We start from the raw sequence: 55,247 nt of genomic DNA on the forward strand, positions 1-55,247 counted from the left end.
GTTCCTTGTTTGTCGGAGTGGAAAACGTATCTTTTTCCGCTTTGTGGAACTTGGATGAGGAAGCTTGGAATATCGTGCTAATTAGCCGGCTGCCCCGGATGCTGAGTATCGTCATGGCCGGTACAAGTCTTGGCATATGCGGACTGATCATGCAGCAGCTTACCCAGAATAAATTCGTATCACCGACAACTGCAGGAACGATGGATTGGGCAAGATTGGGGATTCTGGTTTCTCTGTTGGTCTTTACCGATGCTAGCCCGATATGGAAAATGTGCATTGCTGCTGCTTTTGCTTTGTTTGGCACTTTGCTCTTCATGGGCATCCTCCAAAGATTGAAGCAGAAAGATACGATATTTATCCCGCTGGTCGGAATAATGTTGGGAAATGTAGTCAGTTCCATTGCGACATTTTTCGCACTGAAATTCGACTTGGTCCAAAACATGTCCTCATGGCTGCAGGGGGACTTCTCCTTGATCATGGAAGGACGCTACGAACTTCTTTACATTAGTGTTCCGCTGTTGATTATTGCCTTTTTATTTGCCAACATGTTCACAGTCGCTGGCATGGGAGAAGATTTCGCTACGAACCTCGGCCTTCCATATAAATATGTTGTGAACGTTGGCTTGATCATTGTTGCAATCATTACCGCTGTAGTCATCCTGACCGTCGGTGTCATCCCGTTTCTCGGTTTGATTGTCCCGAACATTGTCAGCATATATCGCGGTGATAATTTGAAAAACAGCATTTGGCACACAGCTGTTCTCGGTGCATCATTCCTGCTTGTATGTGATATAGCAGGGCGATTGATCATCTACCCATATGAAATATCTGTCGGTCTGATGGTAGGTGTCATCGGAACAGGTATCTTCCTTTATATGCTGCTGAGGAGGAAGGCCTATGCTTAAAAGAAAAATTATTTTGCTCATCTTGATTGCCCTTGGGTTGGCGGGTTTGTACTTGTTCATCCATATGAACTTGCAAGCGATGGAGTACTTGCTGCGTACTCGTCTGGAAAAAATATTAGCCATGTTCTTATGTGCGGTATCAATTGGTGTATCGACTGTTGTATTCCAGACGATTACACAAAATCGGATTTTGACTCCGAGCATCATGGGTCTCGATAGTGTGTATATGTTCATTCAGACCATTGTCGTTTTCCTATTCGGTTCAGGAACATTCGTCATCCTCCAAAGTGATGCCTATTTCTTTGTTACCATCTTGCTAATGGTCGGCTTCGCTTTTGGATTGTATCAGCTGCTGTTCCGCAGAGGAGAAAATAAATTATTCCTGCTGTTGCTTGTCGGGTTGGTACTTGGGACATTTTTCAGCAGTCTTTCGTCTTTCATGCAAATGATTATCGACCCGAATGAATTTCTCCTGATCCAGGATAGTATGTTCGCGAGCTTCACAGATGTAAATACGGATCTCCTGCTCGTCTCGGCAGTGATCATCATTGCCTTATGCATTTACATTTTCCGATACCGTCACTATTTCGATGTCATGTCAATCGGACGTGATCATGCAGTCAACCTTGGAGTCCCTTACGAAAAAATCGTCAAACGGATGTTCCTGGTGATTGCCGTATTGGTTGCCGTATCGACTGCATTGGTTGGACCCATCACGTTCTTGGGACTATTGACGGCCAATCTGGCGCGAGAGTTCTTGCAAACGTTCCGTCATACATATTTGCTGATCGCAGCCAGCTTGCTCAGTGTCATCGCACTGCTTGGCGGGCAGCTGATAGTCGAGAGAATTTTCTCTTTCTCTACGCCGATCAGTGTCATCATCAATTTCGTTGGCGGTATTTACTTCATCTATTTATTGGTAAAGGAGAGTAAGAAGATATGATCGTAGCAGAAAAGCTATCCAAGTTTTTTGGATCCAAGAAAGTCATTCAGGATGTTTCCGTCGAGGTGAAGCGTGGTGCGATCACTTCCTTCATCGGTCCAAATGGTGCCGGGAAAAGTACTTTGCTTTCCATGGTAAGCCGACTGCTGAAACAAGATGATGGGATTGTATATCTAGATGGCAAGGATGTCCATAAACAAAAAAGTAAGGATTTGGCGAAGACGATAGCCATACTGCGTCAGTCCAATGTTGTCCAGATGAGACTGACAGTGCGCGAGTTAGTCAGCTTCGGCCGATTCCCGTATTCGAGCGGACGTCTCACTGCCGAAGATGAGCAGAAGGTTAGTGAAGCCATTGCCTATGTGAATCTAGAGGAATTGGAAGATAAATACTTGAACGAATTGAGCGGGGGACAAAAGCAGCGAGCATTCATCGCCATGGTACTGGCGCAGGATACAGAATATATCCTGCTTGATGAACCGCTGAATAACCTCGATATGAAGCATGCCGTTCAAATGATGAAGCTGCTCCGTAAGCTGGTAGAGGATTTTGGGAAGACGATCTTGCTCGTCATCCATGACATCAATTTCGCTTCCGTATATTCAGACCGGATCGTGGCGATGAAGGACGGTCAAATTGTTGCAGAAGGCCCAACAGAAGATATCATCCAATCCGATGTTCTCAAATCTATATATGATCTGGACATCGACGTCCATAATATCAGTTGTAATCGGATTTGTGTCTACTTTTAATCAGCTTACAGGTTAAAGGGGTGGTGCCGTTATGAAGTATAATGCCTTTCTTGGCCAGCAATTCATCCATCAGATAGAAAAAGGAGAGGGATAAAATGAAAAAACTAACTTTGTTGATGACAGGTCTATTATTCATACTTCTGCTTGCAGCATGCGGAAGCAATTCCGATAGCGCAAGTGGTGCAGATAAAAAGGAAGAAAAGCTCACCATCAAACATGAACTGGGTGAAACGGAAGTCAGCAAGAATCCAGAGAAGATCGTTACTTTCGATATGGGAGCATTGGATACATTGGATAAGCTTGGTGTTGATGTTGCGGGTGTCCCACAAGAAAATCTTCCTGATTATCTTTCCAAATACAGCAGTGGGGATTATGAAAATGTTGGCGGCCTGAAAGAGCCTGATTTGGAGAAAATCGCTGAAATGCAGCCGGATGTCATCTTCATTTCCGGCCGACAAAGCGATTATTATGACCAGCTTAGTGAGCTTGCACCAACTATTTATGTTGGCGTTGACACGACGGATTATATGAATTCTTTCAAAAAGAATACCGAAACGATTGCCAAAATCGTAGGTAAAGAAACAGAAGCTGAAGAAGCATTAAGTAAAATTGATGATGCAATTGCCGAACTGAAAACGAAAGCAGAAGGCATGGACCAAAAAGCATTGATCACACTTGTGAATGACGGCAGTGTAAGTGCATATGGCAAAGCTTCACGTTTCGGTGTGATCCATGATGTCTATGGTGTGCCTGCAGTCGATGAAACAATCGAAGCTTCCACACACGGTCAATCCATTGGCTTTGAATACATTTCTGAAAAGAATCCTGATTACTTGTTCGTAGTTGACCGCGGAGCTGTTGTAGGCAACGGTACATCTTCGGCGGAAAAAGTATTGGATAATGAATTGGTAAATGGCACGAATGCAGCCAAGGAAAACCACATCACGTATCTAAGCCCAGATTACTGGTACCTATCTGGCGGCGGACTGGAGTCTGAATTGGAGAAAGTAAAAGAAGTCTCCGATGCATTGAAATAAGTAAGAACCAAAAAGCGCAAATGCACATGCATTTGCGCTTTTTTCTGCCAATCCGTATTTTTTGATACGGATGCATCGTTCACTTGCAGACCGTTCCAGAACAAACGCCTAATGCATTGAATGAAAATGTGCATGGCCATTCTTGCCCCATCGCATCTCTTGGATTATATTGCATCACGAGTTATGCCCTCACTTGATTTCCGACAAGCTTCCTTCTTCCGTAAATCCCCATATATTGAAGCTGGCTCCTTTGGTCAGCCTACAGTACCAGCATTGTTTTTTTGAAAAGACATCGAAAGGCGAAAAATGTAGAAAAAGGTTCATGATTGCAACAGATTAGCCGATAGAAAAGAAGAGAGGGGAAGGGGGAAACAATGATGAAGAAGCGACATATAGTCACGATGCTGAGTGTGGGATACCTTTATGCATGTTTACTTATCCTGCAAAATGAAAGGGTTTTCTTTATGGAATGGTGGATCAATGTTATCATTGGTCTCGTCTTGGCAGGGGGAAGCTTGGCCTTTATTTTTGTATATAAACAGGAAAAACTGGAGGAGACGGCCGAACAGATTATGGAGGAGCCTATTCTTCAAGAACCGGCAGCAACAATCGAGCCTGATGTTGAACCAGTGATAGAAGAGGGGAACACTGAACTGGAACAGACAGGTGAAGCGCTGAGGCAAATTGTTATAGCATTGGAAGAAGTGACGGTTGGATCGGAGAATCAATCCCAGTCATCAGCGGAACTGGCTGCGACGATGCAAAAGTTCGCGGAAAATGTCATGATGGTTGCATTGAAAGGAGAAGAAGCGAAACAGATTGCAGCCGAAATGGATGCGTTGACAAAAGAAGGCGCTTCTCATATGGAAGATTCCGTAAATCATATGGAGACAATAACCAGTAAGATTACATTCTCCTATGAAAAAGTAAGAGGTTTGAATGGCAAGACAGAGCAAATCAGTTCCTTGCTGAAGGCAATCAAGGATATTGCCGAGCAGACGAATTTATTGGCGCTGAATGCTGCCATCGAAGCTGCACGGGCAGGCGATCAAGGGCGAGGATTTGCTGTAGTTGCTGATGAAGTGCGCAAACTTTCCGACCAGGTCCGCGTTGCTGTGACAGATATAACAGGTGTGTTTCAAAGCATCCAGACAGAATCGAAGGATGCAGTCGACGCTCTCGGTGCAGGCAAGGAGGCCGTGGTTGCAGGATCAGATAAAATCATTACTACCCAAAGTACGTTTGAACAACTGCAAGAAGAGATTGGTATCACAAGCAGTCAAATCGAAGCGATTGCTGCAGCAATGTATGACGTGCTCGATAATACACGCGGTGTAACAGATAGTATCAATAACATTGTTTCTGTGGCGGAACAGAATGCAGCAAGTATGCAGGAGGTTACTGCCATTACGCAGGATATTCAGCAAAAATTCAACAATCAATGAAAAAGCGACCAGAAATGGTCGCTTTTTCACTTAGGCTGCAATTCCCCAAGGGGAGAAGAGAATATACAAGCCGATGATGCAAATAGTAATGAAGATGGCAAACGGCTTCGCGTATTTCCAAGGCGTCATATCGACAACCTCTGCATCTCTTAGTACGTAGGGCTCTTTCCGCGGCTTCCATTTGCCGAGTGCAATCATAAGCAGCAAGCTGAACGGGAAGAGGATTGCCAATACATAAAGGAAATGTACTTCTCCGAATAGCAGTTTGGACAGCCCATATAAGATTAAGTGGGTAACAATAGCGATCTTGACCGCAAAAGCTGGTACCCGTTTAGTAAAGAATCCTATGAAAATGGCAGCCACGATCGGTACGTTGATGAATCCGAACATCTCCTGCAGATAATTGTATAATCCGCTAGGGAAGAAGATGATGAATGGAGCAATGATAATGGAAATGACACCTACTGTAATTGCGAATAGACGACCTGCTTTCACAAGCTCGGAGTCTGTTGCATTCTTACGGAAAATAGGCTTGTACAAGTCCAACGTGAACAATGTCATCGTACTGCTTAATGCACCATTGAACGAGCTGAGGATGGCACCGAACAGGATGGCTGCAAAAATACCGGTTATGGCGGTCGGCAGCAAATCGATGATCAAAGTCGGATAGGCATCATCCGCAGTTTTCAATGAGTCCCCGTAAAGATGGAATGCTATCGTACCAGGCAATAGCAGATAAAGAATGCCGAACAACTTGAAGAATCCTGTCAGCAGGACACCTTTTTGTCCCTCGGCCAGATTTTTAGCACCTAGTGATTTCTGGACGATTGCTTGGTTGGCTGCCCAGTAGAACAAGTTGTTTACTAGCAATCCGGTAAAGATTGTCGGCCAAGGAACATTGGCATCATTGCTGCTATCGATTGCATTCAGTTTTTCAGGATGATTGTTGATTAGTTTATCGATACCGCCAGTGATGCTGCTGTCTCCCAAAGCCCAAAGTCCAAGCAGTAGAATACATATTCCGCTGATAATCAAGGCGATGCCATATAAGGTGTCAGCAGCTGAAATTGCACGTAATCCTCCAAATACAACGTATCCAAGACTGACTAACCCGATTACACCAGCAATCAATGCAACGGCCCAAAAAGTACTGATATGTAAGCCGCCAGTTATGTTGAAAATAGAATCCAGTACTAATGCCCCGGAATAAAGGACAGTTGGCAAGAATGAAGTCATATAGCCAAGAATGAACAAAACAGAAACAAACTGACGCGTCCGCATATCGAATCGCTGTTCAAGGAAATCAGGAATGGTTGTGATTCCTGTTTTCAAATAACGAGGCAGAAATAGAAATGCAAGGACGAATAAAGCGAGCGGGGATGTGACTTCCCATGCCATTGCAGTAAAGTTGCCGCCGAACGTCTGACCATTCTGTCCAACTAGCTGTTCCGTTGATAGGTTTGTCAAAAGCATGGAGCTGCCGATGGCTATACCTGTCAGACTGCGGCCTCCAAGGAAATAGCCGTCCGAGGTAGCAAGGTCGATTCCCTTCGTCTTTCGCCAGGAATAATAGGCAATTCCAATCGTAACAATGACAAATGATAGAATGATGAACGCATAAAGCATATCTGTTCCTCCTTAAGTACTTTCACAACAGCTGAGCGCTGTAATCCTTCTCATGGAATACCCTGGGCTTTAAAATCCAAAACATATCAAAATAGTTGAATCCGCTTCCTATGATTTTTTTGTTAAATGAATGAGTTTTGGTTTGTATCGTGCACGTATCTGTTGTATCTTTAGCCAATGTCATGTCAAAAAAAGGAGGAGTTAAGATGTCTTTAGCAAGCAGACAGTTCAAGCCTTCGACAGTGATTGCCGTGTTGATGATCTGTGCTTTTTCCATAGGGACGACGGAATATGTAGTGACGGGAGTATTGACGCATATTGCGCAGGACCTTGGGGTGACGATTGCAGCTGCCGGTCTTGTGGTAAGCATGTATGCGCTTGGCGTGGCGGTATTTGGGCCGCTTATGACTACATTTTCCGTCAAGCTGCCCCGCAAACCGATGCTGCTTTTATTCATGCTGATATTCATCATCAGTAATATTATTAGTGCGACTGCACCGAATTTTACGGTATTGCTCGTATCAAGGGTTACTTCCGCTTTTATTCATGGCCCATTTTTTGCGTTGGCATTTGTCATGGCGAGTGAACTGGTGGAGCCGCGAAAACGGGTCCAGGCGATTGCAGCCGTCAATGGCGGGCTCACGATTGCCATCATGATTGGTGTGCCATTCGGAGCCTATCTTGGTTCGCTTATCGAGTGGCGTCTTGTATTCTGGCTGATTGCATTCCTTGGGGTGATCGGGATGATTGGTCTGCTTATTTGCGCACCGAATACGAAGCCTGCGGAAACACCGCTTATCAAACAGGAGCTTAGCGTATTTAAGCATAAACAAGTATTGTTGACGATTGCGATCATCATCTTTGGCTACTCAGGCGTATTTACAGCCTATACCTATATCGAACCATTGCTGCGATCGATTACCGGTTTTGGAGGCATCGGCATCATGATCAGTCTATTCTTTTTCGGAATGGGCAGCGTTATCGGTAATTTTTCCACACCTAAACTGGCAGGAGGGAATGTGACCAAGACGCTTATATACGTGTTTGCCATATTGACAGTCATTCTTTTACTGTTTCCGCTGGCGACACCTTATGCTATCACGGCTGTTTTGGTTATCGGTCTATTCGGAGCAGGTGCATTCGGGACGACGCCATTATTGCAGTCAAAAATCGTCATGGCAGCAAAAGAAGGACCGACAATTGCAGCAGCCGCAAGTGTTTCAGCTTTCAATCTGGCAAATGCCAGCGGTGCTTATATAGGCGGAATCGTGCTCGATGCAAATCTAGGTTACACATGGCTTTCCGTTATAGGAGCGGGAATTTCTATAATTGGTATACTATTATCTGCTGTTTCCTACCGGGAGGAAAAAAAAGCAGCCGAAGTGGCCTGAATATATTGCAAGCAGTGATAGCTTCCTGCATACTAGAAGAAATTTCTGGGGGGAAGCAGGTTATGAATCCAATCGTAAGAGACTTCAAGACTACTATCGAAACAGAACGTCTTATCATCAGGCAGCCGCAAGTCGATGATGGAAAAGTTGTGAATGAAGCGATCAAAGCGTCCTTGCCGGAGTTGAAGCGCTGGTTGCCGTTTGCCCAGAAATTGCCGACGTCGGAGGATACGGAAGAAAATATCAGGGAGTCGGTTGCAAATTGGATCAATCGGACGAACTTGCGCATGCTCATCTTTCGTAAGGATACGGGAAGTTTCATTGCTTCCAGCGGCTTTCACGCAATCGATTGGGATATCCCGAAAGTTGAAATAGGCTACTGGATGGATACGCGCCATACGGGTCAGGGGTTTATGACCGAAGCGGTCGAGGCGCAGACGGAGTATGCCTTCACTGAGCTTGGTGTCCGTCGGGTCCAGATACTGTGCGATGTGGAAAACAGTGCAAGCCGAGCCGTTCCTGAACGGCTCGGCTACCAGCTGGAAGGGATACATTATTGCGACAGTCTGCACGCGGATGGAAAGACAGTGCGCAACACGGTGTATTACAGCAAAACCAAATAACGGTTGGTTATCCAGTCGTTGAAGCCAAATTACATAAAACGTTCAAATTTTGTTCAATACTTGTTCTTATTCTCTCTTTTTGCTGGTGTTAGAATGAAAATTGAACTGTTTACTTACTAGGCAAGTCTGGTCTTTTTGGCTGCTTTGTATTACACTAGTTTCTGGATTGTTGTCAGACACTGCCTGTCAGGCAGTGTGATTGTGTGTTTCCATCTGAATTTTCTGCTGCTCTTATGGTATTGCGGAAGGCTCATTGTGAAATACTTATCAAAACCCTATTAAAAGCGAAGGGTCGTTTTCTTATGCAGAGGGAAAATGGCACATTCGTGAACTCAGGTAAAGAAAGGAAGGGAAGCAGGCGCATGCTTAAAAAATTGAAACCCTTAAGTCTTCTGTTGTTCCTTGCCCTGCCGCTAATGCTCGCCGGCTGTTCTACACCGGAAGTGCTCGATCCGAAAGGACCAGTGGCAAGTCAGCAAAGTGACCTTATTATTCTATCGATCATCTTCATGCTTACAATCGTTGCGGTTGTATTCGTACTGTTGACAATCATCCTTGTCAAGTACAGAGAAAGAAAGGATCACGATAAGTACAGCCCTGAATTACATGGCAGCATGCTGCTTGAGACGATCTGGACGATCATCCCGATCATCATCGTCGTTATCTTGGCTGTTCCAACTGTAAGAACCATTTATTCACTAGAGAAAGCGCCGGAGCCGAAATCGGCTGAAGCTGCGAGTGAAGATCCGCTAGTGATCCATGCAACATCCATCAACTGGAAGTGGGTATTCACCTATCCGGATGAAGATATTGAAACAGTGAACTATCTGCACATCCCGATTCACCGTCCGGTGGAATTCAAACTGACATCTGCCGATTCCATGGCTGCTCTATGGATTCCAAGCCTTGGTGGTCAGAAATACAACATGGCAGGCATGCAGACAACGCTTTATCTGCAAGCTGATGAAGCTGGCGTCTACGATGGCCGAAATGCAAACTTCACAGGTGAAGGCTTCAATGAACAGCGCTTCAAAGTCTACGCTGAGGAAGAAGCGGATTACCAACAGTGGGTGGAAGAGGTACAGAACTCCGCTCCAGAACTGACACAATACGAGTATGACAACCTTCTGATTCCTGGTGTTTATGACGACGGAACAGCTGAATTCAATGGTACGCACTTGCAATGGATCGACCATTCTAAAAATGCGGAATACACATTGGAAGCATGGGATCGATTAGGCTATGAGCCGAAGAATCCGCATGCGAAAGACAAATCCCAAAATATCTTGCCGGAAGACGAGATTCCATACTATCAGCAAGACAATACTGTAGACTACTCGGATGAAGACATGGACAATAATGAACATGCGCATGCGAGTCACGAGTAACAGAGAGAGGGGGAAGAATTTTGGACTTAAAATGGAATGAGTTTATCATCACTGGCGATCCGTTGATCCTGGGTGCACAAATAAGTATTTTGCTTGGATCGATCGCTGCAGTTGCTGCCCTTACTTATTTTAAAAAGTGGACGTGGCTATGGAAAGAATGGCTGACTTCTGTCGACCATAAAAAATTGGGTATTATGTACATCCTTAGTGCCCTCTTGATGCTATTCCGCGGTGGGGTCGACGGTTTGATGATGCGTACACAGCTTGCAACACCAAACATGGAGTTCCTTGATCCGCAGCATTATAACGAAGTATTCTCGACACACGGTGTCATCATGATCATCTTCATGGCGATGCCATTCCTGATCGGTTTGATCAACTACATCGTACCGTTGCAAATCGGTGCGCGTGACGTTGCCTTCCCGTTCTTGAATAACTTGAGCTTCTGGACATTCTTTGTCGGTATGGCTCTATTCAATATTTCCTTCATCATCGGTGGTTCACCGGATGCCGGATGGACAGGATATACGCCGCTTGCGACGAATGATTTCAGTCCCGGCCCTGGTCAGAACTACTACTTGCTAGGTATCCAGATTGCTGGTATCGGTACATTGATGACAGGTATCAACTTCTTCGTAACCATCTTGAAGATGCGTACGAAAGGTATGACATTGATGAAAATGTCCATGTTCACATGGACAACGCTGATCACAATGCTGATCATCATCTTTGCATTCCCAGTACTTACAGTAGCCTTGGCAATGCAGACTTTCGACCGTCTATTCGGTTCCGTACTCTTCACCTTGCATGGTGATGGTAACCCGATGCTTTGGGTCAACTTGTTCTGGGTATGGGGTCACCCTGAAGTATATATCGTTATACTTCCTGCGTTCGGGATCTTCTCGGAGATCATCTCGACATTTGCCAGAAAACAGCTATTCGCCTACAAAGCGATGGTTGTATCCATCGTGACGATTTCTGTGTTGAGCTTCCTAGTATGGGTTCACCACTTCTTCACAATGGGTAATAGTGCAGAAGCGAACAGTTTCTTCTCTATTACAACAATGGCAATTTCAATCCCTACCGGGGTTAAGATATTCAACTGGCTATTTACGATGTATCGAGGGCGTATCACCTTTACGACGCCGATGCTTTGGTCCCTTGCCTTCATCCCGAACTTCGTTATCGGTGGGGTGACAGGGGTTATGCTTGCGATGGCAGCAGCTGACTATCAGTATCACAATACGTACTTCCTAGTATCTCACTTCCACTATGTGTTGATCTCTGGTACTGTATTTGCTTGTTTCGCAGGTTTGATTTATTGGTACCCGAAAATGTTCGGACATAAAATGAACGAAAAAATCGGTAAATGGGTATTCTGGATTTTCATCATTGGCTTCAACGTATGTTTCTTCCCGCAGTACTTCCTAGGGTTGGACGGTATGCCAAGACGTATTTCCACTTATTTACCGGAAGATGGCTGGACTGGTTTGAACTTCATTTCCACAGTCGGTGCCTTCCTGATGGGTCTTGCATTCATCATCTTCGTGTATAACATCTACTACAGCTGGAGATATGCACCAAGAGAAAAAACCGGCGATGCATGGGGTCTTGGACGTAACCTGGAATGGGCAACAAGCTCTTCTATCCCGCCGCATTACAACTTTGCAGTTCTTCCGGAAGTGACAGGTCTTGATCCTTATTGGGATATGAAAGAAAAAGGCCTTGATCAGCAGAAGAATGTTGATTACAAACCGATTCACATGCCAAGCAACTCCGCTGTACCGGCAATCATGTCCGTCTTGATGGGCTTTGCAGGATTCGGCCTTGTGTTCCACTGGTATTGGATGGGTATCGTAGGTGCAATCGGTATCTTCATCACAATGATCGTTCGTTCATTCGATTACAATGACGGCTATTACATCAGTGTGGAAGAAATAAAAGAAACAGAAGCGAAAGCGAATAAATAAGGAGGTTGTGAAGATATGGCACATGATCACAATGTGAACCCCAACGCTCCATTGGAATATCAATCAGAAGTCGGTCGATTGAACATCACCGGTTTCTGGACCTTCCTTGGTGCAGAGATCGCTTTATTCTCGACATTATTCGCATCCTATTTCGCGTTGCAGTCACGTGTAGGTGACGGCCCGACCTCAACTGAAATGTTCGAAGCTGGTCTTGTCATGATTATGACAATGCTGCTTTTGACAAGTAGTTTCACTTGCGGTATCGCTATTCACGAAATGCGTGCGAACAATGTAAAAGGCGTTATTATCTGGATGATCATCACACTCATCCTTGGTGCAGGATTCATCGGTTATGAGCTGTATGAATTCGTACATTACGTACACGAAGGTGTTACACTGAGCACAAGTGCTCATTGGTCCATCTTCTTCATCTTGCTTGGTACACACGGTCTGCACGTTTCGATCGGTATCGGCTGGATCATTCTTCTATTGATTCAACTTGCAAGAAGAGGACTTACGCCAAAAACAGCATCTAAAGTATTTATCTCAAGTCTTTATTGGCACTTCCTAGACGTTGTTTGGATCTTTATCTTCACATGCGTCTACTTGATGGGGATGGTGAGTTAATATGAGTCAACAAACGAAAAAAGGACATTTCCCTTGGAAGCATATCATCGGCTTTTTGATTTCGATCGCGTTGACACTCGTCGCCTTCGCAACAGCGCTATGGACTGACTGGTCATCATCAACGATATTCATCATCATCTTGATTTTTGCCGTCATCCAAGCAGCATTGCAGCTTGTTATGTTCATGCACATGACAGAAGGAGAAGACGGTGGATTGATTTCCGGGAATACACTTTTCGGTTTCTTCATCGCTATCGTCATCATTGTCGGTACTTACTGGCTGATGACTTCCGGTCACATGCATATGGGTATGAGTATGTAAGATAAAACCCGCTCCTTGAGCGGGTTTTTTTGTATTCCTTTCTGATTTTCTCTAGAATAGAGATGGAAAATGAGGAGGTACGGTACATGATAATGGCACATGATGAACATATACTTAAAAAGGCCAATCAAGTGGCAGAAGTGGCAAGAAAATATAAACGGATTGGGGATGAGCAGGCACAGCTTGCTCCGCAAGTGGTGGATGCATTCCGCACGACAGCTTATACATTGCTGACCGTTCCAAAGGCGCTTGGTGGAGATGGAGCTAATCTTCATGATTTCCTTTTGGCACAGGAAACGGTCGCAGCCGGAGATGGGGCTGCTGCCTTATCGATAGGCTGGCATCTTAGCACAATGCAGGATTTAAGCGAAAACGCCGATTGGCCAGATGGGGTGTTCGAGGGATTCTTGAAGGAAGTCGTCCAGGAGCGTAAGATAGTCAATCGTGCAGCCTCAGAACCGAAAACAGGCAGCCCAACCCGCGGAGGTATTCCCGACACTCGCGCTGAGCGGAAGGGTGATCATTATATAATCACTGGTCGTAAGACGTTCACTTCGATGGCTGCTGACTTGGATTATTTTCTTATCACGGCTTTTGTAGAAGAGGAAGATGCTGTCGGAAGCTTTTTGATTTCCAGGGAAATAAATGGCGTCCGTGTCGAAAAAACATGGAATCCAATGGGAATGCGTGCAACCGGAAGCGATGATTTGATTTTGGAACAGGTTAAGGTACCGTTACATCATTATGTGGAAAGAACTAAGAAGAAGTCCGGACCAAAAGGATCTTTACTGCATATTCCTGCCTGTTATTTGGGCATCGCCAAAAGCGCACGGGATGAAGCTGTCAAGTTTGCGAAAACCTTTCAGCCGAATACATTGGATAAACCAATTATCAGTGTGCCGCATATCCGGGAGAAAATAGGTGAAATGGATTTGGAATTAATGCAGGCCAGACATTTCATGTATCATGTTGCCAGCTTGTGGGATAGCTATCCTGAGAAGCAACCATACATGGGGCCAGAGCTGGCAGCGGTGAAAGTGAATGCAACGAAAGCTGCAGCCAAGGTAGTGGACCTGGCGATGCGGATTGCCGGCGGCAGAGGACTTGCCAAGTCCCAAGACTTTGAGCAGCATTATCGGGATGTACGTGCTGGATTGCACAACCCGCCGATGGATGATGCCGTTTTAGAGCTCCTGGCTTCCGATGCAGAGAAAAAGGAAAAATAATTTACTCTTTTTAGTACCAGGTATTAAAACTAGATGGTATAATGGAAGCAGATGTGAAGGAGGCAGATAATATGGAATCCAAAGCACGCATAACAGCAATTGGAACATATATCCCAGAAAAGGTACTGACCAATGCAGATTTTGAAAAAATGGTCGATACTTCTGATGAATGGATTGTCCAGCGAACTGGTATCAAAGAGAGAAGAATCGCTGCAGATGATGAGTATGTAACAGATCTATGTGAAAATGCTGCAAGAAACCTTGCGAAGAATTTCAACAAATCACTAGATGATGTGGATTTGATTCTTGTAGCTACAGTGACAGGTGAGTATAAATTCCCTAGTGTATCCAGTCAGCTGCAAGCAAGACTTGGATTGAAAAACACAGGCGCGATTGATCTTGGTGGTGCATGTGCAGGCTTTGTTTACGGGCTGCATATGGCCAACGGATTGGTCACTTCCGGTTTGCATAAAAAAGTGCTCGTTTTGGGCGGCGAGACATTGTCCAAAATCACTGATTATACCGATCGTACTAGCTGTATCCTATTCGGTGACGGTGCTGGTGCCGCATTGATAGAGTACGACGCTGAAAATCCTGGTTTCTTCGGCTTCCATATGGGAACAAAAGGAGAAGGCGGCCGCCATCTTTACCAAACTGGCTTGTCCACGAAAATGGGCGGTGAAGAGCTCACGAACCCTGGTAAATTGGTTCAGAACGGACGTGAAGTATATAAATGGGCCGTTTCTGGTGTACCAAAAGGTGTCAAGAAACTAGTGGAAGAAGCTAATATGACTATGGATGATATCGATTGGTTCATCCCGCATAGTGCCAATATGCGGATGATCGAGTCTATCTGTGATCGTCTGGATTATCCAGTGGAAAAGACACTTACCAGTATGGCTACAGCTGGTAATACATCTTCCGCTACCATACCTTTGGCTTTTGATTTCGGATTACAAGAAAACAAGGTCAAAGATGGCGATACCATGCTATTATACGGATTCGGCGGCGGTTTGACCGAATGCGGAATCATCATCAAATGGGATCCAAAAGCATAAAAAAGAGCCCGTGGAATTCACTCCACGGGTTTTCTTCTGTTCATTGCTTCAAGAATCCTTATGCGGTCCGCGAACTGGCAGATTGCCAGCAATTTTCGCACGAAACTGATCCAGGAAGATGACATTATAATACTGGTCTTTCCCATTCCTTATCACGTATTTCCGCACGTAAGCATGGAAGAATGTCCCGTCCAGCCAAGCTAGGGTCAGGCTTGCAGGAATTGCCCCTATCAATGGATGTAGACCCTCATCTGCCGCTAAGAATATGAGCATCCAGCTGACAATGGTGAAGAATATACAATCAAGCCATCCTGTTTTTTTATTTGTTTTACCTGGCAGCATTGCCATGTCGATCAAGTAGCCGATGACAGTTAGGACAACTGTCAGCTGCACAACTTTGGTAAAGGATAATTGATAGATTAAACCTGCGAAGAGATAAAGGATGGCAAAGGCAAAGATGCCTTTTAGAACTAAGGCTTTGACATGTTTCATCATTGTTCACCTGCTGCTTTTTTTATACAATATGTCCAGTTTTCGCTGCTTGTATACGCAGCTGCATCAAGTCTAAAAAATATGGTATAATAACCTGCTGTAAGTTAAGAGATAGGAGTTTATGCCGTAAATGATTACAAATATAAAAGACGCATGGTTCTCCAATGTACCGAAAGATGTTTTATCAGGTATTTTAGTCGCACTGGCACTCATTCCAGAAGCGATAGCATTTTCGATCATTGCCGGTGTCGATCCGATGGTCGGATTGTATGCATCCTTCTGTATTGCCGTCGTCATTTCATTTGCAGGCGGAAGACCTGCGATGATATCTGCAGCCACTGGTGCGATGGCACTTGTGATGGGAAGTCTTGTGGCTGATCATGGACTGCAGTATCTTTTTGCTACGACCATTTTGACAGGTATCATTCAAATTATATTCGGCGTTTTCAAAGTGGCTAGACTGATGATTTTCATTCCGCGGCCGGTTATGACTGGATTCGTTAACAGCTTGGCAATTTTGATCTTTATAGCTCAGCTTGTGCATTTCAAAGGTGAATCCTGGCAAATTTATGCTTTTGCAGCAGGTGCCCTTCTGATTATCTATATACTGCCGAGATTTGTGAAGGCTATTCCGTCACCGCTTGTAGCCATTGTTGTCATGACTATCATCGCTATTGTTACCCATAGTTCGACAAAAACAGTCGGTGATATGGGAGAACTGAAACAAGCTTTGCCTTCCTTTTTTATCCCGGATGTCCCATTCAATTTGGAAACATTACAGATCATCTTTCCCTATGCGATCGGTCTGGCGATCGTTGGTTTGATGGAGACATTCCTGACAGCGCAGCTGCTGGATGAATATACGGATACAAGCAGCAATAAAAACCGAGAAGCACGAGGTCAGGGAATTGCCAATATTACTGCTGGATTCTTCGGCGGAATGGCCGGCTGTGCCATGATCGGACAATCCGTCATCAATGTAAAAGCAGGAGGGCGTACCCGCTTATCGACCTTTATTGCAGGTGCTTTTCTCATGCTGCTGATTCTCGTATTCCAGGATGTTTTGGTGCAGATCCCGATGGGGGCACTCGTTGCAGTCATGTTCATGGTCAGCATCGGGACATTTGACTGGTCATCGGTACGGAACCTGCATCGGATGCCGCTGACGGATGCTGCGGTCATGATTGTGACAGTGATTGCAGTGGTGTGGACAGATAATCTGTCGATTGGCGTCATCATCGGAGTGTTGATGAGTGCTGTATTCTTTGCTGCTAAAATCTCCAAGGTGGATGTCAAAGAGATAAAGCAGGGGGAGACAAAGATATATAAAATCAAAGGTCAATTGTTCTTTGTTTCCGTGACTGATTTTCTGGCAAGCTTCCATCCTAAACAAGAAACAACCAAGCAAATCGTCCTGGATTTTCAAGAAGCAAGGCTATGGGATGATTCAGCTGTCGGGGCATTGGATAAACTTGTGCTGAAATATCGGGAATACGGCATCCAAGCCGATATTCAAAATTTGGATCATGCAAGCCAGGCATTGGTCGATCGACGTGCTGCTTATACGCAAGCATAAAAAATAGCGTGTACCGAAGGGTATACGCTATTTTTTTCTTTTGAACACAATGTATTTCATGAACAAGAAGCTGCTGGCGGAGGAAAGGAACATCGCAGCTCCTTTTGCTATATTGTTTTGTACATATAACGGCAATGAGATGAACGTCATCGCTTCAAGGGTCGCAACACCGGCAATGAATACGAGATTACTGATCACCAACGCAATCAATGCTTGGGCGAAGAATAAACCTTTTTCGGTTATATTTGATTTCTTTTGACTGCGGAAAGTATATCTTGTATTCCAATAATAACTGTTCCAGATACATAGCAAATAGCTGATTGTATTAAATAATAACAGCAAAAGATGATCTTTAGTCGGCCAGATGAGTAGTAATATATTCAGCACAGCCAAATCGACTGCTGCATTCAGTACACCAATTGAGGTGAATTGCAGGATTTGTGTCCTGGTTCGTTTTAACATGATTTTTCACAGCCTTCGGGTGACGTGTCAGTATCTTAACATCATACCCTCCTTTACTTCTTTTTTAACGTTTCAAGTAGTTTGAATGTGGTATGTAGTGCTATATGCTAGTTTTATCAAGCAAATCTGGAAGAGGAGTGATTGCAGTTTGTGTTACGCAAAAGACATGGAGAAACTTGCACAAAAAGCCAAGCGCCATCCTCAGAAAGTACTTAGCATGTATGTGAACACCGACCCCGCCGATCGTGACCAGACGGGTGGGGAATGGAGGATTCACGTAAAAAATGGTTTGAAGAATTTCGAGACATATCTCAAAAATGATCCGGAAGAATTGGAGCAATTCTTGAAAGTGAAGGACAGGGTGAAAGCTTTTTTGGAGGATAACGGTCAAAGCATGAAAAAAAGCTGCGTCGTGTTTGCATCAGCAGCAGATATTTGGTTTGCCGAATGCCTGCAAATGCCCGTAACAACGGAATTTCACTGGGAGAATGAGCCGAAGCTCGAACAATTCCAGTTGCTGTACGAACGATTCCCGGAATCTGGGGTGATCCTGGTCCAGAAAAACCAAGTCAAAGTAATCGATGCCGTACTAGGTAAGATCAATGATACAAAACTATTTGAGATGGATTTGGATACAGAGAAATGGAAGGTACAGGCTAGTCCCCAGCGAGCCTTATCCATTAAAGGAAAAGGCGGAAAAGGGTCGAAAAAGGACACGATCGAGAACCGTCTGGAAGCCAATCAAAAACGCTGGTACAAGTCATTGGCACCCAATCTTGATAAACTCGCAAAGGATAAGGAATGGAAAAGCATACACCTTGTAGGGAATAAAGAAGAAGCGAAATTGATTGAAAGCTATATGCAGAAGCAAGTCCAGCAAACCGATAGTAAAAACCTTTTCGATCAAGAGGAGAAAAAAGTGCTGGAGGAAGTGATTCTGTGACAAAAACATGGGAAGGGGAAAGTTTAACGGCGGAGTTGAGACCTTGGAATCCAATCTATCACTTCTGATAGATAAGCTCTACCAGCAATTAAAAGCAAAAAGCAGCATGCTCAGCCTGAGCATGCTGCTTTTACATTAGGATAGACGTTTCCCCGCCACACCATAATTTGCTTTGTTCATTTCTTCGATAACGATGGAAACTGCTTCTGCGCGTGCACCTGTCGTCTCGACCATTACATCGGTCATTTTCTTGATCATTTGTTCCTTTTGTTCATCCGTACGGCCTTCCAGCATTTTAACAGTGATGATTGGCATATTACATCGACTCCTTAACGATTGTGACACGTCGGGCAAAGTCCATAAAGCTCGAATGCGTGTGTATTTATATGATAATCCGTCAATTCATCTGTGTAAACCGGCAGCGGACATTTCTGAAGAGGCTTGGTCAGCCCACAGCTTTCACAAATGAAATGATGGTGATGCGAGCCGCTTTTACAAGCGATCTTGAACAGCTTCTCACCGTTTTTCTCACGGGATTCCAGCAGCTCCAGCTGTTCAAAAAGACGAAGATTACGGTAAATCGTATCCAAGCTGATGCCCTTATAGCTGGTTTCCATGAACGCAAGCAGCGCTTTTGCACTTCGATACCCTTTTGCATGGATGAAATAGGATAAAATATCTGCGCGTTTATCGGTATATTTATGACCATTTTCTTTCAGGACAGCAATGCCCTCTTCCACTCGCATATATCATGAAACTCCTTTCTCGAATGCAGTTTTTCGTTTGTTCGCAAGCAGCAGCTTTTGAACGATGAAACTCAACAGAAGAATAAGGATGGATACAACAACGATGGTTCCCCCTGGCGGTATTTCAAAATAATAACCTGAGAATAAACCGACAATAACGGAAGTCTCGCCGAAGAGAATTGCAAGTATCATTGCCTGTTTGAATCCCTTTGCCAGCCTGATGGCTGCAGCGACCGGGATGGTCATCAAGGCGCTTACGAGCAGTACGCCGACAATACGGATGCTCGCTGCAATGACAAGGGCAGTCAGCAGCATGAAAATGAAGTGGATCAGTTTTGCATGTAAGCCGCTGACACGCGCATGTTCCTCATCAAAAGAGAGCACGAGCAACTGCTTGTAAAGAACCCCGATCACAAGCAAAACAATGATGGAAATGATGACGATGACCCGCAAATCTTCACTGCTGACAGCAGATACCGAGCCGAATAAATAGGAAAATAAATCGGTCGTGAATCCATTCGCCAATGAAATGAAAATGACACTCAATCCTACTCCGCCGGATAGGATGATCGGAATAGCGATTTCCTGGAAATTGCGGAACATGCTGCGAAGCTTTTCGATTAACAAGGAAGCGATGACAGAAAAACCAAGTCCGGCATAAAATGGTGATATCACTGGTGTCATTAGTTTCTTCTCCATTAATAGGCCGAAAGCAATCCCGGCCAGCGTCACATGCGATAAAGCGTCCGCGATCAAGGATAGCCTGCGGACGACGATGAAGCAGCCCAATAATGGGGCTATCAAGCCGATCAGCAGACCAGTATATAGTGTATTACGTAAAAATTCGAATTGAAGAAAATCGGCAATCATGCATGGATACCTCGCAATATGTGTAAATCGGATTCAGGTAGGCTGAATTGTTCGGGGCTGCCTTCGTACTGGACTTGCTGATCCAAATAAACCAGCTTGGACGCATAATGGGCAATTCCTGCCAAGTCATGGGTGATCATCACAAGTGTCAGTCCGTTTTCACTATTCAAGCGCTGCAGTAATTCATAAAAACCTTTTACATTGGCATGATCGATCCCGACCGTCGGTTCATCGAGGATGATCAATTCCGGTTGGCTGACGAGCGCCCTGGCGATGAACACACGCTGTTGCTGACCGCCGGACAGGCTGCTGATATTTTCATGCAAATAGTCACTCATATCCACTTGTGCCACTGCCTTCTTCACCGCAGCTCGGTGCTTGGCCGAGAATCTGCGGAAATAACCGATCTTTGGAGTAAGACCCATCGCAACCACTTCAAATACAGTGGCCGGGAACCCTTTGTTGAAGGCATTCGCTTTTTGCGAAACAAAGCTGACCTTATTCCATTCTTTGAAGGAAGAAACAGACTGTCCGAAAAGCTGGATGGAGCCTTTATTCGGCTGAAGCAATCCGAGGGCAAGCTTGATCAAAGTTGTTTTGCCTCCACCATTGGGGCCAATCAATCCGAGGAAGTCACCTTTTTTCACTTGCAAGGATACTTCGCGCAAGGCTGCTTTTTGTTCATAAGAAAAATTAATATTATCTATTTGAAGGATAGATGTCATTTTCTATCACCTTTCTAATCACGTACTCTTTCACAAGGAACTATTCTATCGTAATCATTTCGATTTGTAAATCATAATCGTTTCGATTAAAAAAAGAATTTCACTTTTAATTTAGGAGGGAGACAAACTTCAGCTTTTAATCAAAAGGTGCAAGTAGAGTTTAGGGAATGGATCCGCGAAATAAGCAAAGAGGATGTAATAGATGGAAAAAGACCTCCGCCTTGGTGAGCGGAGGTCTTTTCTCACACAGCTGCTGCTGTGTCGTCTTTTTTAACATATTGAATTGGCTGCTGTTTCTTCCACATCAATGCAAGACAGGAAAGCAGGAAGGTGATGACCAGTATCAATCCAAGATGGAGGATTGTCGAGGAAACACTATGTCCTGCGTAGATGAGCTGACTGAAGCCTTGTACCCCGTTGGAAGCTGGCAATGCTGCACCTATCACACGGAACACTGGAGACAATAAATCTGCCGGAATGATATTCCCTGCTGCCATCAGCTGGAACGGAATCATTGCTACATTGAATAAGGCGCCGGCATTACCGAAAATAGCAAAGCTCATTTGGGTGAAGCTGATGCAGGCAAAGACGACGAGCAGCTCGTAGCCCCATAGCTGCATATAAGAAGCAGCAGTGTCATTTGCGAAATAGTGAATCGTGACAGTGATGGTCGTTACGACAAGCCCGATGATCAGTAATAGAAGCTGCTTGTTCCAAAATACTTGCCATTTGCCGAACTTGCGATTCACGATTTGCGTGACGATGTTCATTTGGATATTCATCGTCATGAAAGCGATGAATACGATGAAGCCGAGGATCATCGGAACCATGGAAGTGGCAAAATTACCGATAGGATTTTCTTTGACGATTTCTGCTTGTACATTGGATCCTGCGATGGAAGCTGTCATTTGTCTGGCTGCACTTTCAGCTGCCGACAGGGCGACTTGTGAATTGGAACTATTCATGTAAAACTTCAGGGAAGTATCGCTCTGTTTGGCCAAGTTTTCAGTGAACGCCTCTGGAATGACGATCAGCATGGCAATGTTGTTTTGATCAAGCTGTTCTTTCGCATCAGCATAGGAAGCGAGCTTTGCATCGAATGGCAAGCCGTCGATCATTTGATCGGCCAATGCATCAGCTTGTGTACCATCTTCATTGACCACGGCAGCTTGCAGTCGATCCAGATGATCGGTTGCATCATGATAGCCCGTCAACCAAATGATGGAAAAAAGTAAGGGGACAATGATGGCAAAAGCGATGCCGACTTTCGTATTAGGGATTTTGAACATCTCCCGTAATGGTTGTAAACGCAAAATAAAAAACTCCATTCTATAATAGTTGCATGTGCAAGTATTTGGTGAAAAAAATCACTGCAAATTCTGATGCAGCCTGTGGATCAGAGTATGCAGCAATTCAATTTCACTTTGTTGGAACCCATCGTACGCATGTTTTTCAATTTCTTCTATCCTTGGTTTGATAAGTTGAACCAGTTCCCGGCCTTCCGCCGTAATCTGCAAGCGGATCGCCCTGCGGTCATGCGGATCATGTCCGCGGGTCACTAAACCCTTCTTTACAAGTTTATCGACAATCTTCGTCACAGTTGTCTGTTCTCTCTCTGTCAATCCGGCAAGCTCTTTTTGGGTGATATCATCTTGCTTGTCCAACTCGGCAACAAGGGAGAATTGTTCAGGTGTCAATTCGAACGGTAGAAGCATACGGGAAGTTTCCCGTTTCAAGGATAGGTAAGTCCTGGATAAAATCAGTCCTAATTCGTCCTGTTTCCTGCCCATGTTTGGCTCCTTTCAAATAGTTGCACATGCAAGTATATTACAAATTTGAAGACAATTCGTCAATAATTTTTTTGGATTCAAACAAAAAGGACAACCAGCAGCTGATTGTCCATCTGTCTCATATATAAGGAAGTTCCTGGCGTGTGTTGCTGAATTGCTGATAGGCTTGCTCCACCTTCTGCTGCGGGGCTTGTTCCAAGCTGTACCAGCCGTGCTGGAACATCAAATTATACAAATTGCGCTGGGCATCCTGTGATTCCTTGAAAATGCGAGCCACCGTTTCATACAGCGATTGATTGCTCATTTCATTAAGTGCAGTGCTGTATGAAGCTGTCATATATTTTTCAGTCGCAAGCAAATCAGTCACATGGTCCCGATCATTCATAGCCTGTGTCGTCGGTACCGGTGTTTGCGGATTCTGTACCTTCTGGTTCTGCGGCATAACGTTCCCTCCTCCCTTAATTAAGCGGTTTCGTCTGTAAATGTTCCAGTAACATATCATAATGGCGCTGATGCATCTGACCGACAGTGTGCAATGCTTCCTGTGCATCTGTAAGCTGTACTTCCCTGGCGGCATGCTGTGCTTTCTTGGCTGCATTCAAATTCCAATTGAGCATATCGGCCAAGTACAGTAAGTCTTTTTCAGATATCATTTCCGGCGGCTGCAGCATGATATCGTTTGTGTTTCCTGATGGCATGGGATCCCTCCTTTTTCTTTTCTATCGTGCCCGTGTTCCATCGGTTTATTCTGTGCGTAAGATGCAAAGGACTATGCTAAAATAGCAGTAGGAAAGGAAGGGGATAATATGTTCCGATTTTATTGGTACCCAAATTGCAGTACATGCAAAAACGCAAAAAAATGGCTGGATGCGAATGAGGTATCGTATGAAGCAATACATATCGTCGAGAACCCGCCAAGCCCTGAAGTTCTTCAGGAAGCAGCGGATAAAAGCGGCCTGCCGCTTACCAAACTGTTCAATACGAGCGGGAAAGTCTATCGTGAGGGCGGCTATAAGGATAAAATCAAAGATGCAGATGATAACCAGCTGAAGGCGTGGCTGTCTGAAAACGGTATGCTGATCAAGCGCCCGCTTTTGATCGGTGAGGACACTGCTGCTGTCGGTTTCAAGCAAGAAACATATGAGGCTGTAACTGCTTCGAAATAAGCTGAATCGGTGGTAATTTTATCTATTATTTCTTATAGTAAATATGTTAGCTATTCTTGTAGAAAATAGGTGGAGGAATTAAAATGAGCAACTTACCGAAAGATCTACGTTACACGGAAGAACATGAATGGATCAAAAAAGAAGAAGGCAACCAGTACCGGATCGGTATTACCGACTTCGCTCAGGATGAACTCGGGGATATCGTGTTCGTGGAACTTCCATCCGTTGGTGATGAATTGAAAGCGGACGAGCCATTTGGCAGTGTCGAATCTGTCAAGACAGTATCCGAGCTGTATGCTCCGATCAGCGGTAAAGTCGTGGCTGTGAACGAAGATTTGGATGACAGTCCCGAATTCGTGAATGAATCCCCATACGAGAAAGCATGGATGATCGTGGTGGAAACAGACGACGAAGCGGCTTATGAAAGCCTGCTTTCGGTTGAGGATTACGAAGGAAGAATCAAAGAGGATTAATTTTTGCTGCCCTTGTTGGCAAGGGCAGCGGTTTCCTTTCATATACTATGGCAAGCTTTATTGCTAAGCTGCCTTCATTCGGAGCGCGGGCAAGGAAGCAATCAAATATCGATCAGAATAGGTGATGCCAGTATGGGTGATGAAGAAAAGGTCATTATCGTGGAAGGGCGCTCGGACAAAGAGCAGATTAGGAAAATCATCGATGAGGATGTGACGATCATCTGCACCAATGGGACATTGGGCATCGAGCGGCTGGAACAGCTGTTGTATGAATATGACTTGGATCACAAGCAAGTATATATCATGGTGGATGAGGACAGCGCTGGGCACAAGCTGAGGAAACAGCTGGCCAGAGAGCTTCCGCATGCCCAGCATATCTACGTAGACAGAACCTATCGAGAGGTAGCAGCGACCCCGGCACCTGAATTGGCCACGGCCTTGCTTAGCAGAAGCATCATGGTGAATCCATTCTTCCTCGCCTGAAGAAAGAAGGGATGAATTATCAACGTCATCGAAAAAGAGGTCCAGGGAGTCATCCGGCAGGAACAGGCAAGGATATTTGTGCACACGCCGTTTTGCGGCACATGCCAGCTTGCCGAAAAAATGCTCCTGACAGTCGAGTCTGTAATGGGCCAGGAATATTATCATAAACTGAACGCCTCTTTATTTCCTGATTTCATGCAGGAATATCAGATTGAAAGCGTACCTTGTCTGCTTATTCTCAAACAAGGAAAAGTTCAGGAAAAAATATATGCGTTTCATTCCGTCCAGCATATGCTGGCGAAAACGCTGGATGAATAAAACAGTTTTCCAAATGGAAAGCTGTTTTTTTGCAGGAATTTTGATGACTTGGAGCCAAATACACAGCAAGGGGGGATGGCGGATGATCATCGAAGAATTGGAAAAGCTCAAACAACAAATCGAGGTAAGGGAGGATCTGCTGCCTTTATGCAATGACAAACGATTGAAGGTGTTCATTGAATGGGAAGATGACCATTTCGATTTGCATATCGATAGAAGCAGTCTGACGACCCCGGCCTCAAAGCCTTATGGCTTTTTACATATTCGTACAGATGAACAGACACTTCATCAGCTCCTTGCCGGAGAAGTCCAGCTTCGCACTGTATGCAACAGGCAAGTTGTGGAAGGGGATTACCAGCATATTCTTCTTGTGGAAGCGCTCTTGTTTCTAGGAGCCGGAGCCAGACTGTAATATATGTTGACAGAACTTTATACTAGTGCTAAACTCCTTTTTAGCAATCATATATAAAACTCTTATCCAGAGTGGCGGAGGGACTGGCCCGATGAAGCCCGGCAACCACAGGTTTTCCTGTATGGTGCCAATTCCTGCAGGGAAACCTGTACAGATGAGAGAACAATTATCGCAGACAACCGCGTCTTTTTGTTCTCATGACAAAAAGACGCTTTTTTTTATGTTTGCAGAGCAACACGAGGAAGGAGGAGCGGATATTGATCACCATCAAAAACCTCTCCAAAATATATCGCACAAAAAAACAGAATATTACAGCGGTTGATCAGCTTGACCTCACGATAGAGTCTGGTGAGATTTTCGGCGTGATCGGGTATAGCGGCGCAGGTAAAAGTACATTCGTACGCTTGTTGAACCGTCTTGAAGAACCGACTGCCGGTGAAATCATCATCAATGGCAAGGATATCGTCAAGCAGCAGAAAAATGAACTCCGGCTTGCCAGACAAGAAATCGGGATGATCTTCCAGCATTTCAACTTGCTATGGTCCCGGACGGTACACCAAAACATCGCCTTTCCGTTGGAGATAGCAGGTGTGCCAAAGAAAGAAAGAAAAGCCAAAGTCGATCGATTAATTGAACTGGTCGGATTGAAAGGACGCGAAAATGCTTATCCATCCCAATTAAGCGGTGGGCAGAAACAGCGGGTCGGCATTGCAAGAGCGCTCGCTAATGATCCGAAAGTGCTGCTTTGTGATGAAGCGACATCAGCATTGGACCCGGAAACGACAGACAGCATCCTTGATTTGCTGGTTGACATCAACAAACGTCTCGGTTTGACCATCGTAATGATTACACACGAAATGAACGTCATCCGCAAAATCTGCCACCGTGTTGCCGTGATGGATACAGGCAAGGTCGTGGAAGTTGGCGACGCAGCGCATGTATTCCAAAATCCACAGCAAGCCATCACGAAGCGCTTCGTCCAGCAATTGGATGGAAGTGAGCAATATGAATCCTTATCGGCAGCTGCGCTGAAAGAAGGTGCAGGAACGATTGTGAAGCTTTCCTTTTCCGGCGAAAATGTCAACCAGACAGTTGTCAGCCAGACTGCGAAACAATTCGATGTGGATATCAATATCCTGCAAGGAAATGTACTGCAGACACAAACTGGTGCTGTCGGCAGCCTGTTTTTGCAGCTTGTGGGCAGTGAAGCGGAAGTGGAGAAGGCACTGGACTTCATCCGCAGTGCAAATGTGAAAGCGGAGGTGCAGGAACTTGTTTGAGAAATGGTTTCCGAATGTAGATATAGCAGATTTGAACACAGCCATCTACGAGACATTCTATATGACGATCCTATCTTTGATCGGTACTTTCATCATCGGCATCATCCTTGGACTTTTACTTTATCTGACTAGTAAAGGGAAGCTGTGGGAAAACAAAATCGTCTATTGGATCGTGGCAGCGGTAGTCAACGTATTCCGTGCCATTCCATTCATCATCCTGATTTTGCTGCTGTTCCCATTCACCGATTTTATCGTCGGAACGATCCGCGGACCGGAGGCAGCATTGCCTGCACTTATCATCGGGTCGGCACCTTTCTATGCGCGCCTTGTGGAGATTGCGCTGAAAGAAGTGGACAACGGGGTAATTGAAGCTGCCAAGGCAATGGGTGCGAAAAACAGTACGATCATGTTCAAGGTATTGCTGAAAGAATCCATGCCGGCGCTTGTCTCAGGTATTACGGTAACGGCGATCGCCCTTATCGGTTCCACAGCAGTAGCTGGCGTAATCGGCGCAGGGGGACTAGGCGACTTCGCTTACTTCTACGGTTTCCAGCGCCGGCAGTTCGATGTCGTATTCATCTGTACGCTGCTTATTGTCATCGTGGTATTCGTCTTCCAATTTATTGGAGACTTGATTTCAAATAAATTAGATAAACGATAAAGGAGAGGGATTCATTTGAAAAAGGCATTATTGGTCATTTTATCAGCTGTTTTCATGGTATTCCTGGCAGCTTGCGGTTCTTCCGATAGCGGTTCAGGTGATGAAGAAACGACAACAATCAAAGTAGGTGCTTCCAGCACACCACACGCAGAAATTCTTGAAGAAGCAAAACCGCTTTTGGAAAAAGAAGGAGTCAATCTTGAAATTGAAGAGTATCAGGATTATGTCCTTCCCAACGATGACTTGGAAAGCGGCGACCTGGATGCTAACTACTTCCAGCACATCCCTTACTTGGAGACTTCCAATGCGGATACTGGATATGATTTGATCAGCCTTGGCGGTGTTCACTTGGAACCAATGGGCGTTTACTCTAAAAACATCAAGAAAATCGATGATATCAAAGATGGCACAGAAGTACTCATGGGTCGTAACGTAGCCGAGCAAGGACGTGTGCTATCCATCTTCCAAGAGGAAGGTCTTATCAAGATCAAAGATGGCGTCGAGCCTGTTGATGCAACTTTCGATGATATCGCAGAAAATCCAAAGAACTTGAAGTTCAGCATGGAAGTTGATCCTGCTTTCTTGCCGGATACGTATGAATCTGAAGAAGACGCATTGGTCGTCATCAACACGAACTATGCTTTGCAGGCAAATCTTAAACCTTCCAAGGATGCATTGATTCTTGAAGGCACAGACTCTCCATATGCAAACATCGTTGCTGCTCGTGCCGAGGATAAAGATAACGAAGCATTGCAGAAATTGATGGACGTGCTTCATTCTGATGAAATCAAACAATTCATCGAAGAGAAGTACGATGGCTCCATTCTCCCTGTCGATGAATAAGAAAGACCATTCTCATGCCTTTGCTGGTATTCTCAGCAAAGGCATTATTTTTGGCTTGAAATGGAAGTGTGATACAATAGGACAAGACCATGTTAAAACTGTGTTTTTATCTAGTAAAAAAGTTGATAATGGTCGAACAATGCTTTAAGATTATAATGAGAATAAATTGATAATGTGTTTAAATAACATTATCGAAATTTATAAAATAGCAGCTATCGGAGGGTTAATAAATGGCAGGTTCAGTTCTAGAGATCAAAGACCTACATGTTTCGATTGAAGATAAGGAAATTCTTAAAGGTGTAAACCTTACGATAAAAAGCGGGGAATTCCATGCGGTAATGGGACCAAACGGTACTGGTAAATCCACATTGGCATCCGCAATCATGGGCCATCCAAAATACGAAGTGACAGGCGGAAGCATCACTTTGGACGGAGAAGATGTGTTGGAAATGGAAGTGGACGAGCGTGCTCGTGCCGGTCTATTCCTTGCAATGCAGTATCCGAGTGAAATCAGCGGTGTAACAAATGCCGACTTCCTTCGCTCCTCTATCAACGCCCGCCGCGAAGAAGGCGATGAGATATCATTGATGAAATTCATCAAAGAAATGGACGAAGCGATGGACTTCCTTGAAATGGATAAGAACATGGCTCAGCGCTACTTAAACGAAGGTTTCTCCGGCGGTGAGAAAAAACGTAATGAAATCCTTCAGCTTCTTATGATGAAAGCTGAAATCGGTATCCTTGACGAGATCGACTCCGGTCTTGATATCGATGCACTGAAAGTTGTCGCAAAAGGTATCAACAAACTGCGCGACGAAAACTTCGGTTGCCTAATCATTACCCACTATCAGCGTTTGCTAAACTACATCGAGCCTGACTTCGTACACGTTATGATGCAAGGCCGTGTCGTTAAATCCGGCGGATCCGAGCTTTCCCAGCGTTTGGAAGCAGAGGGCTACGATTGGATTAAAAAAGAGCTGAACATCGAAGACGAAACAATTAACGCGTAAACTGGAGGAGGGATCTTATGACTGTTGAAACGAAGCAACCATATAATGATGAATATATCAGCCGTTTTTCCAGTTCCCGCAATGAGCCTGAATGGATGAAGGAACTTCGTCAGCAAGCTCTTTCCCAATCGGAATCTTTGGACATGCCAAAACCCGATAAAACTGGGATTAAGAACTGGGATTTCGACACGTATGTGCATGAAGTAGAAGGGGAAAAAATCAGCGCATTGGGCAGCCTGCCAGCAAGTGTGGCGGCATTGATTGATGCGGATAATGCTCCAAATCTTTACATTCAGCGCAATAATAGTGCAGCATACCTTGCCTTAAGCGAAAAATGGAGCGAGCAAGGCGTCATCTTCACAGATATCTTCACTGCCTTGCAGCAGCATGGTGACTTAGTGAAGAGATTCTACATGAAGGATGCTGTAAATATTGATGAAGATCGTCTTACTGCTCTGCATGCGGCATTAATGAACGGCGGCGTGTTTGTCTATGTTCCGAAGAATGTCGTAGTGGATGAGCCGCTTCAGACTATCTTCTGGCAGGAAGATGATAAAGTAGCTTCCTTCAATCATATTTTGATCGTAGCCGAAGCGAATAGTGCTGTAACATATGTTGAAAACAGCGTTTCCCATAACGCAGATCAAGCAACATTCGCAAACGTTGTGACAGAAGTCATAGCAGGAGACAATGCCAATGTATCTTATGGTGCTGTTGATAACTATGCTGCAGGCACGACTGTCTATGCAAAACGCCGCGGTGTAGCTTACCGTGATGCTCGCATCGACTGGGCGATCGGCCAAATGAACGATGGTAACACAATCAGTGAGCATATCACACACTTGATCGGGGATAACTCCGGTTCCGAAGCGAAAAGTGTAGTTGTTGGACGCGGAAAACAAATCCAGAACTTCACGACGAATATTATCCACTTCGGTAAGAATTCTGTTGGAAGCATCTTGTCCCATGGTGTCATGAAAGACCAGGCAAGCTCTGTATTCAACGGTATTGGTAAAATCGAACATGGTGCCAGCAAATCCGATGCCACTCAAGAAACACGTGTCTTGATGCTTAGCCAAGGTGCACGCGGGGATGCGAACCCGATTCTTTTGATTGATGAAGATGATGTAGTGGCAGGGCACGCAGCTTCTGTAGGCCGTGTCGATCCGCTTCAGCTTTATTACTTGATGAGCCGCGGAATCACGAAGCATGAGGCTGAACGTCTGATCATCCATGGATTCCTTGCACCTGTTGTAAATCAGCTGCCGATCGAAACGGTTAAAAATCAGCTGACTCAGGTAATCGAAGGGAAAGTAAACTAATGGATGCCCGCTCTATCCGTGAACAGTTCCCGATCCTGCATCAGGAAGTCAACGGACATCCGCTGGTTTACTTGGATTCCTCTGCAACTTCCCATAAGCCGATAAAGGTATTGGAAGCTGTGGATGCCTATTACCGGAACGATAACAGCAATGTACACCGCGGTGTGCATACGCTGGGAACCCGGGCCACAGATAAATATGAAGGTGCAAGGGAAAAGGTGCAGCAGTTCATCAATGCCAGAAGCACCAAGGAAGTTATCTTCACACGCGGTACGACGACAGCAATCAACACGGTTGCTCACAGTTACGCTCGCGCGAACTTGGAACCTGGTGATGAAGTGATCATCACACCGATGGAGCACCATAGTAATATCATTCCGTGGCAGCAGGCGGTCAAAGCGACCGGAGCAACATTGAAATATTTCGAACTGAACGAAGATGGAACCTTGAATATGGAAGATGTAAAGAAATCAATCGGTCCGCAAACGAAGATCGTTGCTCTGACGCATATTTCCAACGTTTTAGGAACTATTAATCCAATAAAAGAAATCGTCGAGCTTGCTCATCGGCAGAATGCTGTCGTCCTTGTGGATGGTGCCCAAGGTGCTCCGCATTTGAAAGTTGATGTACAAGACATCGATTGCGATTTCTATTGCTTCAGCGGACATAAGATGTGCGGACCTACAGGAATCGGTGTCCTGTATGGAAAGCAGGAGCTGCTGGAAAATATGGAGCCAGTCGAATTCGGCGGCGAAATGATCGACTTTGTCCATTTGTATGATTCCACGTGGAAGGAGCTTCCTTGGAAATTCGAAGGAGGCACACCGATCATAGCCGGAGCAATCGGTCTTGGTGCTGCGATTGATTTCCTTCAAGAAATCGGAATGGATGAGATTGCAGCTCACGATCAGAAGCTGACAGCATATGCGATGGAGCGAATGAGCGAAATCGAAGGGTTGACTATCTATGGTCCTTCCGCAGCCAAACGCTCTGCCGTTGTCACATTCAATATCGACGGTGTCCACCCGCATGATACAGCTACTGCCCTCGATACAGAAGGAATAGCTGTCCGTGCCGGACATCACTGTGCCCAGCCGCTTATGCGCTGGCTGGACGTCACTGCTACTGCTCGTGCCAGCATGTACGTTTATAATACCGAGGACGATATCGACAAACTTGTCAGCGGACTGACAAAAACGAAGGAGTTTTTCGGAAATGTCTTTTGATAACCTTGATACACTCTACCGGCAAGTGATCATGGATCACTATAAACATCCGCGTAATCGTGGTAAGCTGGAAGGAGACGCATTGGTGGTCGACATGAACAACCCGACTTGCGGAGACCGTATTCAGCTGCAGCTTCAGGTGGAGGATGGCAAGGTGAAGGATGCAAAATTCGAAGGAGAGGGCTGCTCCATCAGCATGTCCTCTGCTTCCATGATGACCCAAGCCATCAAAGGCAAATCCATTGAAGATGCACTCCGGATGTCACACCTGTTTTCCGATATGATGCTTGGAAAAGAAATCGACCCAGGCAACTTGGAACTTGGTGATGTAGAAGCGCTGCAGGGAGTTGCGAAATTCCCGGCGCGCATCAAATGTGCGACACTCGCCTGGAAGGCGATGGAGCAAGGCGTCGAAAAGAAATAATACTTGAACACTGTCGTGTGAAATAGATGTAATCCTATAAGGAGGTTTTACCATGGCTAAAAAAGCGCCTGAAATTGGAGATTACCGGTATGGCTTCAGTGATCGTGATGTATCCATTTTCCGTACAGAAAAAGGCCTTACACCTAGAATCGTTGAAGAAATCTCTAAGATGAAAGAAGAACCGCAATGGATGCTGGACTTCCGTCTTAAATCCTTGGAGCAATTCTATAAGAAACCAATGCCGCAGTGGGGCGGAGACCTTGCTGAGCTTGATTTCGATGAAATCACATATTACGTGAAACCATCCGAGCGCTCTGAGCGTTCTTGGGATGAAGTACCAGAAGAAATCAAGAACACATTCGATAAGCTTGGTATTCCGGAAGCTGAGCAGAAATACCTTGCCGGTGTTTCCGCGCAGTACGAATCCGAAGTTGTGTATCACAACTTGAAAGAAGACTTAGAAGAAATGGGTATTGTCTTCAAAGATACGGATACAGCACTGAAAGAAAATGAGGATCTATTCCGCGAGTACTTTGGTAAATTGATCCCTGCTTCCGATAATAAATTTGCTGCTTTGAACTCTGCTGTATGGTCTGGTGGCTCCTTCATTTATGTACCGAAGGGCGTTAAGACAGATATTCCATTGCAAGCGTATTTCCGGATCAACTCCGAAAATATGGGGCAGTTCGAGCGTACACTGATTATCGTTGATGATGATGCATCCATTCATTATGTGGAAGGCTGTACAGCACCAGTGTATACAACGAACTCCTTGCACAGTGCGGTTGTTGAGATCTTTGTTGGTAAAAATGCTTACTGCCGTTACACTACAATCCAGAACTGGGCGAATAACGTTTACAACCTAGTTACAAAACGTGCGACAGTTGATGCGAACGGTACAATGGAGTGGGTCGATGGTAACATCGGTTCCAAACTAACAATGAAATATCCTGCTGTCATCTTGAAAGGCGAAGGCGCTCGCGGTATGACATTGTCCATCGCTTTGGCTGGTAAAGGCCAGCATCAGGATGCCGGTGCGAAAATGCATCACTTGGCACCAAACACTTCTTCAACGATCGTTTCCAAATCCATCTCCAAACAAGGTGGTAAAGTAACGTATCGCGGAATCGTTCACTTCGGTAAGAAAGCAGACGGCGCACGCTCCAACATCGAGTGTGACACGCTGATCCTGGATAACAAATCCACTTCCGATACCATTCCATACAACGAGATCTTCAACGAGAACATCTCCTTGGAACACGAAGCGAAAGTTTCTAAAGTATCCGAAGAGCAATTGTTCTATTTGATGAGCCGTGGTATCTCTGAAGAAGAAGCAACAGAAATGATCGTAATGGGCTTCATCGAGCCATTCACGAAAGAACTTCCAATGGAATATGCAGTCGAAATGAACCGTCTTATTAAATTCGAGATGGAAGGTAGTATTGGTTAATACAGAAAAACCCTTGTGAATCAAGGGTTTTTTTGTTTGTGACCATCGTTAGGGGAGTGAATCATGGACAATAACGTTTTTGAACAGATGGCAAAAAAATATGATACGGAAGAAAGAATGGCATTAGCTAAAATTATAGTGAAAGAAGTAAGACTGGAATTACAAAATAGTAAATCAAGTTCTTTGCTGGATTATGGGAGCGGTACCGGTCTAATTAGTTTGGAATTGTCGGATTTAGTTGAGTCTGTTTTATTGGTGGATTCATCAGAACAAATGCTTGAGGTCGCGAAGGCGAAGATTTCCAACAACGAAATTGCCAATGCAAGCGTGCTTTATTCAGATTTTACGCAAGATACTCCTGAACTTAAAGCAGATATCGTGTTCATGTCACTGGTTCTTCTCCACATTCCGGATACGGAAAAGATTCTTCGCGAATTGTTCCATATCTTACATGATGGGGGCAAATTGGTCATTGTTGATTTTGACAAAAATGATAGAATAAATCACCCGAAAGTCCACAATGGTTTTTCTCATGACAAACTAAAAGATACTCTATCTGCAGTTGGATTTAAATCAACTGAAATTAGAACCTTCCATCATGGAAATCGCATTTTTATGAACCAAGATGCCTCCATGTTCCTATCGAGCAGTATAAAGTGATGGATAATCGTTGATATAAAATGCGGTGGGCGAACTTGAAAAAGTTCGTCTTTTTTTAGTTGGAATCGATTTGTTCTTAAGCAGAACTGCACGATTCTATTTAATGGCCAGCTCAAAGCATTTTTCCTTGGGAGAACGCTTTTCTCCCATAATCAATAATTAATTTGTATTTAACAATAATTATTTATTGTAAAACGATAAATAATAGATTACAATCGTCTTAAAGAAAAACGAATGAGGTGTTTTTTGTGAAGCGTGAAACGCTTTTTTTAAAGTTAGCTGTATTTCTTATGGCATTGCCGGTTCTTGCTTTGTGTATCTTTGCCATCCCGCCGATTGCTTTTGGTTCCGCTGACTATTATCCCGAGGCTGAATTTTTGAAATATCCTGTTCTAATCGGTTTGTATCTGACTGCATTAGCATTTTTCATGGCCTTGTATCAGGCTTTCAGGCTGCTGGGCTATATTGACAGAAACATAGCTTTTTCGGACTTATCGGTGAAAGCGCTGAAGAATATAAAAAACTGTGCCATCTCCATCACTGGCATTTATGTACTATTCCTGCCGCTCATTTATATCGTGGCAGACAGGGATGATGCACCAGGCCTTATCCTGGTAGGTATGGCCATTATCTTTGGAGCGCTAGTCATTGCATTCTTTGCTGCTGTACTCCAAAGACTCTTAAAAAATGCCATCGACATAAAATCAGAAAATGACTTGACGGTCTGAGGTGAACCATATGGCAATCATTATAAATATTGATGTAATGCTGGCAAAAAGGAAAATGAGCGTGACAGAGCTTTCGGAAAAAGTAGGCATCACGATGGCGAATCTATCCATTTTGAAAAATGGAAAAGCAAAGGCGATTCGGTTATCAACATTAGATGCGATATGTAAGGCTTTGGATTGTCAGCCTGGAGACATTCTGGAATACAGAATGGATGAAGGATAAGGAAGCGAAGAAAGTAACTCGGAGGTGTGAAGAAATGTACAGAAATCGGAATCTGCCTACTTACTATGCTGGACAGGAGTTACCTGCATTCAAAAAGAAAAAGCTGAAGAGGGCGTGGAAACAGCTTGTCCGTTTCGGCTGGGAGCAAGCATTATCTTGTTTGTTTCCTGTCATCATTTTTGCTTCGCTGGCATTGACGCAAGTCATTGCTCTCCCATTGCTGCCGCGCTATGACTGGCTGCTTATCATCTGCCTGCTGATGCAGTGGTTGATGCTTCGTTCGGGGCTTGAGACAAGAGATGAACTAAAGGTCATCACGCTATTTCATATCATTGGCCTTGCACTCGAATTGTTCAAGGTACATATGGGTTCTTGGTCGTATCCGGAAGAAGGTTATTTTAAAATACTCGGGGTCCCGTTGTATAGCGGTTTTATGTATGCAAGTGTAGCGAGTTACCTTTGCCAAGCATGGAGGAGGCTTAAGGTGGATCTGATTAAGTGGCCGCCGTTTTTGGCCGTTGTACCGCTGGCAGCTGCAATTTACTTGAATTTCTTCACCCACCATTTTTGGATCGATATTCGCTGGATTTTATCCGGCTTAGTGCTTGTAGTATTTTGGCGTTCGTGGGTTACATATGAGGTTGGTGAAAGCCGTTACCGAATGCCTTTGTCCCTTTCATTTGTCCTGATCGGATTTTTTATCTGGATTGCTGAGAATATCGCTACCTTTTTTGGCGCTTGGGAATATCCGAACCAAGCTGATGCATGGAGTCTCGTTCATTTGGGCAAGGTGAGTTCATGGCTGTTATTGGTAATTGTCAGTTTCCTAATTGTGGCGACGCTGAAGCTGTATAAGAAGAAAATCTCGACAGATTGAAAAGCTGAAGGCAAAGACGTTAGGCTAAACCTTATGACGTCTTATTACGCATGGAATGACTGAATCAGGTGGTGTTTTTCTGAAGTACTGCTTTACTCTAGGTTATCTTCTACGGGAGAATATCCAAAAGCGTCACGTCCAGTGATAAGTAGAGTATCAAACACCAATAGCGCCGTAACAAGAAGATAACCAAAATGTTTTGCTTTCCTGACGTCCGGGAACATTTCCTTTATGTGAATGAACAAAGGAGATGAAGTCCATTGGGTTACAATCTCGAAGGAAAAGTAGCAATCGTGACCGGAGCCAATGACGGTATTGGCTTAGAAACGGTAAAAGTATTTCTGGATGAAGGAGCTAAAGTCGTCGGAGTCAGCTTGAAAACGGATGACGTGAAGGGCATTGCCGATCATTCTTCCTTTCTGCCGCTGGAGCTGGATCTGACTGACGAAGGTGCAGCCGGGAAAGTGGTCGAGGCTGCTGTGTCCCATTTCGGAAAATTGGATATTTTAGCTAATATTGCGGGGATTGCCATCTATAAGGATAGTTTCATGGATGTGACACTTGATATTTGGAGAGAGACATTCGAGACGAATTTGTTTGCTGTAGTGGCATTGACAAAGGCTGCCATTCCAGAGCTTGAAAAACAGCCGGGAGCAAGCATCGTAAATGTGGCATCCGAGAGCGGTCATGTGCCAGATTCGTTTGCGATCGATTATAGCGGAAGCAAAGCAGCCGTTCTCAATCTCACGCAAGCTTTGGCGGATGAAATCGGCGCGGGTATACGGGTGAATGTCGTATCACCTGGTCCGACGCGGACGACAATGTGGAATAAACCAGGCGGTATGGTCGATATGCTCAGTGATAGGTTCGACAAAGAAGGAGAGGAGGCTGTCAGCTACTTCGCCAAAGAAGTCCGCCAGATCCCGCGCGGGGAGATTGGCAAGCCGGATGAGATTGCCAATGTGATTGCCTTTTTGGCTTCAGACAAAGCAGCATATGTCAATGGCGCAGAATTTCCGGTGAACGGCGGATCGGTTAAATATAAATGAATTCTGTTATAATAGTATGACTGCAGTATGCAGTCATACTATTATTATATTCTACATAAAAGATGGAAGGGATACCTATGGTTTTTGCCGTAAGTTTAGTAATAGGGCTCCTTGCAGCAGCGCTTGGCAGTCTGGTAGGTTTGGGGGGAGGAATCATCCTTGTACCGCTGCTGCTTATTTTAAGCAGTTTCTGGGATGCCTTCAGCTGGGCAACACCGCAAGCAATTGTGGGAGTTTCTGTCATCGTGATGATTTTCACCGCTCTTTCATCCACCCTCACATATATGAGGAGCGGGCGCGTTGATTACAAAAGCGGATTTATTTTCATGGCCGGAGGGGTGCCGGGAGCCATACTCGGTTCCTACTTGAATCGATTTGTATCCGGGGATGGTTTCTCCCTGTATTTCGGTATTTTGGTCTTGCTCGTCTTTTTCATGTTTTTTGTGAAGCGCAAGGAACGGGAAGTGAAGAACCTGAAAGGTATCATCGTTACGAAAGAGCTGGACGGTATGACTTATACATATAGTTTCCGATTCATCGCAGCATTTGCACTCTCTTTATTCGTCGGACTGCTTTCGGGCATGTTTGGAATCGGGGGAGGCAGCTTTATGGTACCTGCGATGATCCTGTTGTTTGGGTTCCCGGCGCATATTGCCGTATCAACCAGTATGTTCATGGTATTCTTCCTTAGTGTTGTCAGTACCGTCATGCATATTTCGCTCGGACACGTGGAATGGAACTATGTGTGGGCCTTTATTCCGGGTGCGATCATAGGTGGAATTCTCGGGGCGAAAGTCAACCAGATGTTAAAAGGGAATACGGTTGTCTGGATATTGCGTATCATGCTTGTATTAGTTGCTGTCCGTCTGATTTGGGATGGGTTGTCGTAATAAAGGAGTAGAGAAGGATGCAGGAAAAGCTGACTATCAACTACACAAATGATTTGCATAGCTATTTCGAAAACTGGCCGAAGATTGTCGGTTACCTGAAGCGTAATAAGCGGAAGTTTACGGATGCGGGTCAAACGTGCTGGCTGCTTGATATTGGTGATCATGTGGATCGATCGCGTCCGATTGCAGAGGCATTCCGGGGCAAGGCGAATATCAGCTTGCTGAATGAGGCGGGCTATGATTTTGCGACCATCGGAAATAATGAAGGAATCACGCTTGATTATGATGATCTTTATCATTTATACGATGAAGCGGAATTCCGAATTGCTGTTGCGAATCTTCATTCACAAAAGGGTGAAGATCCTGGCTGGATGGAGCCGTCTTGGGTTGTTGAAACGGCCGGTGGAACAAAGGTTGGCATGATTGGGCTGACAGCGCCTTTTCCGGATTTCTATAATTTGATTGGCTGGGATATCGAGGATCCAGTGGAAGTGCTGAAACGCGAGATCGGTCTGCTTCGGTCTTCCTGCGATGTGGTTGTTTTGCTATCCCACTTGGGGCTATATGCAGACCGTGATATAGCAGCTGCCTTTCCGGAAATAGACGTCATCATCGGCGGACATACGCATCATCTTCTCCATGAAGGCGAATATGTGAATCAATGTCTGATCACGACTGCGGGGAAGCAGGGCTTTCATTTCGGTGAAGTGAAAATCATCTGGGACACAGAACAGAAAATCATTATAGAAAAGAAAGCCAAGGCCATTCCTGTCGCAGACTTGGAAGATGATGCAGATACGGCTGAGCAAGTTGCCGTTTACTCGGAAAACGCAGGAAAAGCACTACATCGTTCTGCCGTTGTGCTGCCAGATCCGCTGCCGTCTACTCCTTTTGAAGATTCCCGTGCAATGGATCTTTTGACAGATTATTTGCGCCGATGGACGAAAGCAGATCTTGCTTTTCTCAACGCAGGAGTGCTGCTGGATAGTTTTCCGGCAGGAGCTGTATCCTATATGGATATCCACCGAATCTGTCCCCATCCGATCAATCCTGCCACCGTTCCATTGACAGGTGAAGAACTGGAGGAGATCGTCAACGCTGCCTTGCAACCGGATTTCATCACTTTCCCGCTCAAAGGTTTCGGTTTCCGCGGAAAGGTGATTGGAAAGATGGTTTACAGCAGGCTATCGTTTGATGTAGCGGGCACGGCAGCTAAACCAAAAGCGGTCAATCTGAGGGTAAACGGCCAGCCGCTGGAATCGGAAAGGCTTTATCTGACAGCCATGGCAGACACTTTCACATTCGGCAGCTTGCTTCCTTGTATCAAGCAGGTGAAGGGAAAGAAATATTTTATGCCGGAGATGCTTCGGGATTTGCTATTGGAAGCATTCAAGGAAATAGAAAAATGAGCAAACACCTCCGTTTTTCCAACATAGGATATAACGGAGGTGTATTTAAATTGATGACTGTAGAACCAATGTTCCTGGATGGGAAACCTTTTACTGCCGTGACAGTCAAACTGCCGAAAACAACGTTACTGATCGTGTCGAACGATGTCGGTTATATCATGTGCGGTGCTCTGGATGTTGATTTACTCAATGATAAATTGGCTGATCGGAAAATCATTTCCGGTAGGGCTGTCGGCGTCAAGACGATTGAGCAGCTGCTGTCAGCCCCACTTGAGAAAGTGACGGATGCTTCTGCGGCATATGGCTGGAAGCCTGGTATCACGGGTAGGGAAGCGTTGCTCCTGCTGCCGTGAAAAAAATGTCGAACCTTGTACCATCAATCTAGATTGTTTGCCGCTTTTCTGGTACTATTTTATCAGATGGAATGTTGGAGAAGATAAGGGGTACGACAATGAGATTAGTATCGACAAAATCGGTAAAGCCCGGCAAGAGGCTCGCTCAGCCCGTATATAATGATAAAGGCAGCATTCTTATCCAGCGGGATGTGGAATTGACAGCTGGTATCATCGATCGTTTGCAAGAGCTGCGGTATACCTATATCTATATCCGGGATGACAGGCTGCAGGACATCGAGCTTGAATTCTCCACTTCCAATGAAGAACGGCTAAAAGCAATGCAGGTCATCCATAAGTCCTTTCAGGAAATCAAACAAAGTGATAATGGCCGATATTTGACGGAAAAGATGACAGATAAAATCACGAGTTCGATCCAGGAGATGGTCAGCAATCTGCGGCCAAAACGTCAAACATTGATGATCCTTTCCGATATGCTCATATATGATGATTATATCTTTTCGCATTCGGTCAATGTTGCACTTTATGCGATGGCCATCGCCAATGAAATGCGGCTGCCGATTTCTGTTGTAGAGGAGATAGGGTTTGGCGCAATATTGCATGATGTAGGTAAAATGTTTGTACCCCAGGAAGTTCTGCAGAAGACCGGCAAACTGACGGATGCGGAATTCGAGCAGATCAAGGAGCATACGACGAAGGGTTTTAATTATCTACGCAAGATGAACAATATCCCCCTTGTCATTGCCCATTGTGCCTACCAGCATCATGAACGGATCAATGGTTCCGGTTATCCGCGCGGCATAAGCGGTTCGGACATTCATTTGTACGCGAAGATAATCGGCATCGCGGATGTATTCGATGCTGTGACGAGCAACCGGGTATACCGGGATGCCATGCTCCCGCATGAGGGTCTGGAAATATTATTTGCCGGAGCAGGTGATCAGTTCGATATGGAAATGGTCGAAGCTTTCAAAAGAAGTGTGGCCATTTATCCAACAGGGCTGACTGTACGGCTGAGTGATGGTCGTATGGGGATCGTCATCCGGCAGAATGAGGATATCAATACGCGGCCGATTGTCCGGATCCTGCAGGAGGCTGATGGGACCGAGCCGGAACCATATGAAGTGAATTTGTATGAGCATCTTAATATCACGGTTGTTGCTTGTTCGACATCCGCTGAGGAGAACTAGTCTATTCTAAGCTCCCTAGGTCAAGCATAAGCTTGTTTCGAGGGGGTTTTTTCATGCGTCCATGGCAGCGCAGAGCTTCTAAAGCACCACCTTCCTTTCGGCATGTACTATTGATGAGCATGCTGCTATTCCTGCTATTCACTTCTTTGAGTCTATGGCTGGTGAATAAGGGCTTGGAGCCGACGCTTATGGCAATTGCCGAAACAAAAACAGAGCAGTTTGCAAAACAAGCGATCAACCAAGCCGTACAAGCAGAAAAGGAAGCGGATTTGGACTTGAATGCATTCGTGCAAGTAGAGAAAGATACCAATGGCAATGTCACACATGCCAGCTGGGATGCGGCAACCGTGAATGAAGTGCTGCGGAAGGTGACTTTTCGCGTACAGAATTATTTGCGGCTGATGGAAGACGGCGAAATGCCGGCTATCAGTCAGGAGCAGCTTGCAGAGGAGGCTGCAGCCGATATCATCCAGGAGAAACTGGAAGAAGATCCGACGCTGGTCGATATACCGCTCGGTCAAGCAACCAATAATGCTTTGCTTGCAAATCTGGGGCCGCGGATTCCGGTGAAATTTGAAATGATCGGTTATGTGGAATCCGGTGTCGATGTGAAGGTGGAGGAATATGGCATCAATAATGCGATGTTCGTCTTCATGGTAGAAATCAAAGCAAATGTCCGGATCATCATCCCATTCTCAACCAAGACGACGACAGTGACACAAGATGTGCTGCTTGGCAGCACTGTCATCCAGGGGCAAGTACCGGAATTTTATAATAATGGAGGGGGAACCGGTTCATCACCATCGTTCTCCATACCAATGCAAAAGGAAGGCGAATGATTTTCAGCCTTCCTTTTTTTGCTGTTTTGATTTTTGTTCCCAGATCTTTAGGTAAGGGTATGGATCGAAGGAAAATTCAGACCTTCCATTGTCTTTATACATACCATAATGCAAGTGTGGCGGAAATTTTCCCGATGTTCCGGGAGGGCCGTAACCGCTGGCACCTACATAGCCGATGACATCACCAGGTTTGACGACATCCCCGACGGATACCCCTTTTTCAAATCCATTCAAATGGGCATAGTAGTGATAAATATTATTGCTGTCCCGAAGACCGATACGCCAGCCGCCGTACAGGTTCCAGCCCTTCAGTTCAATAACGCCATAGGTAGTCGCATAAACTGGTACACCGTAATTGGCGAAGATATCCGTACCTTCATGGATTCTTCTGCCGCCAAAGCCCCTGGCATCTCCCCATGTGTTCCGGTAGCTGTAGTTATGGTGGAGCGGAAGTGGAAAAGAGCGCTCATCCAGCTCGATTGTCCCGAACTTTTCATAGAGCTTGGCAGTATTCATGATGGTCTGAACGGTAAGATCACGCTCATAATAATGCCAAAGAGCTATTTTGATATCATTCTTCGTCGTCCCGGTTTTTTGGATGAAGGAAGCAATGGTATAGAGAACATCTTCTGGATTTTCAGGCTCAGCCAGTTTGTCGCCATTTCCATCCCTGCCCAATCCGTTGAACCACAAAATGGAAGATTCGTTTGCATCCTCTCCATGTTTGGCAGCACCAAACCATTTTTCCTCCGGGATTTCGATTGCAATCAGTTTCTCCTCTTTGGATTGATTGGGGAGATTATGCTCATACTGATCGATTGCAGCCAGATAGTACCAAGGAAGTCCTGTGGCAGCTGCGGTTTTCTTATAAAGTGCCATGCGCTCCTGTTTCGCTTCATCGCTTTTTCCCGTTTCCTCGGCAGAAGCCGGGAATGGGAAGCTCATGAACAAGAGGATCATCAGCGTGGCGATGAGTATCTTTTTCATGTGCTGCTCACCTTTCCTTGCACGTTTGCTGTTAGTTTGTACAGAGATTGGCATTTCTAGTCGTAATCGCGGCTTAAAAAGAAGTGAAGCGAAAATATGCAGAAAATATGCTACACTAGAAGCAAGATAGGGGTGTCGATAGTGGTGAAAACAACAGTGCAAGGCAAACATTATGAAGTTGTGCAGGATATAAAGGATGCCTTTCAGGAGCAGGCATTCCTAAACCGCTACAGCGAAATCCTGACGAAATATGATTACATTGTCGGTGACTGGGGATATGAACAGCTTCGTCTGAAAGGTTTCTTTGATGACGATAATCCGAAGGCCACCTTCGATACGAAAATCAGCACTTTGGAAGATTATTTGTATGAGTATTGCAATTTTGGCTGTGCCTACTTCGTCGTAAAAAAGACTTCGGCAAAGTGAGTGCAAGAGAGGGGCAATGACGATGTACTTTGTTGATAAACGAAAAATAGAAGCAATCCTTACATATATGGAAGAACTGCTTGCCGCAGAAATGCCACCTTCAGAAGAGTTATCCGGGAAGCTTGCGGCAGAGCGCCGGGCACAGCTCTTGATCGAAGGGATTCTTGATACGGGCAATAGCGTGATCGATGGATTCATCATGCGGGATCCCGGCAGCTATGATGATATTATCGACATCCTTGCTGATGAACAGGTGATAGCGGAACATACGGCACCTGCCTTCAAGGAAATCATAGCATTACGCAAAATGCTTACTGGTGATTATCTGCATGTGAATCACCAAAAGCTTGCCGGGACGATGGCAAAACATCTGGATTTGCTAAGACTTTATGTAGAATGGGTAAGAGCTTACCTGGTGAACGAAACGCGGACAGCTTCCGCTTTTGCAAGGAGCAGTGACGATGAAAGCTTATGAGGGATATCTGATCGATCTCGATGGAACCATGTATCTTGGGAAGAACCCGATTGATGCGGCACCGGGATTCATCCGCAGACTAAATGACGCCGGTAAAAAGCATCTATTCGTGACGAATAATAGCACACGTACCCAAAAACAAGTGGCGGAAAAGCTTCGTCTAATGAATATAGAAGCTAATCCGGAAGATGTTTTCACGACGAGTATGGCAACCGCTGCCTATATTCGTGAGCATAATCCGGCAGCAAAAGTATATGCCATTGGCGAGGAAGGACTTTTCGATGCGCTGGCAAAAGAGGAACTGACGTTGGCAGAAGAAGACTGTGATTATGTCGTGATCGGCCTGGATACCAACGTTACATACGAAAAGTTGGCCAAAGCCTGTCTGCTTGTCCGAGCGGGTGCAAAGTTCCTTTCGACGAACAGTGATAAAGCATTGCCAACCGAAGCGGGCTTGATGCCGGGTAACGGATCATTGACAGCTGTCATTTCCGTCAGTACCGGAATCGAACCGACTTTCATCGGAAAACCAGAAAACATCATGATGGAGCAAGCGAGGAAGCTGTTGGATTTGGACAAGGAACAAGTCCTCATGGTAGGTGACAATTACCTGACAGATATCACCGCCGGGATCCGTGCAGGTATGGATACACTGATGGTATGCACCGGTTTTACAAAGCGGGAGGAGCTTCCATTGCTTGATCCAAAACCAACATATACAATCGACACGTTGACCGAGTGGGAAATCAAATGAAGAGCAGCCTCCAAGAGGTCTGCTCTTTTTCTTTTATTGATACATATGGTCGCTTTGACCCGCAATTGGATTCATGGCTTCATACTTACTCATATATGCTTGGAACTGTTCCTGATCCTCTGATACGATCTGATACATGGCACCGATTTTGCTAACCATTTCCCGGATTCACCTGTTCGAGTTTATAATACCCTCATTTAACAGCGTACCGCCACATATGTTAGGCATGGGAACAGCACATCATGGAGGCGGTTTGAACGAATGAACGCAGCTCAGGATTTGCGGCCTCCATGGCGGAATAAGCATATTCACGGCGGGTTCGCAGCCATTTCCCGGTCATTGAAATCCTGCACAACTGTCCGCGGCTGGACAGGAAGTAACTGGTGATATATTCGGCTTTCATATTGAAATCACAAATATATAAATGGGAAATGACGCTTTAGGATGCTATTGAAATCAGGGTCTGGCACATGCTGCAGCATTTACGCTGGTGATCGCGTTCACACAGCTCAAGGTCAATTCATGTGCTGCAAGCTTTATGGAAATCCTCCTAGTTGGTAGTTGCTTAGTTTGTAAAATATACAACTCAGGGCAGAATCATTCCAAGAGAAATCTTTCGCTCGTAAATGATGAAAAGAAAAATTTGTCAGTAACCCATTTGCAGTGCTCTATTGGCATTGCGGATGTCATTTTGCAGCAAACGTTCAAAGTCGTAAGCAGGGTAAAGTCCTCTTCTATACATAAAATCAAATATTCTTGCATGTGTATCTATTGCCAGCTGTAATTGTTTTCTTAATGTTTCCCGAAGAGCTGGGGTTGCAGTTTCTGTAATGGCGATGGCATAATTCCGAACAGAAGTCTTGGCAAAAACAAGTAAATCACTGGCGTAGAAGGCAGTGCTGACCCGAGTCTCTGTTTGATTGTGTACGCTTGGTGCATATGGGAAAAATTGAAGCAATTCATTGAGATTGTTTTCCAACCCTTTGATGGTTTGCTCATATATAATGCGAAGTTCTCCGTCATTGACATTTCCAATGAATTGCTTGAGCTTCATCAATGCTACAGCTTGGGAAGCGACGAGTTCATGCAGCTCAAGTGTTTCATGCCATGCCAAATGATTTGGATAGCTGGTCGATGTATTTTCCAAGAGATTTACCTCCTCGTATAATAGACGTTTACACTATATTCGGGCAGTTGTTATCTTGATACTTTTGCCATAAAAAAGAAGCAGCCTCTGTAAGCTGCTTTTTTTGTTCAACCATCGATATTTTCTTCTTCATTCTGACTATGTGCAAGTCTGCTGGCTGCAGCTGCGGCTATCGCGCCGACGATATCATCCAGGAACGTATGGCATTCGCCGCTGCTCTTGTCGTTCAGCTTTGCCAGAATCCCTGGTTTTTGCTTGTCGATATAGCCGTAATTCGTAAATCCAATCGAGCCATAAAGGTTGATGATGGAGAGTGCAATAACTTCATCGATTCCATACAAGCCCTCATCGTTTGCCAGGTTATCCTGCAGCGGCTGTTCCAGTTTTCCTTGCTCGGTAAGAACATCGAGCTGGATCCCTGTCAGGATGGCATTTTGGACCTCTCTCTTGGACAACACCCGTTCCACATTATAAATACATCGATCCATTGTCAGACCAGGATAATATTTGTCTTGCAGGAAATGGACAAGCTCCGCGATGTCTTCTACTTGCACACCTCGTTCGATGAGCCACTCCCGTGCTTTTTTTTCTAATTCAGCTGTCATAAGATCACTTCGCTTTCCTATGTATGATACTGGTAGCAGTATACCCTTCTAGCTTATGCGTCAACCATCAGCTCTGAACATGATTCGCACAGTTGCTTCATAAAATAAAGCAGGAGGTGTTTGCTCGTGTTGCAGTTGATGCAGCAATATATACCCGGATTTACCGGAAAACCGGTTTCCTATCGCAATTATCATGCTTATCAGACAATGGATCGTTTATATGTCATTATACCAGCAAGGACGGACCAAGACAGCTATTATGAATTAGCTGCCATCACCGCCTATATGCAGGAGGCGGGTTTTTCGCGCCTTGCACAGCCGATGCTCTCGACGAAAGGACAAATTTTGACTGTTTATGAGAATACCGCTTATCTAGTCGTGGAGATGCCGCCTCCCTATACGCGAAAGCTTCATGCCCATGGAGCTGAATTGGCCTCATTCCACCAGCTTGGTGCCGGCTGTCCGTTTGCGCCGGATACTTTATCCAGCTACGGAAGATGGAGCGATTTGTGGACTGCTCGTTTGTCCCAAGCGGAAAAGCTATATTCCGATATTTATCAAAAACGTCCTCTTGTCCATGAGGAGCGGGTTTTCCTGGACACGTTTTATTACGTGATCGGCAGAGCGGAACTCGCCATCCAATATTTGAATGAAACAAACACGGAATTCCGTTTTACAGACTATGATCAGCCAACGACGGTTTTTGTGAAATACCAATCCGAGCTGGCTGATACATATGTACTGCCTCACGCAATCATATATGATCATCCTGCACGAGATCTGGCGGAATATACAAGGAATTCATTTTTAAAAGAGGAAATGAATGAGGCGGCTGACTTCCTGCAGTCTTATTTGCAAGTCCGTCCTCTTTCTGTATTCGGCATGAGGCTGCTGTATGCCAGGCTGATCATGCCCCTTCATCTGTTTGATCAAATGGAGCGGGGACTGGATGGAACAGCGGGAAAAGAATATGAAAAACTCATCATGCAGCAAAGTGTGTATGAACAGCGTTTAGCTGGACTTTTTCAGCATATGCAAGTGGATCCGCAGGCTCTTGAGATACCTTTGTTGGATAATTTTTTGTGAAGTTGGTTGCGATAGTAGATTGATAGCGTTATAATGTCCTTTATAAAAGAACACTTGTTTATTTCAGGTGGACAGGAGGCTGGATGAGATGAAGCAAAAGATACAAATCGGCTTATGCGGCCTTGGTACAGTCGGAAGCGGTGTTGTTCAGATTTTGCAGGAGCATCAAGAACAAATCCGCTATAGGCTTGGCTGTGAAGTGGAAGTGGCCAAGGTACTCGTCAAAAACAGGGATAAAAAACGGGAATATATAGCGGATAGCAGCATTTTGACCACAGATCCTGCTGCTATCACGGATAATCCAGCGATCGATATCGTGGTCGAAGTGATGGGCGGAATGGAGGATACCTATCAGCTGTTGGAACGCAGTATCCGAAATCGCAAGCAGATTGTGACAGCCAATAAAGACCTGATGGCCGAGCATGGGGATAAGCTGTTTGCGCTATCCCAGGAATATGATACGGATATTTACTACGAGGCTAGCGTGGCCGGCGGGATTCCGATCCTCCGTTCGCTAAGTGACGGCCTTGCTTCGGATAAGATCCAGAAAGTGATGGGGATCGTCAATGGAACGACGAACTTCATCCTGACGAAGATGACAGATGAAAAATTATCCTTCGAAACAGTACTGGCGGAGGCGCAGGCGCTCGGATTCGCAGAAGCTGATCCGACTTCGGATGTGGAAGGTTTGGATGCAGCCCGTAAAATGACGTTGCTTGCGAATTTGGCTTTCAAGATGCCTGTCGCATATGAAGATGTCAAAGTAGCCGGTATCACTTCCATTTCCCAGGAAGACATCGAGTTTGCCGGGAAGCTCGGCTATATCGTGAAACTGATCGGAATTGCTGCCATGGATGAGGGCAAAGTTGAAGTAAGTGTCGAGCCGACTTTGCTGCCGGAAGCACATCCGCTGGCCCAGGTGAAGAACGAATTCAATGCTGTCTATGTATATGGGCATGCAGTCGGAGAGACGATGTTCTATGGTCCGGGCGCCGGCGGACTGCCGACAGCAACCGCCGTCGTATCGGATTTGATGGAAGTCGTCAAAAACATCCGGCTTGGTGTAAGCGGCAAAGCTTATGTGCAGCCGCAATACAAGACCGCCCTAAAGAATGATACGGAAAAACATGCCAAGTACTTTATCAGAGTGGAAGCAGAGGACCAGACTGGTGCATTCCACGCGGTCACCAACGTGTTTGCCGAACAAGCTGTCTCATTTGCAAAGATCCTTCAGCTGCCGCATCCTAGCTCGAAGACAGCAGAGGTTGTCATGGTGACGCACAAACACAGCAAACAGCAAATCGAAAACAGCATACAGCAGCTGGAGCAATTGGACGTCGTGAAACGTGTCATCAGCTGTTATCGTGTAGACGGAGAGGATTGAGCAAGATGGTATGGAATGGACTATTGGAAGCTTATAGAGAGCATTTGCCGATTTCGGAGGAAACACCAGCTGTAAGTCTTGGGGAGGGCAATACCCCCCTGGTGAAACTGGAGCAAATATCAGCAGCATATGGCATCGATGCCTATGCTAAAATCGAAGGAGCGAACCCGACGGGGAGCTTCAAGGACCGCGGCATGGTGATGGCGATTGCCAAGGCAAAAGAAGCGGGTGCCAAAGCAGTCATCTGTGCGTCGACAGGAAATACATCGGCCTCTGCGGCTGCGTATGCTGCACGCGCCGGTATGCGTTGCTTCGTCGTCATTCCGGAAGGGAAAATCGCCCAAGGCAAGCTTGCCCAGGCAGTCATGTACGGAGCGGAAATCTTTTCGATCGAGGGTAACTTCGATGATGCATTGCGGGTGGTACGGAACTTGAGCGAGACGGAGCCAGTCGCGCTTGTCAATTCCGTCAACCCTTATCGTCTCGAAGGACAGAAAACGGCAGCCTTTGAGCTGTGCGAACAATTGGGACAAGCGCCTGATTATCTGTTCATTCCAGTCGGCAATGCAGGCAACATCAGTGCTTACTGGAAGGGCTTCAAAGAATATGAGCAGGAAAAAGGATTCAATCTGCCGGTTTTGAAAGGCTACCAAGCAAGTGGAGCTGCACCGATCGTACATGACCGCGTGTTCGAAAATCCGGAAACCGTTGGAACGGCCATCCGCATCGGGAATCCGGCAAGCTGGCAAAAGGCGACCACTGCCAGAGATGAATCCGGCGGGACGATCGACGAGGTGACTGATGCGCAAATCATCGCAGCTTATCAGAAAATTGCTCGTGAGGAAGGCTTATTTGCTGAACCGGGATCGTGTGCGTCATTCGCAGGACTTCTGAAGGCATTGGAACAAGGTGAGGTGGCAAAAGGTTCGAAAGTGGTCTGTGTGCTGACTGGGAATGGATTGAAGGATCCAAATACAGCAATCGAATACAGCACGATCAAGCCGGTTGTCCTCCCGAATGAGGAGACAGTGATTGCGGATGCCATCAAGGAGCGGATGTAATGAAACGCTGGCAAATAAGCGTCCCGGCTAGCACCGCCAATATCGGACCAGGCTTTGATTCTGTTGGAATTGCCTTGGATCTGTATTTGGAACTGGAAGTGCAGCGCGGGTGCGAATGGGAATTCATCCCGATGTCAGATGCAGTGCAAGGCCTTCCGTCTGGCAAGGAAAATATGATCTATCAAACGGCCAAGTTTGTCGCCAAACGATATGGATTTGAAGATCTGCCAGCTTGTACAGTCCGCATGATTAGCGAAATCCCGCTGGCAAGGGGACTCGGCAGCAGTGCGACTGCCCTTGTGGCCGGAATCGAGCTGGCGGATTGCCTCTTATCGCTTCAGCTGAGCGATGAAGAAAAGCTGGAGATTGCTGTCAGTTTGGAAGGACATCCGGACAATGCAGCGCCATCGATTTTGGGCGGCTGTGTGATTGGATATTATGATGACAAAGTCCATCATGTCCAAACACCTATAAACAATGTACGCTTTCTGGCTGTGATTCCGCCATTCGAGCTCGCTACAGCGGATGCCAGGGCGGTCCTGCCTGAACAGCTGCCGTATAAAGAGGCGGTAAAAGCTAGCGGCATTGCCAATGTAGCTGTGGCTGCCTTGCTGCAGCAAGATTGGAAGCTGCTTGGGGAGATGATGAAAAAGGATCTTTTCCATCAGCCTTACAGACAGTCGATGATTCCTCATTACGGCGAAATAGCAGCGTCTTTGCAGGATAGAGCGTATGGCGTCTATTTGAGCGGAGCCGGTCCGACGATGATTGCTGTCATTGAGGAAGCACAAGCTGCTGCCATCCATGCGGACTATCAAAATAAATATCCAGGCTTTCAGTGGCTGCTGCTTGCTTGTGCTGCAAAAGGAAGCTGTACAGAAGAGCTTGCGGTTGAAGCTTAATCCGAACCACAGAAATCATATATTTCTGTGGTTTTTTACGTTTATCATTTTTGGTATTGCTCGTTGTTTGTTGTTCAGGTACCTGGACTTTACTTTTCTGTTGATGTAAGATAATATAAAATAGGAACATTTGTTCGCTTTATCAAACATTAGAAACCACAAAAAGCCTGTTGTTGGTTTTCATTTTCACTCTGCACATACGGAAAAAACGGTGTCACACAAAACATGGTTGGGGAGAGGATACTTATGAGATTAACAATCATTAATGAAGTGCGAACGAATAATTCTAAAGATGAATTCTCAAAGCAAACGATTGCGAAATTGTGGAAGGCTGCTTCAACGCGCCTAACTAATCAAGAGGCTATTGTCTATGGTGTATACCATGAATATGAAAATGATTATAAGGGTGACTATACTTTAAGTATTGCGACAGAAGATGATACAGGCGAGTCTTCAATAGAATTACCTGATAACACAAAATATGAAATCTTTCCTGTAGACACAACAAAAGAACAAGGTATCATAAACACTTGGAAATGTATATGGAAGCGTGAGGATGCGGGTACATTGCAAAGAGCGTACGCATATGATTTCGAGAAATATCATCCGAATGGGGAAGTTGAGATTTACATAGCGATTAGATAATTCTGTATAGACAAAATCAGAAAAAACCCACAGAGAAGGAGCACTTCTCTGTGGGTCTGTTGTTTCTATTAAAATACTTGCTCGATCTCACGCACTCCAGGAACCTCAGCCATCAAGGCACGTTCGATTCCGGCTTTCAATGTGATCGTAGAGCTTGGGCAGTTACCGCATGCTCCCATAAGACGCAGACGGACGATACCTTCATCAACATCGACAAGCTCGACGTCACCGCCATCACGAAGCAAGAATGGACGTAATTTATTCAGAACTTCTTGTACTTGGTTTTCCATCATCCATTATCCCCCTTACGATTATATATTCATTATAAATCCTTTCCGTCAAAAAATCCACGATAGCTAACTGAGAAATTTTATCAATTAAAAATGTATTCCAACATCTTACTGGTTACGGTAAACTGAAGGTAACAGCATACGAAAGGGTGGAACAGGATGACAACCAGGATTACCGTGTACGGTGCAGATATCATTTGTGCAAGCTGTGTCAACGCACCGAGCTCAAAGGATACATATGAATGGCTGCAGGCAGCCTTGGCCAGGAAATTCGAAAACAAGCAGTTTCAATTTGATTATATCGATATCCATGAACCGCCTAGCGACGAGAAGCATAAACAATTTGCGGCCAAAGTAATCGAAGAGGATTTGTTCTATCCAGTTGTACTGGTGGATGATGATATTGCCGGGGAAGGGATCATCTCGCTCAAAGCGGTTGCGAAAGCAGTCGAAAAGTCAGCCTAGTTGTGCTCACATCCCGCATTATGGTAGGATTATCACTTGATAGTGTTACATCCTAGAATAGGAGTGAGCGGGATGAATCCGATCATCGAATTTTGTGTAAACAATTTGGCCTCCGGCTCGCAGGAAGCTTTCGAAAAGCTCGACAGCGACCCAGGTCTTGATGTGATAGAGTACGGCTGTACCAGCTTTTGCGGCATTTGCGCACAGCACATGTTCGCGCTCGTTAATGGCGAGCCGGTGACTGCTGAAACAGCCGATGAACTTGTCGAGAATGTTTACAAGTTCATTGAAGAAAATCCATTATTTTAATTGGCCATGCGTCTGCATTCCGCAGGCCATGGCTTTTTTTCATAGTAGAGGAGAAGAGACAATGGACATACCTTTTGTAAAATTGCACGGCTTGAAAAATAGCTATATTTTCGTAGATCTATTCCAATTCCAACTGGAGGAGGAAAGCTTGGCACCGCTTGCGATAGCTGTAGCAGACAGGAATACCGGCATCGGCTCTGATGGCTTGATTCTCATCCATCCTAGTGATACATGTGATGTCGGCATGCGCATTTTCAATCTTGACGGCTCTGAAGCCATGAATTGCGGCAACGGTCTGCGCTGTGTTGCAAAATACGCTTATGAGAATAACATAGTGGAAAGCGATACATTCACGATCCAGACAAAAGCGGGACAGGTAGAAGCACAAGTCCATGGAACCAGAGCACATGTACAGGAAGTGACGGTGGATATGGGCGCACCGGTTTTACAGCGGGAATTGATTCCGATGCAAGGTGCACCAGCCCAGCAAGTAGTAGCAGAAGATTTCCAGGCAGGGGAAGAACAGCTTTTGGTAACAGCGGTTAGCATGGGCAATCCGCACGCGGTCTTCTTCGTCGATAACATCGATGATGCGCCGCTTTATACACAAGGTCCCGTTATTACGAATGACCCTCGATTCCCGGATGGAGTCAATGTTGAATTCATCGAGATGCTCTCAAATAGGGAGATGCATTTCCGCGTCTGGGAACGCGGTTCAGGTGTGACGCAGGCATGCGGAACTGGTGCTTGTGCGGCAGTCGTTGCAGCCATCCTGAATGGAAAAGCACCTTATGGGGAAGAAGTGACCGTCCATCTAAGCGGCGGCGATCTGTTCATTCGCTGGGAAAAGGATGGATCTGTCTGGATGCGCGGTGCAGCCGAAAAGACAGTATCTGGAACATTCCATTGGGAGCGCGGTGCTTGAGCATCTTTATATAGGAGCGTATACTAAAGATAAGATTAGAATGGGAGGTAACCTGAATGGTGTTGAATATTACGGACAGTGCCAGCCTTCAGATCAAGGACATGTTGAAGGAAGAAGACGAAGAAAATGTCTTTCTCCGCTTTGGCGTCAAAGGCGGCGGTTGCAGCGGTCTTTCCTACAGCCTTGGTTTTGAATACGAGAAAAATGAAGAATTGGACACATATGAATTGGTTAACGATATCCCGGTCATCATCCGTTCCATGGATATCCCGGTCATCGACGGAACCACCATCGATTTCAAACAAAACATGATGGGCGGCGGGTTCACCATTGATAACCCGAACGCCATCGTTTCTTGTGGCTGTGGTTCATCATTTAAGGCGAAAGACCGCGAAGGTACGCCGGAGAATTGCTGAATTATTAATTCAGCAAAAGTCCGTGCCTGCCTCGGAAAGAGTCGGGTACGCTAGCTAGAAAAAAACCGAACTATGACGTGAATCCTTCCATCGAGATTCGCGCAAGTTCGGTTTTTTTGTAGTTTCTACTGGTACAGGGCGGAATGGGGATTACGGATATGGTTCGTTTAAGCGCTCTTTATATTGTTAAAAGTTCCCTCGTTTCCATCACTAAGTAAGTCGGTTTTACCTGCTGAAGACTGGTTACGGAATGGCTGCCCCAGGCGACTGCGCATGTACGGCAGCCGGCAGCATGTCCCATTTCAATATCAAATATGGCATCACCAATCATGATGCATGCGTGAGGCTGCAGGCCATATCGTTTCAAAATTGTATGAATTCCATCGGGATGGGGCTTGTAATATGTCACTTGATCCGAACCAATCCAATCTGTAAAATACTTATCCAGCTGTAATGATTGTAAATTACGATAAAGCACATCTGTCTTTTTACTTGAAACGACAAATAGCTGAATCCCTCTTTGGGATAGACCTTCTAGTACGTTATGCATGTTTTCAAATGATCTTAAGGTGACTTGTTCCATTTTTTTATAAGTGGAGCGAAATAAGGTGAGTAGCTGCTCGAAATCTTCCTCGCATAAAGGCTCAGTCGACATTTCTTTAAATGATTGTTCAATCGGTATCCCCATGTAGTGTAAAACCTGATTGGAGTCGGGGGGAGTGAGCCCTGAAAGTTTAAAGGCTTCTTGTGTAGCTAAAATACTGCACGTTGCTGAATCTGCTAATGTACCATCAAAATCAAATGTGAATGCTTTCATTTGTTACTCCCCTTATTGAATTTCGTATAAATTATCATTTGCTTTGTCTTTTAACTGTGATGGACTTTTAAGGAGCAGACCACCTCGGATGCGTTCGATTATGCCTTCTTTTTGAAAAGAATGGAGTATGCGATTTTGATGCCGGACTGTTGTATTGATAAAACCTGCTATTTCTTTCAGGTCTTTGCTTGCAATTTTTTTCTGTACACAATTTCCATTCTCATCATGCGTTATGGAGTATAAATAACTTGCAAAACGAACATCGGTTGGATGAAGTAAATGAAAAGAAAGCGTGGTAGACTTTGTTAGGAATTTTCGGCTTACTATATCAAGCAGTGTACTGTCTAAAT

The 55,247-nt window shown here is 45.3% G+C and carries 69 protein-coding genes and 1 riboswitch (2 of these 70 running past the window's edge); of the genes, 51 read left to right on the forward strand and 18 right to left on the reverse strand.

The annotated features are described in order from the left end of the window. From BLQ53_RS02710 to BLQ53_RS02730, 5 genes are all read left to right on the forward strand, one after another. Positions 1-905: the 3' portion of an ABC transporter permease gene (locus tag BLQ53_RS02710; RefSeq protein ID WP_093725724.1), read on the forward strand. It extends 46 nt beyond the left edge of the window; 905 of the gene's 951 nt are visible here — the last part of the coding sequence; its start codon lies beyond the left edge, outside the window; its stop codon occupies positions 903-905. Then, complete coding sequence (locus tag BLQ53_RS02715; RefSeq protein WP_093725725.1) at positions 898-1,848, forward strand: iron chelate uptake ABC transporter family permease subunit; 951 nt, start codon at positions 898-900, stop codon at positions 1,846-1,848. The genes BLQ53_RS02710 and BLQ53_RS02715 overlap by 8 nt, the downstream gene beginning before the upstream one ends. Next, on the forward strand, positions 1,845-2,600 hold the full coding sequence (locus BLQ53_RS02720) for an iron ABC transporter ATP-binding protein (protein ID WP_093725726.1): 756 nt from the start codon (positions 1,845-1,847) through the stop codon (positions 2,598-2,600). The genes BLQ53_RS02715 and BLQ53_RS02720 overlap by 4 nt, the downstream gene beginning before the upstream one ends. Before the next feature lie 95 nt (positions 2,601-2,695). Then, positions 2,696-3,637: a siderophore ABC transporter substrate-binding protein gene (locus BLQ53_RS02725; RefSeq protein WP_093725727.1), complete on the forward strand. Its 942-nt coding sequence runs from the start codon at positions 2,696-2,698 to the stop codon at positions 3,635-3,637. Positions 3,638-4,014: 377 nt separating this feature from the next. Continuing rightward, the gene (locus tag BLQ53_RS02730; RefSeq protein ID WP_170829555.1) at positions 4,015-5,082 is read left to right on the forward strand and encodes a methyl-accepting chemotaxis protein; all 1,068 of its coding nucleotides are present in this window, start codon (positions 4,015-4,017) and stop codon (positions 5,080-5,082) included. A 30-nt stretch (positions 5,083-5,112) separates the two neighbouring features. Here BLQ53_RS02730 and BLQ53_RS02735 read toward each other — a convergent pair whose 3' ends face one another. Then, positions 5,113-6,708, reverse strand: coding sequence for a solute:sodium symporter family transporter (locus BLQ53_RS02735; protein ID WP_093725729.1), 1,596 nt, complete (start codon positions 6,706-6,708; stop codon positions 5,113-5,115). A 206-nt stretch (positions 6,709-6,914) separates the two neighbouring features. Between BLQ53_RS02735 and BLQ53_RS02740 the strand changes: the two genes are divergently transcribed. The 8 genes from BLQ53_RS02740 (at position 6,915) to BLQ53_RS02775 (ending at position 15,313) form a co-directional block, all read left to right on the forward strand. Further along, a complete protein-coding gene (locus BLQ53_RS02740; protein WP_093725730.1) occupies positions 6,915-8,099 on the forward strand; it encodes an MFS transporter in 1,185 nt (394 codons plus the stop codon). Between the two features lie 62 nt (positions 8,100-8,161). After that, positions 8,162-8,722 (forward strand): GNAT family N-acetyltransferase, encoded by a 561-nt coding sequence (locus BLQ53_RS02745; protein WP_093725731.1) that lies wholly within the window; start codon positions 8,162-8,164, stop codon positions 8,720-8,722. Between the two features lie 362 nt (positions 8,723-9,084). Then, positions 9,085-10,110, forward strand: coding sequence for a cytochrome aa3 quinol oxidase subunit II (qoxA, locus tag BLQ53_RS02750; RefSeq protein ID WP_093725860.1), 1,026 nt, complete (start codon positions 9,085-9,087; stop codon positions 10,108-10,110). A 20-nt stretch (positions 10,111-10,130) separates the two neighbouring features. After that, entirely contained in the window at positions 10,131-12,080 is a 1,950-nt protein-coding gene (qoxB, locus tag BLQ53_RS02755; RefSeq protein WP_093725732.1) for a cytochrome aa3 quinol oxidase subunit I, read from the forward strand. 15 nt (positions 12,081-12,095) lie between these two features. Continuing rightward, complete coding sequence (gene qoxC, locus BLQ53_RS02760) at positions 12,096-12,707, forward strand: cytochrome aa3 quinol oxidase subunit III (protein ID WP_093725733.1); 612 nt, start codon at positions 12,096-12,098, stop codon at positions 12,705-12,707. 1 nt (position 12,708) lies between these two features. Next, on the forward strand, positions 12,709-13,029 hold the full coding sequence (gene qoxD, locus BLQ53_RS02765) for a cytochrome aa3 quinol oxidase subunit IV (RefSeq protein ID WP_093725734.1): 321 nt from the start codon (positions 12,709-12,711) through the stop codon (positions 13,027-13,029). An 86-nt stretch (positions 13,030-13,115) separates the two neighbouring features. Beyond that, positions 13,116-14,255: an acyl-CoA dehydrogenase family protein gene (locus BLQ53_RS02770; RefSeq protein WP_244499216.1), complete on the forward strand. Its 1,140-nt coding sequence runs from the start codon at positions 13,116-13,118 to the stop codon at positions 14,253-14,255. Positions 14,256-14,326: 71 nt separating this feature from the next. Further along, positions 14,327-15,313 carry a ketoacyl-ACP synthase III gene (locus tag BLQ53_RS02775; protein WP_093725735.1) on the forward strand — a complete coding sequence of 329 codons (987 nt, stop codon included), beginning with the start codon at positions 14,327-14,329 and terminating at the stop codon, positions 15,311-15,313. Positions 15,314-15,361: 48 nt separating this feature from the next. On the opposite strand, the gene BLQ53_RS02780 is transcribed toward BLQ53_RS02775, so the two are convergent. Next, a complete protein-coding gene (locus BLQ53_RS02780) occupies positions 15,362-15,805 on the reverse strand; it encodes a DUF2512 family protein (protein ID WP_170829556.1) in 444 nt (147 codons plus the stop codon). 130 nt (positions 15,806-15,935) lie between these two features. Here BLQ53_RS02780 and BLQ53_RS02785 point away from each other — a divergent pair, with 130 nt between their 5' ends. Further along, positions 15,936-17,381, forward strand: a complete 1,446-nt coding sequence (locus BLQ53_RS02785; RefSeq protein WP_093725737.1) for a SulP family inorganic anion transporter — start codon at positions 15,936-15,938, stop codon at positions 17,379-17,381. A 27-nt stretch (positions 17,382-17,408) separates the two neighbouring features. Here BLQ53_RS02785 and BLQ53_RS02790 read toward each other — a convergent pair whose 3' ends face one another. Further along, positions 17,409-17,843: a GtrA family protein gene (locus tag BLQ53_RS02790; protein ID WP_093725738.1), complete on the reverse strand. Its 435-nt coding sequence runs from the start codon at positions 17,841-17,843 to the stop codon at positions 17,409-17,411. Positions 17,844-17,991: 148 nt separating this feature from the next. On the opposite strand from BLQ53_RS02790, the gene BLQ53_RS02795 reads away from it, so the two are divergent. Next, the gene (locus tag BLQ53_RS02795) at positions 17,992-18,786 is read left to right on the forward strand and encodes a VLRF1 family aeRF1-type release factor (protein WP_244499217.1); all 795 of its coding nucleotides are present in this window, start codon (positions 17,992-17,994) and stop codon (positions 18,784-18,786) included. 135 nt (positions 18,787-18,921) lie between these two features. On the opposite strand, the gene BLQ53_RS02800 is transcribed toward BLQ53_RS02795, so the two are convergent. The 8 genes from BLQ53_RS02800 to BLQ53_RS02835 form a co-directional block, all read right to left on the reverse strand. Further along, positions 18,922-19,101 (reverse strand): 2-hydroxymuconate tautomerase, encoded by a 180-nt coding sequence (locus tag BLQ53_RS02800; protein WP_093725739.1) that lies wholly within the window; start codon positions 19,099-19,101, stop codon positions 18,922-18,924. A 14-nt stretch (positions 19,102-19,115) separates the two neighbouring features. Continuing rightward, on the reverse strand, positions 19,116-19,532 hold the full coding sequence (locus BLQ53_RS02805; RefSeq protein ID WP_093725740.1) for a Fur family transcriptional regulator: 417 nt from the start codon (positions 19,530-19,532) through the stop codon (positions 19,116-19,118). A gap of 3 nt (positions 19,533-19,535) precedes the next feature. After that, positions 19,536-20,402 (reverse strand): metal ABC transporter permease, encoded by an 867-nt coding sequence (locus tag BLQ53_RS02810; RefSeq protein WP_093725741.1) that lies wholly within the window; start codon positions 20,400-20,402, stop codon positions 19,536-19,538. Then, positions 20,399-21,127, reverse strand: coding sequence for a metal ABC transporter ATP-binding protein (locus BLQ53_RS02815; RefSeq protein ID WP_093725742.1), 729 nt, complete (start codon positions 21,125-21,127; stop codon positions 20,399-20,401). The genes BLQ53_RS02810 and BLQ53_RS02815 overlap by 4 nt, the downstream gene beginning before the upstream one ends. Positions 21,128-21,369: 242 nt before the next feature. Next, positions 21,370-22,440, reverse strand: coding sequence for a YhgE/Pip domain-containing protein (locus BLQ53_RS02820; RefSeq protein ID WP_244499218.1), 1,071 nt, complete (start codon positions 22,438-22,440; stop codon positions 21,370-21,372). A 54-nt stretch (positions 22,441-22,494) separates the two neighbouring features. Further along, entirely contained in the window at positions 22,495-22,917 is a 423-nt protein-coding gene (locus tag BLQ53_RS02825) for a MarR family winged helix-turn-helix transcriptional regulator (RefSeq protein ID WP_093725744.1), read from the reverse strand. A gap of 118 nt (positions 22,918-23,035) precedes the next feature. Beyond that, entirely contained in the window at positions 23,036-23,359 is a 324-nt protein-coding gene (locus BLQ53_RS02830; RefSeq protein WP_093725745.1) for a spore coat protein, read from the reverse strand. Between the two features lie 16 nt (positions 23,360-23,375). Then, positions 23,376-23,615: a hypothetical protein gene (locus tag BLQ53_RS02835; RefSeq protein ID WP_093725746.1), complete on the reverse strand. Its 240-nt coding sequence runs from the start codon at positions 23,613-23,615 to the stop codon at positions 23,376-23,378. 108 nt (positions 23,616-23,723) lie between these two features. Here BLQ53_RS02835 and BLQ53_RS02840 point away from each other — a divergent pair, with 108 nt between their 5' ends. From BLQ53_RS02840 to yunB, 23 genes are all read left to right on the forward strand, one after another. Further along, positions 23,724-24,083, forward strand: a complete 360-nt coding sequence (locus BLQ53_RS02840) for an arsenate reductase family protein (protein ID WP_093725747.1) — start codon at positions 23,724-23,726, stop codon at positions 24,081-24,083. An 83-nt stretch (positions 24,084-24,166) separates the two neighbouring features. Further along, on the forward strand, positions 24,167-24,556 hold the full coding sequence (gcvH, locus tag BLQ53_RS02845; RefSeq protein ID WP_093725748.1) for a glycine cleavage system protein GcvH: 390 nt from the start codon (positions 24,167-24,169) through the stop codon (positions 24,554-24,556). A gap of 3 nt (positions 24,557-24,559) precedes the next feature. Next, positions 24,560-25,039 (forward strand): toprim domain-containing protein, encoded by a 480-nt coding sequence (locus tag BLQ53_RS02850; RefSeq protein ID WP_425288275.1) that lies wholly within the window; start codon positions 24,560-24,562, stop codon positions 25,037-25,039. A gap of 51 nt (positions 25,040-25,090) precedes the next feature. Next, a complete protein-coding gene (locus tag BLQ53_RS02855) occupies positions 25,091-25,357 on the forward strand; it encodes a thioredoxin family protein (RefSeq protein WP_342005072.1) in 267 nt (88 codons plus the stop codon). Positions 25,358-25,439: 82 nt separating this feature from the next. Further along, positions 25,440-25,769: a hypothetical protein gene (locus tag BLQ53_RS02860; protein ID WP_093725750.1), complete on the forward strand. Its 330-nt coding sequence runs from the start codon at positions 25,440-25,442 to the stop codon at positions 25,767-25,769. A 59-nt stretch (positions 25,770-25,828) separates the two neighbouring features. Beyond that, positions 25,829-25,930: riboswitch (SAM riboswitch) on the forward strand. A gap of 96 nt (positions 25,931-26,026) precedes the next feature. Continuing rightward, entirely contained in the window at positions 26,027-27,049 is a 1,023-nt protein-coding gene (locus BLQ53_RS02865) for a methionine ABC transporter ATP-binding protein (RefSeq protein WP_093725751.1), read from the forward strand. Then, positions 27,042-27,710, forward strand: coding sequence for a methionine ABC transporter permease (locus tag BLQ53_RS02870; RefSeq protein ID WP_170829557.1), 669 nt, complete (start codon positions 27,042-27,044; stop codon positions 27,708-27,710). Before BLQ53_RS02865 ends, BLQ53_RS02870 begins: the two co-directional genes overlap by 8 nt. Positions 27,711-27,725: 15 nt before the next feature. Next, positions 27,726-28,553 carry a MetQ/NlpA family ABC transporter substrate-binding protein gene (locus BLQ53_RS02875; protein ID WP_212733351.1) on the forward strand — a complete coding sequence of 276 codons (828 nt, stop codon included), beginning with the start codon at positions 27,726-27,728 and terminating at the stop codon, positions 28,551-28,553. 230 nt (positions 28,554-28,783) lie between these two features. Then, the gene (sufC, locus tag BLQ53_RS02880; protein ID WP_093725752.1) at positions 28,784-29,563 is read left to right on the forward strand and encodes a Fe-S cluster assembly ATPase SufC; all 780 of its coding nucleotides are present in this window, start codon (positions 28,784-28,786) and stop codon (positions 29,561-29,563) included. Positions 29,564-29,580: 17 nt separating this feature from the next. Next, positions 29,581-30,885, forward strand: a complete 1,305-nt coding sequence (gene sufD / locus BLQ53_RS02885; RefSeq protein ID WP_093725753.1) for a Fe-S cluster assembly protein SufD — start codon at positions 29,581-29,583, stop codon at positions 30,883-30,885. Beyond that, entirely contained in the window at positions 30,885-32,111 is a 1,227-nt protein-coding gene (locus BLQ53_RS02890) for a cysteine desulfurase (protein WP_093725754.1), read from the forward strand. The genes sufD and BLQ53_RS02890 overlap by 1 nt, the downstream gene beginning before the upstream one ends. After that, positions 32,101-32,535 (forward strand): Fe-S cluster assembly sulfur transfer protein SufU, encoded by a 435-nt coding sequence (sufU, locus tag BLQ53_RS02895; RefSeq protein ID WP_093725755.1) that lies wholly within the window; start codon positions 32,101-32,103, stop codon positions 32,533-32,535. The genes BLQ53_RS02890 and sufU overlap by 11 nt, the downstream gene beginning before the upstream one ends. A 52-nt stretch (positions 32,536-32,587) precedes the next feature. Further along, complete coding sequence (sufB, locus tag BLQ53_RS02900) at positions 32,588-33,985, forward strand: Fe-S cluster assembly protein SufB (RefSeq protein ID WP_093725756.1); 1,398 nt, start codon at positions 32,588-32,590, stop codon at positions 33,983-33,985. A 63-nt stretch (positions 33,986-34,048) separates the two neighbouring features. Continuing rightward, entirely contained in the window at positions 34,049-34,645 is a 597-nt protein-coding gene (locus BLQ53_RS02905; RefSeq protein WP_093725757.1) for a class I SAM-dependent methyltransferase, read from the forward strand. 290 nt (positions 34,646-34,935) lie between these two features. Beyond that, on the forward strand, positions 34,936-35,373 hold the full coding sequence (locus tag BLQ53_RS02910; protein ID WP_139180836.1) for a DUF2975 domain-containing protein: 438 nt from the start codon (positions 34,936-34,938) through the stop codon (positions 35,371-35,373). Between the two features lie 10 nt (positions 35,374-35,383). After that, positions 35,384-35,596, forward strand: coding sequence for a helix-turn-helix domain-containing protein (locus BLQ53_RS02915; RefSeq protein ID WP_093725759.1), 213 nt, complete (start codon positions 35,384-35,386; stop codon positions 35,594-35,596). Positions 35,597-35,630: 34 nt separating this feature from the next. Then, positions 35,631-36,473 carry a DUF817 domain-containing protein gene (locus BLQ53_RS02920; RefSeq protein WP_093725760.1) on the forward strand — a complete coding sequence of 281 codons (843 nt, stop codon included), beginning with the start codon at positions 35,631-35,633 and terminating at the stop codon, positions 36,471-36,473. A gap of 260 nt (positions 36,474-36,733) precedes the next feature. Next, positions 36,734-37,522 carry an SDR family NAD(P)-dependent oxidoreductase gene (locus BLQ53_RS02925; RefSeq protein WP_093725761.1) on the forward strand — a complete coding sequence of 263 codons (789 nt, stop codon included), beginning with the start codon at positions 36,734-36,736 and terminating at the stop codon, positions 37,520-37,522. Positions 37,523-37,599: 77 nt separating this feature from the next. Next, positions 37,600-38,412: a sulfite exporter TauE/SafE family protein gene (locus BLQ53_RS02930; protein ID WP_093725762.1), complete on the forward strand. Its 813-nt coding sequence runs from the start codon at positions 37,600-37,602 to the stop codon at positions 38,410-38,412. 17 nt (positions 38,413-38,429) lie between these two features. Further along, positions 38,430-39,821: a bifunctional metallophosphatase/5'-nucleotidase gene (locus BLQ53_RS02935; RefSeq protein ID WP_093725763.1), complete on the forward strand. Its 1,392-nt coding sequence runs from the start codon at positions 38,430-38,432 to the stop codon at positions 39,819-39,821. 53 nt (positions 39,822-39,874) lie between these two features. After that, positions 39,875-40,174, forward strand: coding sequence for a YunC family protein (locus BLQ53_RS02940; protein ID WP_425288276.1), 300 nt, complete (start codon positions 39,875-39,877; stop codon positions 40,172-40,174). Between the two features lie 98 nt (positions 40,175-40,272). Then, positions 40,273-41,364 carry an HD-GYP domain-containing protein gene (locus BLQ53_RS02945; protein ID WP_093725764.1) on the forward strand — a complete coding sequence of 364 codons (1,092 nt, stop codon included), beginning with the start codon at positions 40,273-40,275 and terminating at the stop codon, positions 41,362-41,364. A 53-nt stretch (positions 41,365-41,417) separates the two neighbouring features. Next, positions 41,418-42,203 carry a sporulation protein YunB gene (yunB, locus tag BLQ53_RS02950; RefSeq protein WP_093725765.1) on the forward strand — a complete coding sequence of 262 codons (786 nt, stop codon included), beginning with the start codon at positions 41,418-41,420 and terminating at the stop codon, positions 42,201-42,203. 3 nt (positions 42,204-42,206) lie between these two features. On the opposite strand, the gene BLQ53_RS02955 is transcribed toward yunB, so the two are convergent. After that, on the reverse strand, positions 42,207-43,190 hold the full coding sequence (locus BLQ53_RS02955; protein ID WP_093725766.1) for a M23 family metallopeptidase: 984 nt from the start codon (positions 43,188-43,190) through the stop codon (positions 42,207-42,209). 141 nt (positions 43,191-43,331) lie between these two features. Here BLQ53_RS02955 and BLQ53_RS02960 point away from each other — a divergent pair, with 141 nt between their 5' ends. From BLQ53_RS02960 to BLQ53_RS02970, 3 genes are read left to right on the forward strand one after another with little or no spacing between them, the layout of a single operon-like run. After that, positions 43,332-43,616, forward strand: a complete 285-nt coding sequence (locus tag BLQ53_RS02960; protein ID WP_244499220.1) for a YutD family protein — start codon at positions 43,332-43,334, stop codon at positions 43,614-43,616. A gap of 22 nt (positions 43,617-43,638) precedes the next feature. Beyond that, the gene (locus tag BLQ53_RS02965; protein ID WP_093725768.1) at positions 43,639-44,091 is read left to right on the forward strand and encodes a DUF86 domain-containing protein; all 453 of its coding nucleotides are present in this window, start codon (positions 43,639-43,641) and stop codon (positions 44,089-44,091) included. Continuing rightward, the gene (locus tag BLQ53_RS02970; protein ID WP_093725769.1) at positions 44,078-44,845 is read left to right on the forward strand and encodes a TIGR01457 family HAD-type hydrolase; all 768 of its coding nucleotides are present in this window, start codon (positions 44,078-44,080) and stop codon (positions 44,843-44,845) included. Before BLQ53_RS02965 ends, BLQ53_RS02970 begins: the two co-directional genes overlap by 14 nt. Positions 44,846-44,878: 33 nt before the next feature. Here the strand turns inward: BLQ53_RS02970 and BLQ53_RS19275 are convergent, their stop codons facing one another. Then, positions 44,879-45,004, reverse strand: coding sequence for a hypothetical protein (locus BLQ53_RS19275; protein WP_280137053.1), 126 nt, complete (start codon positions 45,002-45,004; stop codon positions 44,879-44,881). A gap of 102 nt (positions 45,005-45,106) precedes the next feature. On the opposite strand from BLQ53_RS19275, the gene BLQ53_RS19280 reads away from it, so the two are divergent. Beyond that, positions 45,107-45,232, forward strand: coding sequence for a hypothetical protein (locus BLQ53_RS19280; protein ID WP_280137054.1), 126 nt, complete (start codon positions 45,107-45,109; stop codon positions 45,230-45,232). Positions 45,233-45,491: 259 nt separating this feature from the next. Here BLQ53_RS19280 and BLQ53_RS02975 read toward each other — a convergent pair whose 3' ends face one another. Then, entirely contained in the window at positions 45,492-45,992 is a 501-nt protein-coding gene (locus tag BLQ53_RS02975; RefSeq protein ID WP_244499221.1) for a spore coat protein, read from the reverse strand. Between the two features lie 107 nt (positions 45,993-46,099). After that, on the reverse strand, positions 46,100-46,597 hold the full coding sequence (locus BLQ53_RS02980; protein WP_093725770.1) for a phosphatidylglycerophosphatase A family protein: 498 nt from the start codon (positions 46,595-46,597) through the stop codon (positions 46,100-46,102). A gap of 126 nt (positions 46,598-46,723) precedes the next feature. Here BLQ53_RS02980 and BLQ53_RS02985 point away from each other — a divergent pair, with 126 nt between their 5' ends. The 5 genes from BLQ53_RS02985 to BLQ53_RS03005 all read left to right on the forward strand — a co-directional run bounded on the left by BLQ53_RS02985 (position 46,724) and on the right by BLQ53_RS03005 (position 51,675). Continuing rightward, positions 46,724-47,683, forward strand: coding sequence for a protein kinase family protein (locus tag BLQ53_RS02985; RefSeq protein ID WP_093725771.1), 960 nt, complete (start codon positions 46,724-46,726; stop codon positions 47,681-47,683). Between the two features lie 88 nt (positions 47,684-47,771). Further along, positions 47,772-49,067 carry a homoserine dehydrogenase gene (locus BLQ53_RS02990; protein ID WP_093725772.1) on the forward strand — a complete coding sequence of 432 codons (1,296 nt, stop codon included), beginning with the start codon at positions 47,772-47,774 and terminating at the stop codon, positions 49,065-49,067. Positions 49,068-49,072: 5 nt separating this feature from the next. Then, positions 49,073-50,128, forward strand: coding sequence for a threonine synthase (gene thrC, locus BLQ53_RS02995; RefSeq protein ID WP_093725773.1), 1,056 nt, complete (start codon positions 49,073-49,075; stop codon positions 50,126-50,128). After that, complete coding sequence (thrB, locus tag BLQ53_RS03000; RefSeq protein WP_093725774.1) at positions 50,128-51,030, forward strand: homoserine kinase; 903 nt, start codon at positions 50,128-50,130, stop codon at positions 51,028-51,030. Before thrC ends, thrB begins: the two co-directional genes overlap by 1 nt. Positions 51,031-51,276: 246 nt before the next feature. Continuing rightward, on the forward strand, positions 51,277-51,675 hold the full coding sequence (locus BLQ53_RS03005; protein WP_093725775.1) for a GyrI-like domain-containing protein: 399 nt from the start codon (positions 51,277-51,279) through the stop codon (positions 51,673-51,675). Positions 51,676-51,743: 68 nt separating this feature from the next. On the opposite strand, the gene BLQ53_RS03010 is transcribed toward BLQ53_RS03005, so the two are convergent. Then, positions 51,744-51,968 carry a NifU family protein gene (locus tag BLQ53_RS03010; RefSeq protein ID WP_038564952.1) on the reverse strand — a complete coding sequence of 75 codons (225 nt, stop codon included), beginning with the start codon at positions 51,966-51,968 and terminating at the stop codon, positions 51,744-51,746. A 156-nt stretch (positions 51,969-52,124) separates the two neighbouring features. Between BLQ53_RS03010 and BLQ53_RS03015 the strand changes: the two genes are divergently transcribed. The 4 genes from BLQ53_RS03015 to BLQ53_RS03030 all read left to right on the forward strand — a co-directional run bounded on the left by BLQ53_RS03015 (position 52,125) and on the right by BLQ53_RS03030 (position 54,080). Then, complete coding sequence (locus BLQ53_RS03015) at positions 52,125-52,430, forward strand: YuzD family protein (RefSeq protein ID WP_093725776.1); 306 nt, start codon at positions 52,125-52,127, stop codon at positions 52,428-52,430. 72 nt (positions 52,431-52,502) lie between these two features. Further along, a complete protein-coding gene (locus BLQ53_RS03020; RefSeq protein ID WP_093725777.1) occupies positions 52,503-52,739 on the forward strand; it encodes a YuzB family protein in 237 nt (78 codons plus the stop codon). 61 nt (positions 52,740-52,800) lie between these two features. Then, the gene (dapF, locus tag BLQ53_RS03025) at positions 52,801-53,664 is read left to right on the forward strand and encodes a diaminopimelate epimerase (protein WP_093725778.1); all 864 of its coding nucleotides are present in this window, start codon (positions 52,801-52,803) and stop codon (positions 53,662-53,664) included. Positions 53,665-53,720: 56 nt separating this feature from the next. After that, on the forward strand, positions 53,721-54,080 hold the full coding sequence (locus BLQ53_RS03030; protein ID WP_093725779.1) for a HesB/IscA family protein: 360 nt from the start codon (positions 53,721-53,723) through the stop codon (positions 54,078-54,080). A gap of 178 nt (positions 54,081-54,258) precedes the next feature. Here BLQ53_RS03030 and BLQ53_RS03035 read toward each other — a convergent pair whose 3' ends face one another. Both BLQ53_RS03035 and BLQ53_RS03040 read right to left on the reverse strand, forming a co-directional pair. Beyond that, positions 54,259-54,897: an HAD family hydrolase gene (locus tag BLQ53_RS03035; protein WP_093725780.1), complete on the reverse strand. Its 639-nt coding sequence runs from the start codon at positions 54,895-54,897 to the stop codon at positions 54,259-54,261. 12 nt (positions 54,898-54,909) lie between these two features. After that, positions 54,910-55,247, reverse strand: the end of a protein-coding gene (locus BLQ53_RS03040; protein ID WP_093725781.1) for a Crp/Fnr family transcriptional regulator. The gene runs 355 nt beyond the window's last position; 338 of the gene's 693 nt are visible here — the last part of the coding sequence; its start codon lies off the right edge, out of view; it ends in the stop codon at positions 54,910-54,912.

The sequence above is a fragment of the Terribacillus halophilus genome (assembly GCF_900101385.1).
Taxonomy (GTDB): Bacteria; Bacillota; Bacilli; order Bacillales; family Amphibacillaceae; genus Terribacillus; species Terribacillus halophilus.

Excerpts from the sequence above, each read along its gene's own strand:
- BLQ53_RS02715 (WP_093725725.1), top strand. The coding sequence starts at position 898 with ATGCTTAAAAGAAAAATTATTTTGCTCATCTTGATTGCCCTTGGGTTG.
- BLQ53_RS02720 (WP_093725726.1), top strand. The coding sequence starts at position 1,845 with ATGATCGTAGCAGAAAAGCTATCCAAGTTTTTTGGATCCAAGAAAGTC.
- BLQ53_RS02725 (WP_093725727.1), top strand. The coding sequence starts at position 2,696 with ATGAAAAAACTAACTTTGTTGATGACAGGTCTATTATTCATACTTCTG.
- BLQ53_RS02730 (WP_170829555.1), top strand. The coding sequence starts at position 4,015 with ATGAAGAAGCGACATATAGTCACGATGCTGAGTGTGGGATACCTTTAT.
- BLQ53_RS02735 (WP_093725729.1), bottom strand. The coding sequence starts at position 6,708 with ATGCTTTATGCGTTCATCATTCTATCATTTGTCATTGTTACGATTGGA.
- BLQ53_RS02740 (WP_093725730.1), top strand. The coding sequence starts at position 6,915 with ATGTCTTTAGCAAGCAGACAGTTCAAGCCTTCGACAGTGATTGCCGTG.
- BLQ53_RS02745 (WP_093725731.1), top strand. The coding sequence starts at position 8,162 with ATGAATCCAATCGTAAGAGACTTCAAGACTACTATCGAAACAGAACGT.
- qoxA (WP_093725860.1), top strand. The coding sequence starts at position 9,085 with ATGCTTAAAAAATTGAAACCCTTAAGTCTTCTGTTGTTCCTTGCCCTG.
- qoxC (WP_093725733.1), top strand. The coding sequence starts at position 12,096 with ATGGCACATGATCACAATGTGAACCCCAACGCTCCATTGGAATATCAA.
- qoxD (WP_093725734.1), top strand. The coding sequence starts at position 12,709 with ATGAGTCAACAAACGAAAAAAGGACATTTCCCTTGGAAGCATATCATC.
- BLQ53_RS02770 (WP_244499216.1), top strand. The coding sequence starts at position 13,116 with ATGATAATGGCACATGATGAACATATACTTAAAAAGGCCAATCAAGTG.
- BLQ53_RS02775 (WP_093725735.1), top strand. The coding sequence starts at position 14,327 with ATGGAATCCAAAGCACGCATAACAGCAATTGGAACATATATCCCAGAA.
- BLQ53_RS02780 (WP_170829556.1), bottom strand. The coding sequence starts at position 15,805 with ATGAAACATGTCAAAGCCTTAGTTCTAAAAGGCATCTTTGCCTTTGCC.
- BLQ53_RS02785 (WP_093725737.1), top strand. The coding sequence starts at position 15,936 with ATGATTACAAATATAAAAGACGCATGGTTCTCCAATGTACCGAAAGAT.
- BLQ53_RS02790 (WP_093725738.1), bottom strand. The coding sequence starts at position 17,843 with ATGTTAAAACGAACCAGGACACAAATCCTGCAATTCACCTCAATTGGT.
- BLQ53_RS02800 (WP_093725739.1), bottom strand. The coding sequence starts at position 19,101 with ATGCCAATCATCACTGTTAAAATGCTGGAAGGCCGTACGGATGAACAA.
- BLQ53_RS02805 (WP_093725740.1), bottom strand. The coding sequence starts at position 19,532 with ATGCGAGTGGAAGAGGGCATTGCTGTCCTGAAAGAAAATGGTCATAAA.
- BLQ53_RS02810 (WP_093725741.1), bottom strand. The coding sequence starts at position 20,402 with ATGATTGCCGATTTTCTTCAATTCGAATTTTTACGTAATACACTATAT.
- BLQ53_RS02815 (WP_093725742.1), bottom strand. The coding sequence starts at position 21,127 with ATGACATCTATCCTTCAAATAGATAATATTAATTTTTCTTATGAACAA.
- BLQ53_RS02825 (WP_093725744.1), bottom strand. The coding sequence starts at position 22,917 with ATGGGCAGGAAACAGGACGAATTAGGACTGATTTTATCCAGGACTTAC.
- BLQ53_RS02830 (WP_093725745.1), bottom strand. The coding sequence starts at position 23,359 with ATGCCGCAGAACCAGAAGGTACAGAATCCGCAAACACCGGTACCGACG.
- BLQ53_RS02835 (WP_093725746.1), bottom strand. The coding sequence starts at position 23,615 with ATGCCATCAGGAAACACAAACGATATCATGCTGCAGCCGCCGGAAATG.
- BLQ53_RS02840 (WP_093725747.1), top strand. The coding sequence starts at position 23,724 with ATGTTCCGATTTTATTGGTACCCAAATTGCAGTACATGCAAAAACGCA.
- gcvH (WP_093725748.1), top strand. The coding sequence starts at position 24,167 with ATGAGCAACTTACCGAAAGATCTACGTTACACGGAAGAACATGAATGG.
- BLQ53_RS02860 (WP_093725750.1), top strand. The coding sequence starts at position 25,440 with ATGATCATCGAAGAATTGGAAAAGCTCAAACAACAAATCGAGGTAAGG.
- sufC (WP_093725752.1), top strand. The coding sequence starts at position 28,784 with ATGGCAGGTTCAGTTCTAGAGATCAAAGACCTACATGTTTCGATTGAA.
- sufD (WP_093725753.1), top strand. The coding sequence starts at position 29,581 with ATGACTGTTGAAACGAAGCAACCATATAATGATGAATATATCAGCCGT.
- BLQ53_RS02890 (WP_093725754.1), top strand. The coding sequence starts at position 30,885 with ATGGATGCCCGCTCTATCCGTGAACAGTTCCCGATCCTGCATCAGGAA.
- sufU (WP_093725755.1), top strand. The coding sequence starts at position 32,101 with ATGTCTTTTGATAACCTTGATACACTCTACCGGCAAGTGATCATGGAT.
- sufB (WP_093725756.1), top strand. The coding sequence starts at position 32,588 with ATGGCTAAAAAAGCGCCTGAAATTGGAGATTACCGGTATGGCTTCAGT.
- BLQ53_RS02905 (WP_093725757.1), top strand. The coding sequence starts at position 34,049 with ATGGACAATAACGTTTTTGAACAGATGGCAAAAAAATATGATACGGAA.
- BLQ53_RS02910 (WP_139180836.1), top strand. The coding sequence starts at position 34,936 with ATGGCATTGCCGGTTCTTGCTTTGTGTATCTTTGCCATCCCGCCGATT.
- BLQ53_RS02915 (WP_093725759.1), top strand. The coding sequence starts at position 35,384 with ATGGCAATCATTATAAATATTGATGTAATGCTGGCAAAAAGGAAAATG.
- BLQ53_RS02920 (WP_093725760.1), top strand. The coding sequence starts at position 35,631 with ATGTACAGAAATCGGAATCTGCCTACTTACTATGCTGGACAGGAGTTA.
- BLQ53_RS02930 (WP_093725762.1), top strand. The coding sequence starts at position 37,600 with ATGGTTTTTGCCGTAAGTTTAGTAATAGGGCTCCTTGCAGCAGCGCTT.
- BLQ53_RS02935 (WP_093725763.1), top strand. The coding sequence starts at position 38,430 with ATGCAGGAAAAGCTGACTATCAACTACACAAATGATTTGCATAGCTAT.
- BLQ53_RS02940 (WP_425288276.1), top strand. The coding sequence starts at position 39,875 with ATGACTGTAGAACCAATGTTCCTGGATGGGAAACCTTTTACTGCCGTG.
- BLQ53_RS02945 (WP_093725764.1), top strand. The coding sequence starts at position 40,273 with ATGAGATTAGTATCGACAAAATCGGTAAAGCCCGGCAAGAGGCTCGCT.
- yunB (WP_093725765.1), top strand. The coding sequence starts at position 41,418 with ATGCGTCCATGGCAGCGCAGAGCTTCTAAAGCACCACCTTCCTTTCGG.
- BLQ53_RS02955 (WP_093725766.1), bottom strand. The coding sequence starts at position 43,190 with ATGAAAAAGATACTCATCGCCACGCTGATGATCCTCTTGTTCATGAGC.
- BLQ53_RS02965 (WP_093725768.1), top strand. The coding sequence starts at position 43,639 with ATGTACTTTGTTGATAAACGAAAAATAGAAGCAATCCTTACATATATG.
- BLQ53_RS02970 (WP_093725769.1), top strand. The coding sequence starts at position 44,078 with ATGAAAGCTTATGAGGGATATCTGATCGATCTCGATGGAACCATGTAT.
- BLQ53_RS19275 (WP_280137053.1), bottom strand. The coding sequence starts at position 45,004 with ATGGTTAGCAAAATCGGTGCCATGTATCAGATCGTATCAGAGGATCAG.
- BLQ53_RS19280 (WP_280137054.1), top strand. The coding sequence starts at position 45,107 with ATGAACGCAGCTCAGGATTTGCGGCCTCCATGGCGGAATAAGCATATT.
- BLQ53_RS02980 (WP_093725770.1), bottom strand. The coding sequence starts at position 46,597 with ATGACAGCTGAATTAGAAAAAAAAGCACGGGAGTGGCTCATCGAACGA.
- BLQ53_RS02990 (WP_093725772.1), top strand. The coding sequence starts at position 47,772 with ATGAAGCAAAAGATACAAATCGGCTTATGCGGCCTTGGTACAGTCGGA.
- thrC (WP_093725773.1), top strand. The coding sequence starts at position 49,073 with ATGGTATGGAATGGACTATTGGAAGCTTATAGAGAGCATTTGCCGATT.
- thrB (WP_093725774.1), top strand. The coding sequence starts at position 50,128 with ATGAAACGCTGGCAAATAAGCGTCCCGGCTAGCACCGCCAATATCGGA.
- BLQ53_RS03005 (WP_093725775.1), top strand. The coding sequence starts at position 51,277 with ATGAGATTAACAATCATTAATGAAGTGCGAACGAATAATTCTAAAGAT.
- BLQ53_RS03010 (WP_038564952.1), bottom strand. The coding sequence starts at position 51,968 with ATGATGGAAAACCAAGTACAAGAAGTTCTGAATAAATTACGTCCATTC.
- BLQ53_RS03015 (WP_093725776.1), top strand. The coding sequence starts at position 52,125 with ATGACAACCAGGATTACCGTGTACGGTGCAGATATCATTTGTGCAAGC.
- BLQ53_RS03020 (WP_093725777.1), top strand. The coding sequence starts at position 52,503 with ATGAATCCGATCATCGAATTTTGTGTAAACAATTTGGCCTCCGGCTCG.
- dapF (WP_093725778.1), top strand. The coding sequence starts at position 52,801 with ATGGACATACCTTTTGTAAAATTGCACGGCTTGAAAAATAGCTATATT.
- BLQ53_RS03030 (WP_093725779.1), top strand. The coding sequence starts at position 53,721 with ATGGTGTTGAATATTACGGACAGTGCCAGCCTTCAGATCAAGGACATG.
- BLQ53_RS03035 (WP_093725780.1), bottom strand. The coding sequence starts at position 54,897 with ATGAAAGCATTCACATTTGATTTTGATGGTACATTAGCAGATTCAGCA.